This is a genomic window from Actinomadura sp. NPDC023710, from assembly GCF_040639875.1.
GTDB classification, from domain to species: Bacteria; Actinomycetota; Actinomycetes; order Streptosporangiales; family Streptosporangiaceae; genus Spirillospora; species Spirillospora citrea.
In genome coordinates this window covers 1-41,351 of record NZ_JBFAGB010000059.1, presented here as the reverse complement: position 1 = coordinate 41,351, position 41,351 = coordinate 1, and the positions used below count along the sequence as shown (strand labels likewise).

The 41,351-nt window shown below is 74.1% G+C and carries 41 protein-coding genes; 19 read left to right on the top strand and 22 right to left on the bottom strand.

Translation table 11 applies throughout. The features are described from left to right. Positions 1-230: 230 nt before the first annotated feature. On the bottom strand, positions 231-671 hold the full coding sequence (locus AB0H37_RS41165; protein WP_179833021.1) for a heme-binding protein: 441 nt from the start codon (positions 669-671) through the stop codon (positions 231-233). 198 nt (positions 672-869) lie between these two features. On the opposite strand from AB0H37_RS41165, the gene AB0H37_RS41160 reads away from it, so the two are divergent. Continuing rightward, positions 870-2,621 (top strand): helix-turn-helix domain-containing protein, encoded by a 1,752-nt coding sequence (locus AB0H37_RS41160; protein ID WP_360618068.1) that lies wholly within the window; start codon positions 870-872, stop codon positions 2,619-2,621. Here AB0H37_RS41160 and AB0H37_RS41155 read toward each other — a convergent pair whose 3' ends face one another. The 8 genes from AB0H37_RS41155 to AB0H37_RS41120 all read right to left on the bottom strand — a co-directional run bounded on the left by AB0H37_RS41155 (position 2,622) and on the right by AB0H37_RS41120 (position 10,269). Further along, on the bottom strand, positions 2,622-3,980 hold the full coding sequence (locus AB0H37_RS41155; RefSeq protein ID WP_329094470.1) for an MFS transporter: 1,359 nt from the start codon (positions 3,978-3,980) through the stop codon (positions 2,622-2,624). Next, entirely contained in the window at positions 3,967-4,329 is a 363-nt protein-coding gene (locus AB0H37_RS41150) for a Rieske 2Fe-2S domain-containing protein (RefSeq protein ID WP_179833018.1), read from the bottom strand. Before AB0H37_RS41150 ends, AB0H37_RS41155 begins: the two co-directional genes overlap by 14 nt. A 10-nt stretch (positions 4,330-4,339) precedes the next feature. Beyond that, positions 4,340-5,557 carry an FAD-dependent oxidoreductase gene (locus AB0H37_RS41145; RefSeq protein WP_360618066.1) on the bottom strand — a complete coding sequence of 406 codons (1,218 nt, stop codon included), beginning with the start codon at positions 5,555-5,557 and terminating at the stop codon, positions 4,340-4,342. Positions 5,558-5,609: 52 nt separating this feature from the next. Further along, positions 5,610-5,957, bottom strand: a complete 348-nt coding sequence (locus AB0H37_RS41140) for a Rieske 2Fe-2S domain-containing protein (RefSeq protein ID WP_360618065.1) — start codon at positions 5,955-5,957, stop codon at positions 5,610-5,612. Positions 5,958-6,026: 69 nt separating this feature from the next. After that, positions 6,027-6,740, bottom strand: coding sequence for an iron-containing redox enzyme family protein (locus AB0H37_RS41135; RefSeq protein ID WP_179833015.1), 714 nt, complete (start codon positions 6,738-6,740; stop codon positions 6,027-6,029). Positions 6,741-6,763: 23 nt separating this feature from the next. Beyond that, on the bottom strand, positions 6,764-8,200 hold the full coding sequence (locus tag AB0H37_RS41130) for an aldehyde dehydrogenase family protein (protein ID WP_360618064.1): 1,437 nt from the start codon (positions 8,198-8,200) through the stop codon (positions 6,764-6,766). Next, positions 8,193-8,660 carry a RidA family protein gene (locus AB0H37_RS41125; protein WP_329094473.1) on the bottom strand — a complete coding sequence of 156 codons (468 nt, stop codon included), beginning with the start codon at positions 8,658-8,660 and terminating at the stop codon, positions 8,193-8,195. The genes AB0H37_RS41130 and AB0H37_RS41125 overlap by 8 nt, the downstream gene beginning before the upstream one ends. After that, complete coding sequence (locus AB0H37_RS41120) at positions 8,653-10,269, bottom strand: gamma-glutamyltransferase (protein ID WP_360618063.1); 1,617 nt, start codon at positions 10,267-10,269, stop codon at positions 8,653-8,655. The genes AB0H37_RS41125 and AB0H37_RS41120 overlap by 8 nt, the downstream gene beginning before the upstream one ends. 255 nt (positions 10,270-10,524) lie before the next feature. Between AB0H37_RS41120 and AB0H37_RS41115 the strand changes: the two genes are divergently transcribed. Both AB0H37_RS41115 and AB0H37_RS41110 read left to right on the top strand, forming a co-directional pair. After that, complete coding sequence (locus AB0H37_RS41115; protein WP_360618062.1) at positions 10,525-12,174, top strand: hypothetical protein; 1,650 nt, start codon at positions 10,525-10,527, stop codon at positions 12,172-12,174. 9 nt (positions 12,175-12,183) lie between these two features. Further along, positions 12,184-12,924 carry a YoaK family protein gene (locus AB0H37_RS41110; RefSeq protein ID WP_329094476.1) on the top strand — a complete coding sequence of 247 codons (741 nt, stop codon included), beginning with the start codon at positions 12,184-12,186 and terminating at the stop codon, positions 12,922-12,924. On the opposite strand, the gene AB0H37_RS41105 is transcribed toward AB0H37_RS41110, so the two are convergent. From AB0H37_RS41105 to AB0H37_RS41075, 7 genes are all read right to left on the bottom strand, one after another. Continuing rightward, complete coding sequence (locus AB0H37_RS41105; RefSeq protein WP_179833010.1) at positions 12,921-13,229, bottom strand: MGMT family protein; 309 nt, start codon at positions 13,227-13,229, stop codon at positions 12,921-12,923. The two genes, AB0H37_RS41110 and AB0H37_RS41105, sit on opposite strands and share 4 nt — an antisense overlap. A 4-nt stretch (positions 13,230-13,233) precedes the next feature. Then, entirely contained in the window at positions 13,234-14,499 is a 1,266-nt protein-coding gene (locus AB0H37_RS41100; RefSeq protein ID WP_360618060.1) for a S8 family serine peptidase, read from the bottom strand. Further along, a complete protein-coding gene (locus tag AB0H37_RS41095) occupies positions 14,493-15,245 on the bottom strand; it encodes a hypothetical protein (protein WP_360618059.1) in 753 nt (250 codons plus the stop codon). Before AB0H37_RS41095 ends, AB0H37_RS41100 begins: the two co-directional genes overlap by 7 nt. 24 nt (positions 15,246-15,269) lie before the next feature. Beyond that, entirely contained in the window at positions 15,270-16,490 is a 1,221-nt protein-coding gene (locus AB0H37_RS41090) for a S8 family serine peptidase (protein WP_360618057.1), read from the bottom strand. Between the two features lie 11 nt (positions 16,491-16,501). Continuing rightward, a complete protein-coding gene (locus AB0H37_RS41085; protein ID WP_329094480.1) occupies positions 16,502-17,419 on the bottom strand; it encodes a hypothetical protein in 918 nt (305 codons plus the stop codon). A 147-nt stretch (positions 17,420-17,566) separates the two neighbouring features. Continuing rightward, on the bottom strand, positions 17,567-17,758 hold the full coding sequence (locus AB0H37_RS41080; RefSeq protein WP_329094481.1) for a CsbD family protein: 192 nt from the start codon (positions 17,756-17,758) through the stop codon (positions 17,567-17,569). Positions 17,759-17,814: 56 nt separating this feature from the next. Then, positions 17,815-18,006, bottom strand: a complete 192-nt coding sequence (locus AB0H37_RS41075) for a hypothetical protein (RefSeq protein ID WP_329094482.1) — start codon at positions 18,004-18,006, stop codon at positions 17,815-17,817. Between the two features lie 219 nt (positions 18,007-18,225). Between AB0H37_RS41075 and moeZ the strand changes: the two genes are divergently transcribed. From moeZ to AB0H37_RS41060, 3 genes are all read left to right on the top strand, one after another. After that, positions 18,226-19,407 carry an adenylyltransferase/sulfurtransferase MoeZ gene (gene moeZ / locus AB0H37_RS41070; protein WP_189269946.1) on the top strand — a complete coding sequence of 394 codons (1,182 nt, stop codon included), beginning with the start codon at positions 18,226-18,228 and terminating at the stop codon, positions 19,405-19,407. Between the two features lie 235 nt (positions 19,408-19,642). Further along, positions 19,643-22,633 carry an alpha-N-acetylglucosaminidase TIM-barrel domain-containing protein gene (locus tag AB0H37_RS41065; protein ID WP_360618055.1) on the top strand — a complete coding sequence of 997 codons (2,991 nt, stop codon included), beginning with the start codon at positions 19,643-19,645 and terminating at the stop codon, positions 22,631-22,633. 137 nt (positions 22,634-22,770) lie between these two features. Beyond that, positions 22,771-23,940, top strand: coding sequence for an ROK family protein (locus AB0H37_RS41060; RefSeq protein WP_360618054.1), 1,170 nt, complete (start codon positions 22,771-22,773; stop codon positions 23,938-23,940). 64 nt (positions 23,941-24,004) lie between these two features. Here AB0H37_RS41060 and AB0H37_RS41055 read toward each other — a convergent pair whose 3' ends face one another. Further along, a complete protein-coding gene (locus tag AB0H37_RS41055; protein WP_360618052.1) occupies positions 24,005-24,727 on the bottom strand; it encodes a TetR/AcrR family transcriptional regulator in 723 nt (240 codons plus the stop codon). Positions 24,728-24,891: 164 nt separating this feature from the next. On the opposite strand from AB0H37_RS41055, the gene AB0H37_RS41050 reads away from it, so the two are divergent. Together AB0H37_RS41050 and AB0H37_RS41045 are read left to right on the top strand one after the other, a co-directional pair. Beyond that, complete coding sequence (locus AB0H37_RS41050) at positions 24,892-27,054, top strand: MMPL family transporter (protein WP_179833001.1); 2,163 nt, start codon at positions 24,892-24,894, stop codon at positions 27,052-27,054. Positions 27,055-27,245: 191 nt separating this feature from the next. Next, positions 27,246-27,548, top strand: coding sequence for a hypothetical protein (locus AB0H37_RS41045; protein ID WP_179833000.1), 303 nt, complete (start codon positions 27,246-27,248; stop codon positions 27,546-27,548). A 21-nt stretch (positions 27,549-27,569) separates the two neighbouring features. On the opposite strand, the gene AB0H37_RS41040 is transcribed toward AB0H37_RS41045, so the two are convergent. Next, positions 27,570-28,475, bottom strand: a complete 906-nt coding sequence (locus AB0H37_RS41040) for a Ku protein (RefSeq protein WP_329094487.1) — start codon at positions 28,473-28,475, stop codon at positions 27,570-27,572. 113 nt (positions 28,476-28,588) lie between these two features. Between AB0H37_RS41040 and ligD (AB0H37_RS41035) the strand changes: the two genes are divergently transcribed. The 8 genes from ligD (AB0H37_RS41035) (at position 28,589) to AB0H37_RS41000 (ending at position 35,789) form a co-directional block, all read left to right on the top strand. Further along, entirely contained in the window at positions 28,589-29,563 is a 975-nt protein-coding gene (gene ligD / locus AB0H37_RS41035) for a non-homologous end-joining DNA ligase (protein WP_329094488.1), read from the top strand. Then, the gene (gene ligD / locus AB0H37_RS41030; protein WP_360618050.1) at positions 29,553-30,461 is read left to right on the top strand and encodes a non-homologous end-joining DNA ligase; all 909 of its coding nucleotides are present in this window, start codon (positions 29,553-29,555) and stop codon (positions 30,459-30,461) included. Before ligD (AB0H37_RS41035) ends, ligD (AB0H37_RS41030) begins: the two co-directional genes overlap by 11 nt. A gap of 106 nt (positions 30,462-30,567) precedes the next feature. Next, positions 30,568-31,893, top strand: coding sequence for an NAD(P)/FAD-dependent oxidoreductase (locus tag AB0H37_RS41025; RefSeq protein ID WP_360618049.1), 1,326 nt, complete (start codon positions 30,568-30,570; stop codon positions 31,891-31,893). A 19-nt stretch (positions 31,894-31,912) separates the two neighbouring features. Continuing rightward, positions 31,913-32,104 carry a hypothetical protein gene (locus AB0H37_RS41020; RefSeq protein WP_179832996.1) on the top strand — a complete coding sequence of 64 codons (192 nt, stop codon included), beginning with the start codon at positions 31,913-31,915 and terminating at the stop codon, positions 32,102-32,104. Positions 32,105-32,335: 231 nt separating this feature from the next. Continuing rightward, positions 32,336-32,965 (top strand): TetR/AcrR family transcriptional regulator, encoded by a 630-nt coding sequence (locus AB0H37_RS41015; protein WP_179832995.1) that lies wholly within the window; start codon positions 32,336-32,338, stop codon positions 32,963-32,965. A gap of 187 nt (positions 32,966-33,152) precedes the next feature. Continuing rightward, a complete protein-coding gene (locus AB0H37_RS41010) occupies positions 33,153-33,386 on the top strand; it encodes a DUF3107 domain-containing protein (protein WP_179832994.1) in 234 nt (77 codons plus the stop codon). A 163-nt stretch (positions 33,387-33,549) separates the two neighbouring features. Then, positions 33,550-33,837 carry a GlsB/YeaQ/YmgE family stress response membrane protein gene (locus AB0H37_RS41005; protein ID WP_179832993.1) on the top strand — a complete coding sequence of 96 codons (288 nt, stop codon included), beginning with the start codon at positions 33,550-33,552 and terminating at the stop codon, positions 33,835-33,837. Between the two features lie 497 nt (positions 33,838-34,334). Next, positions 34,335-35,789, top strand: a complete 1,455-nt coding sequence (locus tag AB0H37_RS41000; RefSeq protein WP_329094491.1) for a DEAD/DEAH box helicase — start codon at positions 34,335-34,337, stop codon at positions 35,787-35,789. A gap of 33 nt (positions 35,790-35,822) precedes the next feature. On the opposite strand, the gene AB0H37_RS40995 is transcribed toward AB0H37_RS41000, so the two are convergent. Further along, positions 35,823-36,524 carry a glycerophosphodiester phosphodiesterase family protein gene (locus AB0H37_RS40995; RefSeq protein ID WP_218935656.1) on the bottom strand — a complete coding sequence of 234 codons (702 nt, stop codon included), beginning with the start codon at positions 36,522-36,524 and terminating at the stop codon, positions 35,823-35,825. Positions 36,525-36,601: 77 nt separating this feature from the next. Between AB0H37_RS40995 and AB0H37_RS40990 the strand changes: the two genes are divergently transcribed. Then, positions 36,602-37,477, top strand: a complete 876-nt coding sequence (locus AB0H37_RS40990) for an alpha/beta hydrolase (RefSeq protein ID WP_329094492.1) — start codon at positions 36,602-36,604, stop codon at positions 37,475-37,477. 21 nt (positions 37,478-37,498) lie between these two features. Here the strand turns inward: AB0H37_RS40990 and AB0H37_RS40985 are convergent, their stop codons facing one another. Continuing rightward, positions 37,499-38,413, bottom strand: coding sequence for an SDR family oxidoreductase (locus AB0H37_RS40985; RefSeq protein WP_360618046.1), 915 nt, complete (start codon positions 38,411-38,413; stop codon positions 37,499-37,501). Between the two features lie 117 nt (positions 38,414-38,530). Here AB0H37_RS40985 and AB0H37_RS40980 point away from each other — a divergent pair, with 117 nt between their 5' ends. Then, entirely contained in the window at positions 38,531-39,094 is a 564-nt protein-coding gene (locus AB0H37_RS40980) for a helix-turn-helix domain-containing protein (protein ID WP_360618045.1), read from the top strand. A gap of 120 nt (positions 39,095-39,214) precedes the next feature. Here AB0H37_RS40980 and AB0H37_RS40975 read toward each other — a convergent pair whose 3' ends face one another. Beyond that, positions 39,215-39,652 (bottom strand): VOC family protein, encoded by a 438-nt coding sequence (locus AB0H37_RS40975; RefSeq protein ID WP_329094494.1) that lies wholly within the window; start codon positions 39,650-39,652, stop codon positions 39,215-39,217. 1 nt (position 39,653) lies between these two features. Continuing rightward, a complete protein-coding gene (locus AB0H37_RS40970; RefSeq protein ID WP_360618044.1) occupies positions 39,654-40,229 on the bottom strand; it encodes a DinB family protein in 576 nt (191 codons plus the stop codon). Between the two features lie 61 nt (positions 40,230-40,290). Here AB0H37_RS40970 and AB0H37_RS40965 point away from each other — a divergent pair, with 61 nt between their 5' ends. Continuing rightward, complete coding sequence (locus tag AB0H37_RS40965) at positions 40,291-41,244, top strand: YafY family protein (protein ID WP_360618043.1); 954 nt, start codon at positions 40,291-40,293, stop codon at positions 41,242-41,244. Positions 41,245-41,351: the final 107 nt, after the last annotated feature.

The window sequence follows — 41,351 nt, the reverse complement described above, 5'->3', positions numbered from 1 at the left end:
GCCGGAGCGATGCCAGCGATCGCCGCAGTGCCCGACGATGGAGGGCCCTCCGGGCCCGAAGGAGGAGGAGGGCACTGCCATAGGCACAGCAGCGAGCCGCAAGGCGAGACGAAGCGATGCCAGCGATCGCCGCGGTGCCCGACGATGGAGGGCCCTCCGGGCCCGAAGGAGGAGGGCACTGCCATAGGCACAGCAGGGCCGCCAGGCCCGAAGGAGAAGAAAAAGGCGAGCTATACAGCCACCTTCTCTCTGAAGGCGCGGAGGGCGGCGGCGCCGACGGCCTTGTCCTGTTCGCCGTTGCCGCCGCTGACGCCCACGGCGCCGACGACCTCGCCCTCGTGGACGATGGGGAAGCCGCCCACGAAGATCGCGAACTTGCCGGGGTGCATCTGGTTGATGCCGAAGGCCTCGTTGCCCGGCAGGGCGGGGCCGTTGGGCGGCTCGTTGAACTTGTGGGTGTCGCGCTGGTGGCCGGCGGCGGTGAACGCCTTGGCGATGGCGATGTCCACGCCGGTGAGGCGGGCGCCCGTCATCCGGTGGACCGCGATCGGGTGCGCGCCGTCGTCGGCGATGCAGATCGTCTGCTTGACGCCGATGCGGCGCGCCTCCTCCTCGGCGGCGGTGAGCATGACGAGGGCGTCTTCCAGGGTGAGCCGGTGAACGGTGTGCACGGGGCCTCCAGACGGGCGCCGCCCCTCGCTTGAAAGAGGGGTATTGCCCTATTCAGATCGGTAAAGCAGGATGTGGAGGACGGTTCTTCCAGGTCACGCCGTCCGCCACGTCGCTCGTCCACTCCCGTCAGTCTCGAAGGACCACGTCCATCGGGGCTATGTACACTTCGCCGAACGAACCCGACGGGATGTGGGCACATGGCACATCACCCTGCGATCGTCACGACCGCCGACGGGCACCTGCCCGTCGGGACGCTGCTGGCCGAGCCGCTGCTGCGCGGCACGCTCGTCGCCGGACGGGCGGGGCTGGAGCGCGGCGTCGGCTGGTGTCTCCCGCTCTCGGAGACCCGTCGCTGCGCCGGCGACCCCGACCGCGACCTCGCCGGGGTCGCCGTCCACCTGCCGGTGACGGCGGTGGCCGCGCCGGAGGAGGCGGCGGCCGTGGTGGGCGACCTCGTCCGGCGGGACGCCGCCGCGCTGCTGGCGTGGCGGCCGCCGGGGGTCGACTCCGACCTCGACGCGGCGGCGCGCGCGGCCGAGGCCGCGGGCGTGCCACTGCTGGCGCTGCCCGCGGAGGCCGACTACCGGGCGGTGAGCCGGCTCATCGGGCAGAAGGCGCTGGCGCAGTCCGCGCACATCCTGGAGTACGGGTCGCGGGTGCACCGCACGCTCGCGGAGGTCCTCGCGCGCGGCCCGGGGGTGCCCGCGATGGCCCGCGCGGTGGTCGGGCTGTCGCGCTGCGGCGTCCTCATCTGCGACGCGGACGGCGAGCGCCTCGCCTGGGAGGAGCCGCCGGACGCCGCGCCGATGGACCCGGACGCGCTGCTGGCCGCCCTGCCCGAGGACCTCGGCCCGCCCGGGGAGCGTCCCGAGCCCGCGGAGGGGAACGCGCGCGCGACGGAGGCGCGGCTGCGGCCCGGCCCGGACGGCCCGCCCGTGCACGTGATCGTCACGCCCGTCCTGGTGGGCGGGCAGGTCTTCGGCCGGATGGTGATGGTGGAGCGGGCGTGCCCGCCCGACCCGCACGACCTGGCGCAGCACCGCGTGGTCGCCGAGCACGGCGCGACGCTGATCGGGTCGGAGATGCTGCGGCAGCGGTCGGTGCGGGCGGCCGAGGAGCGGGCCCGCGGCGACTTCGTGGAGGCGCTCGTCCACGGCCGGTTCGCCGACTCCCACGAGCTGGGCGCGCGGGCCCGCCACCACGGGTTCGACGTGGACGGGCACTTCGCCGTGCACGTGGTGGCGGCGGCGTCGCTGCTGCCGGTCGGCCGCGACTACCTGCGCCGGACGGTGTCGGCGACGCGGACCGCGCAGAACCTCGAACCCGGCGGGTGCGCGCTGACCGCCGCGATCAGTTCGACGATCGTGGTGATCCAGCAGGTCCCGGCCCCGCGGGACCCGATCGGGCAGCGCGCGGACGCCGCCCGGTTCGCCGAGCGGCTGCACCGGGCGCTGCGCCCGCATCTCGGCGACGACCTGCGGGTCACGCACGGCCGTCCCGGGCAGGGCGCCGGCGGGGTCGCGTCCGGGTACCACGAGGCGCGGCTGACGATGGGGCTCGCCTGGCATACCGCCGCCGAGCCCGTCTGCGGCTACGACGACCTCCGGGTGTTCGCCGCGCTGAAGGACGTGGCGCGCAGCGCGGAGGCCAAGTCGTTCGCCCGCGAGACCCTCGCCCCGCTGCGCCGCGCGAACGGCGGCGACCTGGAGAAGATCGTGCTCGCCTACATCAGGACGTCGGGGAACCTGAACGCGGCGGCGCGCGACCTCGGCCTGCACCGCAACACCATGCTGTACAAGCTCGACCGGGCGTCCCGCGCGCTGCGCATGGACATCCGCTCCGCGGACGCGCAGTTCATGTTCTGGCTGGCGCACCACATCGACACGCTGACGACCGTCACCGGCACCCTCGACGACGAGATGGCCCCGCCGGCCGCCGCGCCCGGCTGATCAGGCGGGGTCAGGGCCGGCGAAGGACGCCAGCAGCCCGAGCGCGGCGGTCGCGGCGCACACCGCGAACATGACGCCGAAGGCGGGGGCCTGGTCCAGGACGGCGCCGACCCACGCGGCGCCGAGGGCGGAGCCGCCGAAGCGCAGCAGGTTGAACAGGCCGAGGCCGGCGCCGCGGCGGCCGGCGTCCGAACGGGTGGCGCCGGTCGCGGCGGGCGTCTGGACGAACGCGACGCCGGCGCCGGTCAGGGCGAGCGCGGCGAGCAGCCACGGGACCGCCCCGGACGCGGCGAGGACGGCGGCGACGAGCACCTGCCCCGCGATGAGGATGAGCAGGCCGCCGCGCAGCACGGCGCGCGGCGACAGCCGTTCCATGAGGACGCCCGTGACCGGCCCCAGCACCGACATCACGACCGGCAGGCTCAGCAGGACGGCCCCCGCGTACAGGGTGCCGGTGTGCCGCTGCGTGGTCAGGTAGACGGGCACGGCGAGCAGCGTGGCGCCCAGGCAGAACATCTGCGCGAGGACGCTGAGGCACGAGCGCAGGTAGCGGGCCTCCAGCAGCAGCCGGGGCGGCAGGAACGCGTCGGGCCGCCCACGCGAGGTCGCGGCGTAGGCGGCGGCGGTGAGGAGGCCGGCGAGCACGCCGCCCCAGACGAGCGGCGAGGTCGCGCCGAGCGTCGCGGCGGCGGAGGTGCCGCCGAGGCCGAGCCCGGCGGCGAGGGTCAGCAGGGCCGCGCCGCGCCAGTCCAGCGGGACGGGCCGCGCCCGCCCCGCCGGGACGAACCGGACGGCCAGCGCCGCGGCTGCGGCGCACAGCGGCACGACCGGCCAGAACACGGCGTGCCAGCCGAACCAGGTGGCCAGGCCGCCGCCGAGCGTGGGTCCGGCGGCCTGGCCGACGCCGTTGGCCGCCGCCCACAGGCCGAGGGCCCTGCCGCGCCGCCCGCCGCCGAACAGCGACGCGATCAGCGCCATGACGGCGGGCAGCATCGCGGCGGTCGCGACGCCCTGCACCGCGCGCATCGCGACCAGCGAGGCCAGGTCGCCGGCGAGCCCGGCGCCCGCCGAGCCGATCCCGAGCAGCAGCATCGCGGCGAGGAACACCCGGCGCGGGCCGCAGCGGTCGCCGAGCCACCCCGACAGCGGCAGCAGCACGGCGAACGGGAGCGTGAACCCGACGACGACCAGGGTGCCGGAGGAGATCGAGGCGTCCAGGTCGCGCAGGATCAGCGTCAGCGGGACGTTGACGATCGTGTTGGCGACGGTGCCGGTGAACGTGCCGAGCAGCAGCGGGACGAGCGCCGCCCACGACCCGCGCCCCGCGCCGCGCCCGTCCCCCGGGTCAGGCTCGGCCAACGGGCCGCCGCCGTCGGGGTCCGCCGCTCGCGGCGTCCTCCGGTGGGACGTGCACGAGGATCTCCCCGTCCTCCTCCTTCACCGGGTACACCTTGATCGGCTTGGTCGCGGGCGGGGTGATCGGCTCGCCGGACCCGAAGTCGAAGACGCTGCCGTGGCACGAGCACAGCAGCCCGTCCTCGGTCACCCGCCCGGACGACAGCAGGCAGTCCAGGTGGGTGCAGTAGTTCGACATGGCGTGCACCTCGCCGTCCCAGCGGGCGACGGCGACCTCCGCCTCGCCCACGAAGAAGCGGCGGACGACGCCCTCGGGCACCTGCCCCGAGCGGGCCACGCGCTGGTATTCCATCGGTCGCTCCCTAGCTGAGTGTGTCGAGCAGGTCGGTGAGGTCGGTGTCCTCGTCGCGCAGGGCGTCCGCGTCCGGGACGGCCTCGCCGGCGATCAGCTGCCGGGCGATCGCGAGGTCGCCGCCGCGGTCCACGGTGAACGCGGCGCGCAGCACGCCGTCCGCCAGGTAGAACGCGATGAAGTCGAAGTCCTCGACGCGGCCCCGGACGACGAGCCGGTCCGTGCCCTCGCCGTGCCCCGCGTGCTGGACGGCGTGGCCGAACTGGTCGGACCAGAACCACGGCGGCGCCGTGTGCGCCGACGTGCCGCCGAGGATGTTCTTGGCCGCCGCCATGCCCTGCGCGTTGGCGTTGTCGAAGTGCTCGGCGCGGACGTGCCGTCCGAGGAGCGGCCGCCACTGGCAGGCGACGTCGCCTGCGGCGTAGACGCCGTCCACGCGGGTGCGGCAGTACTCGTCGACGGCGATGCCGCCGGGGGACTCGATCCCGGCGCCGGTGACGGGCTCGACGTTCGGCACCATCCCGGCGCCGACCACGACCACGTCCGCCTCCAGGGCCGTCCCGCCGCTGGTGGTGACGACGGCGCCGGACGCGGTCTCCTCGTACCGCTCGACCTTCTCGCCGGTGCGCAGGTCGACGCCGTTCGTGCGGAGCATCGCGGCCATCACGTCGCCCATGAGCTCGCCGACGACGTGCCCGAGCGGACGCCCGGCCTGCTCGACGATCGTGACGTGGGCGCCGCGGTCGAGCGCGGTGGAGGCGACCTCGCAGCCGATGAACCCGGCGCCGATCACCACGACCCGCGCGCCGGGCCGCAGTTCGGCGCGGAGCCGGTCGGCGTCGGCGACGGTGCGCAGGTACCGGACGCGCTCCCCCTCCACGCCGGGCAGGCGCCGGGGGCGCCCGCCGGTCGCGATGAGCAGGGCGTCGCCCGCGAGCGCGGTGCCGTCCGCCAGTTCCAGGGCCCGTTCGGCGGGACGGATCGCGGCGGCCGCGACGCCGAGCCGCAGCTCCACGTCGTTGGCCTCGCACCACTGCGGGGTGAGCAGGCACAGCTCGTCGCGGTCCTGCTCCCCCGCCAGGTACTCCTTCGACAGCGGCGGGCGCTGGTAGGGGGCCTCGTGCTCGGCGCCGACGAGCGTGACGCGGCCGTCGAAGCCGCGGCGGCGCAGCGTGCGGGCGGCGACCGCGGCCGTCTGCCCCGCCCCCGCGATCAGGACGTTCTTCATGCTCTGCTCCTTTGCGGGGGGACGACCCCCCGCGCCCCCCGGTCCGCTCCGCTCATGAGGGGTGCTCCTCCGACAGGATCCTGGGCCGCGGGTCGACGTAGACGTCGCCGCCGTCGACGCGCACGGCATGGCTCGGCTGGCACTCGTCCCGGCCCTCGATCTCGCCGGTCTCCGGGTCGAACACCCACTGGTGCCCGGGGCAGATCACCCGCCCGTTCAGGACGGCCCCCTTGGACAGCGACCGCTGCTTGTGGACGCACACGTCGTCCAGCGCGTAGACGTCGTCGCCGACCAGGAAGAGCGCGATCCGCCGCCCCTCGACGGTCACGGCGAGCCGCCTGCGCCTGCGCACCTCGGCGAGCGCGGCGGCCCGCACCCACTCGCTCGTCTGCTGCTCCACGGTCGTCCTCCCTGCTGGATGGCCGGCGGCGGGGCGGGGACGCCGCCCCGCCGCCGGACCGGACTCGGATCAGGCGCTGACCAGGTCGGGCTTGACGTAGGTGTCGTAGAGGCCCTGCGTGTAGGAGAACCGCATCTCCGCGCCCCACCGGCACAGCCGGAGGCAGCGCTGCTGGAGCTCCGGGGTGTCGGCGTGGTCGAGGACGATCTGGTAGCCGCGCTCCCCGTGCACCACGTCGGAGGTGATGTGCAGGTCGAAGAACTCGATCTCGTCCTCGGTGAACCCGTACACCTCGCGCAGCGGCACGATCTGCTTCTTGTAGATGCTCGGGACCTGCGACTCCAGGCCGACCACCAGGGCGGCGGTGGCGACCACGAAGTGCTCGCGCATCGCGACCGCGTAGCACCACGCCTGGAGGCCGCGGGTGATGGCGTTCATGTTGGACGGGTCCTCGACGCGCTCGCGGGTGGTGCCGCACGCCTCGGCGAACCGGATGAGGAGGTCGGTGTGCCGGATGTCGGCGAGCTCCTCCTCGTACATGTTCTGGAGCGTGAAGTCCTTGGCGCCGGTGAACTCGTCGGGCGTGTTGGCGTAGACGTAGGCGAGGTAGTCGGCGAACGGCCCCACGTAGTGGTAGTGGTTCTCCGCCCAGCGGGCGAAGTGCTCGCGCTTCAGCTCGCCGTCCGCCCACGCCTTGCTGAACGAGGCGTTCTTGGCCTCACGGCCCTTGATCGCGTTCTGCAGCTCGGCGCGGAACGCGTCCTTCGACAGCAGCTCTGCCATTTCCTGATCCCTTCTCGGGTTTCTTACCGGGGTGAGATGTAGACGCTTTTCTCTTGCGTGTAGAAGAGCATCATCGAAGGTCCGGCCTGCTCTTTGAACGTCTGCGTGCTGGATTCCTTGAGCCCGCCGAACGGCACCGTCATCGCCATTCCGGAGGTCGGCTGGTTCACCTTCACCAGGCCGCTCTCGGAGCGCCGGGCGAACTCCAGCGCCCGGCCGGTGTCGCGGGTGACGATCCCGGCCGACAGCCCGTAGTCGGTGCCGTTGGCCAGCGCGACGGCCTCGTCGAAACCGGACGCCCGCTGGAAGGCCAGCACCGGTCCGAAGATCTCCTCGCGGGCGATCCGCATGTCCGGCGCCACCGCGCCGAAGACGGCCGGCCGCACGAAGTACCCGTCGCCGGGGAGCCGCCGCCCGCCGGTGACGAGCTCGGCGCCCTCCTCCTCGCCGATCCGCACGTAGTCGAGGAACTTCTCCAGTTGGAAGTCCGCGGCGAGCGGCCCCAGGTCGACGCCGTCGCCCAGCCCGTTCCCGACGGTCAGCGCCTCGGCGGCCCGCGCCACGCGTTCGAGCAGCTCGTCGTGGACGGCGTCGTGCGCGATGACCCGGCTCGTCCCGGTGCACGCCTGCCCCGACAGCCCGAACGCGCCCTTGACGATGATCTGCGTGCCGCGTTCCAGGTCGGCGTCGTCCAGGACGACCACCGGGTTCTTGCCGCCCATCTCCAGCTGGGCGCGGCGCGACGGCCCGACCGCCGCGTGGACGGCGCGTCCCGCCCGGGTGGAGCCGGTGAACGTCACGGCCCCGACGCGCTCGTCCGCCGCCAGCGCGGCTCCGGCCTCGGCGCCGCCGTGCACCAGGGAGATCGCGCCCGGCGGGAGCCCACCGGCCAGCAGCGCCTCCACGAGCCGCTGCGCCAGCAGCGGCGTCACCGGGCTCGGCTTGAACACCACCGCGTTGCCGGCCGCCAGCGCGGGCCCGATCTTGCGGGACGGGATGTTCAGCGGGAAGTTCCAGGGCGTGATCGCGCCGACCACCCCGACGGGCTCGCGCCGCGTGTAGACGATCCCGCCGTCGCCCGCCGGATGGCTCTGGCCGGTGATGCGGTGGGCCTCTCCCGCGTAGAAGCGCAGGTTGCGCGGCGTGCGGGAGACCTCCATGGCCGCCTCGGCGCGCGTCTTGCCCTCTTCCCGCACCAGTTCGACGACGAGCGGGTCCGCCCGCTCCTCCAGCCACCGTGCCGCCGCCTCGAGCACGTCGGCGCGTTTCTCCGGGGAGGCCGCAGCCCATTGCGCGGCGCCCTCGACGGCCCCGTCGACGGCGGCTCCGACATCGGCGGCCGACGACTCGGGGAACTCCCCGACGATCTCGCCGAGTTCCGCCGGGTCGTGCCGCCGGAACGTCCTGCCGTCCGCCGCCGGACGCCATTCGCCTCCGACGAGGTTCAGCCCCTCATGCATGCTCGCTCGTCTCCCTTTCCAGGTCACCGGCGATCGCGGTGAGTTCGACTTCGACGGGCGCGCCGCCGGGCAGGGCGCGGACGCCGACGGCGCTGCGGGCGGGGCGGCCGAGCCCCGGCGCCAGCGCGTCCAGGGCGGCCGAGGCGCCGTCCGCGACCGCCGACAGGTCGGTGAACCCGTCGGCGCAGGCGACATAGACCGTCATCCGGACCCACCGCCGGACGCGGCCGAGATCTCCGTCGGCGACCGCGGCGACGGCGTTGCGGGCGGCCAGGCCGGCGGCCTCGCTCGCGGCGGGGACGTCCAGGTCGCGGCCCACGAGGCCGGTCAGGGTCAGGCGGCCGTCCCGGCGCGGCGTCATCCCGGCGCTCGCGACCAGGACGTCGCCCGTGCGGATCGGCTCGGCCACGGCCGGGACGTAGGCGCCCTGGGGGCGCGGCATGGCGGGAAGTTCAGACACCGAGGGCCACCCCGTCCTGGCGGGGGTCGGACGCGCCGAGGAGGGCGCCGTCCGCGACGGACACGACCTGGGCGCTGCCGCCCGCGTCCCACGGCGCCTGGACGGCGACGTCGTGACCGCAGGCGCGCAGGGCCTCGATCCGGTCGGCCCCGAGGCGGGACTCGACGCGCAGTTCGGGCGGGCGTCCGAGGACGTCGGCGTCGCTGCCCGGATGGACGGTGAAGCGCGGCGCGGCGACAGCGGTCGCGGGGTCGTGGCCGTGGTCGAGGAGGTGCGACAGCAACTGGGCGTTCCACTGGACCTGGCCGTCCCCGCCGGGCGTGTTGCCCGCGTGCAGGAGGCCGCCGGAGGCGCCGGTGACGAGCCAGGCGTTCAGGGTGTGCAGCGGCCGTCGGCGCGGGCGGACCTCGTTGGGGTGCCCGTCGATGAGGTAGGCGCCGCGCCCGAGCCGGTTGTTGAGGACGATGCCCGTGCCCGGGACGGTGATCCGGGCGCCGAAGGTGAAGGCGAGCGAGTGGATGAGGCTGACCGCGCGCCCCTGCGCGTCGACGGCGACCATGGAGGTGGTGTCGCCGCCCGCGGGGACCGGCGACGGGAGGCCCGCCGGGACGTCGCCGGCGTCGAGGCGGGCGCGGGCGGCCTCCAGCGCGGACGGCGCGAGCAGCCCGCGCCAGTGGTCGCTGCCGTCGCCGCAGCCCGCGAACCGGTCGGCGAACGCGATGCGCGCGGCGGAGGCCATCCGGTGGACCGCCTCCGCCGAAAGCCACGGGAGGCCGGACAGGACGCCGTCGCAGAGGCCCGCCTGCTGCGCCACCATCCAGCCGGGCGTGGGCGGCGGGGTCAGGTGGACGGTCGTCCCCCGGAAGTCGCAGGTCAGCGCCGCTTCGGGGACGGAGCGGCCGCCCGCCATCCATTCGTAGCCGGAGAACGGCGCCCCGGCGTCGACCAGGGCGTCCACGGAGCGTTCGGCGAGCACGCCGGAGTACAGGTCGGCCGGGTGGTCGGCGAGCCTGCGGAGCGAGGCGCCGAGGTCGCGCTGGACGATCGGCTCGCCGACGGCGGGCACGCGGCCGCCGGGAAGGAGGACCTCGGCCGTGCCGGGGTCGCGGGCCAGCGCGTCGCGGCGCTCGACGATGTCGGCGCGCGTCTTGCGGGTGCAGGGCAGGCCGTCCTCGGCGGCGGCGATCGCGGGCGCCCACAGCTCGGGCAGCCCGCGGGAGGCCGAGTCGGCGTGCAGGGCGGCGAGCGCGGCGACCGCGCCGGGGGTCGCGACGGCGAGGGCGCCCTCCAGCGGGACGGCGGCCAGGCCGCGGTCGCGGTAGAAGGCGGGCTCGCCGCCGTCCGGGCCGAAGCCGCTGCCGCCGAACGCGGCGACGGAGCCGTCCGGGCGGCGCAGCAGGGCGAACGCGTCGCCGCCGACCCCGCACTGGCCGGGCAGCGCGAGCCAGGACAGGGCGGCCATCGCCAGCGCGGCGTCCACGGCGTTCCCGCCGTCCGCGAGGACCCGCGCGCCGAGCAGGCTCACCGCCGGATGGCTGGAGGCGACCATGCCGCCGGACGCGACGGAGGGGCCGCGGTCCGGGAGGCCGAAGGGGCTGCGCTCTGACATGCCGCCAGTGTCGGCGGCTCCTGATCAGCGCCGATACGGACCGATCGCCGAAGATCCGGCACCTTCCTTGGGCACCGTGCACAGCGGCCCCGCGCACCGCTGCTTCGCTCGCCGGACGCCCGACATGGTGCACAAAATGACCAAGCGCGTAGTGTGCACGTTCCTCATTGTTCACCTCGGACCGATCGAGCAGATTCTCTGCAATCGTTGCGCCCGTCGGCCTCGCAGAGGGCGCGTACAGGGAGGGGGCGTCCTTTGGAAGCCGCTCACTGGATCTATCTGTCCGGAATCGTCATCATCATCGCCGTCATGATCGCCCGCAAGAACGTCGTCATCCCCGCGGTGGCCGCGACGTTCCTCACCGCCTGGGTGTTCACCGGGAGCTTCGTCACGGGGCTGGAGTCGATCTTCAACGCCAGCCTCACGGCGGCGTCCGAACTGTTCAGCATCTTCCTGATCATCGCGCTGGTCACCGCGCTGCTCGGGTCGCTGCGCGCGCTCGGCGCCGACCGCCGGATGGTGGAGCCGTTCCGCGTCGTCATGCGGTCCGGCCACTCCGCCTTCTGGGTGCTCGCCGCCGTCACCTACGTGATCAGCCTGTTCTTCTGGCCGACGCCGGCGGTGCCGCTGATGGGCGCCATCCTGCTGCCCGCGGCGATCGCCGCGGGGCTGCCGCCGATCAGCGCGGGCGTCGCGATCGCGATCGCCGGGCAGGGCATGGCGCTGTCCAGCGACTACGTCATCCAGGTCGCGCCCGGCCTGTCGGCGAAGGCCGCCGGGGTGCAGACCGGCGCGGTCGCCGACCGCGCCATGGTGCTGTCCCTGATCACGGGCCTGGTCGCGCTCGGTATCGGCTACCTCATGACGCGCTCGGAGTTCCGCCGGCCGGACGCGGCGCTGCTCGAACGCTGGGAGGCCGGGGAGTCGGAGATGGAGGCGCCGGCGCCGCGCCGCTCGCTCATCCGCGTGCTGCCGCGGCGGCGCGTCCTGCAGCCGGAGCCGGCCGCGGCGGGCGGCGGGGACGGCGGCGTGGCCGTCCTCGACCACGGGCCCGGGTCCGGCTCCGGGTCCGGCGGCTCGTCCAGCGTGCCCGGCCCTCGTCCCGGCGCGTCCGGCGACGCGGGCGAGGCGTCGGACGAGATGACGCGGCGGGCGCTGTCGTCGCTGGACGGCGGCGACGCGCCGGGCGCCGACTGCCCCAGGCGGTCCAAGGCGTTCGCCGCGATCGTCCCGCTGGCCCTGATCGGGCTCGTCGGCTACATGATGCTGGGCAAGTTCACCGGGCTCGTCCCCGAGGTGGTGGGCGGGGACGCCGCAGCGCTCGTCGGCGGGGTCGCCACGGCGCTGCTGCTGGCCGCCGCGATCGCCAAGGACGGCCGGGGCAGCCTGGAGCGGTGCGCCGACCACATCGTCGACGGCCTGGTCTTCGCGATGAAGGCGATGGGCGTCGTGATCCCGATCGCCGGGTTCTTCTTCATCGGCAACGCCGACTTCGCCGGGAAGATCATGGGCATGGAGGAGGGCGCGCAGGCGCCCGGCTTCCTGTTCGACGCCGTCGTCCGGATGCAGGACGCGATCCCCGACAGCCAGTACGTCGTCGGCTTCGGCGTGCTGATCATCGGGATGATCACCGGGCTGGACGGCTCCGGGTTCTCCGGGCTGCCGCTCACCGGCTCGCTGGCCGGCTCGCTCGGCCCGGCCTCCGGCGTCGACCCGGCGCTGCTCGCGGCGATCGGGCAGATGGGCTGCGTCTGGGCCGGCGGCGGCGTGCTGGTCGCCTGGTCGTCGCTGATCGCCGTGGCCGGGTTCGCCCGCGTCCCGGTGCTCGACCTCGTCCGCCGCTCGTTCCTGCCCGTGATCGCCGGCCTCGTCGTCGCCACGATCGTCGGCCTGATCATCTACTAGGGAGCAGGGGTGACCGCGTCCTCCGACCTGTCCGATCCGGCCCCTGCCGCCGCGCCCGCCGCGGCGGCAGGGGGCCCGCCGCGCGCCGCCCTCCGGTGGCGCGCCGTGCTGCTGGTGCTCCTCACCTTCGGCGCCGGAACGACCGACGTCGTCGGGTTCCTCGGCATGGAGAAGGTCTTCACCGCCAACATGACCGGCAACATCGTGCTGTTCGGCCTCGCCGCCGGCGAGGGGAACGGCGCCGACCTGGCCCGCTGCGGCGCCGCGACGCTCGCGTTCGCGCTCGGCCTGCTCGCCGGGTTCCTCATCGCGGGACGCTCCGGCGCCGGGCGGCTGTGGCCGCCCCGCGTCACCGCCGTCCTCGGGTTCGTCCTGGTGGCGCAGACCGCGTTCCTCGCGGGCTGGGCCGCCGCGGGCGCCGAGCCGCACGGCGCCGGGCTGCTCGCCCTGATCTCCCTGTCGTCGGCGGCGATGGGCGCGCAGACGGCGGCGGCGCGCAGCATGGCCGCCGACGGGATCACCACCACGTTCGTCACCGGGACGCTGACCTCGATGATGGGCGGCCTCGCGGTCGGGCAGGGCGCGGCGGCCGGACTGCGGACCGCGGTGATCCTCAGCCTCGCCGCCGGGGCGGCGGTGGCGGGCGCGCTGATGACGCACGCTCCCGTCGCGGCCGCGGCCGTCAGTCCCGTCGTGCTGGCCGTGGTGATCGCCGGCGCGTTCCGGCTCCACCCCTCCCGGACGTCCTAGGCGGGGCCGGCCCAGCGGGCGCGGGCCATGTCGACGCGGCGCCCGTCCGGGCGCAGGGGCGTCCCCTCGGCGCGGTAGTTCTCGTGGGCCTCGATCTCGAGGCCGCTCGGCGGGTTCCCGTCCGCGCGGAGCACCCGCCACCACGGGACGGCGCCCCCGTACAGCGACATCACGCGCCCGACCTGCCGCGGCCCGCCCCGCCCGACCATCTCGGCGACGTCGCCGTAGGACAGGACGCGGCCCGGCGGGATGCGCTCCACCGCGTCCAGCACCGCCTCGGAGTACTCGTCAGGTTCGGACCACATCCGCTCATTCTCCCGGATCGCGCTCGCCGCGCAGCAGGACGGCGGCGCCCGCCAGGCCGAGCAGGGACAGCGCGCAGATCAGCGAATAGGTGAGGACGAGCCCGCCCGAGCGGTGCACGACCTGGACGGGACGGACCGGACCGGTCGCGAACCGCTTCCCCGCCGGCAGGCCGGCGCCGCCCGTCCGCGCCGCCGCCAGGGTGTCGGACGCGGCGAGCGCGGCTGCGGCGTCGACCCGCCCGAACCCGACGCCCCGGTCGTAGCCGCGCGCCGGACGGTTCCCGGTGCTCGCCACGAGCGCCTGCGTGACCAGCGCGGGGGCGAGGCCCCGGTGGCGCGACCGGATGAGCGCGGCGACGCCGGAGACGAACGCGGTCGCCGGGCTCGTGCCGTCCCCGACCCAGTACCGCCCGTCCGGGCCCGCGCCGACGATCTGCACGCCGGGCGCGGACACGACGACGCCGGAGTTGCGGTTGGAGAACCCGGCGTGCCGGCCCCGCGCGTCCACGGCGGCCACGGAGACCACGCCGGGGAACGACGCCGGATAGAAGTACCCGGTGGACTCGCCGCTGCCGGGCCGGCGGGCGCCGCGCGCCGGGGCGGACCGGCCTCCCACTCCGCGCGGATCGTCCTCGTCTCCGCTGTTGCCCGCGGCCGCGACCACGACCACGTTCCGGCTGATCGCGTAGGCGACGGCGTCGCGCTCGCGCGGCGTGGGGTAGGAGCGGCCGAGGGACAGGTTGACCACGTCGGCGCCGTGGTCGACGGCGTACCGGACGCCCTGGGCGATCGTCCCCGTGTAGCGCCCGCCGCCGGTGAACTCCGCGAAGCCCGGCTCGTCGCGTTCCAGGATCACCCGCAGGGACAGCAGGCGCGCCTCGGGCGCGACGCCGACGACCCCCTCGGCGCCGCCGGGGCCGTGCCCGTGCCCGGCGATGATCGACGCCATGTTGGTGCCGTGCAGCCGCTTCGGCGCGACGCCGGGCGGGTTCGCGCCGCGCGTGTAGTCGGGCCCGGCGGTGACGGAGCCGGCGAGGTCGGCATGGCCGGCGTCCACGCCCGAGTCGAGGACGGCGACGGTCGCGCCGCCGCCCCTGGACGTCCGCCAGGCGCGCGGCACGTTCAGCGACTCCAGGACGGGCGTGACCGCGTCCCGCACCGGGTCGGAGGCGAGGGCGGCGCTTCGGGGTCCGGCGGCGCGCGCCGCCGGCGCGGCGGGGGCCGCGGCCAGCGCCAGCGCGGCCGCTCCGGCGGCGGCGCGCCTCAGCACCGCCACTCCCGGGTGCCGCAGCGGACCGCCGCCGGGGCGGTCAGGGGCCGCAGGACGCCCTGGACGAGCTGCGGCGCCAGCTCGGCCGCATCGGCCAGGGACCCGCGCATCGCGGGACGCCCGTCGGCGTAGCCGGCCGTCGCCGCGACCACGTACGGGCCGCGCTGCGCGGCGGTGGACGCCTGCCGCGCGACGTCCCCGAACCGGGCGGCCACCGAACCCGCGAGCGGCAATGCGCGCAGTCCCGGACGCGGCCCGCGGGACGGGAACCAGGCGACGGCCTCGCGCGCGGTCCGCTCGTCCGGGAACACGACCACGCCGACCGTGACCGCGAGGCCCTGCGCCTGGTCCAGGTAGGTGGCGCGCAGCGCGGCGCGGCAGCCGCGGACCGTCAGGGTCCGGGCGAACATGTCGTCCACGGCCGTCTCGCAGCGGGTGTCGGGGCCGATCCCCACCCGGCGGGCCGTCTCGGCGGACGCCTGGCCGAGCCGGTACGACAGGCCCGCGGGGAAGATCCGTCCGGCGGTCCAGGTCCGGTAGCGGCCGGACGGCTCCGCCGCCGCGGCCCCCGCGCGCTCGGCCGGGGTGGGGGCGCGGGTCAGCTCGGCGGTCAGCCGCACCCCGGCGACGACGAGGACGGTCGCGCACGCCGGCGCGGCCACCAGCGCGGCCGTCCTGCGGGAGACCCGCCGCCCGGCGCCCGGTTCCGGCTCGCCGTCCGGAGCGGAGATCTCGGCGCGCGACACCAGCGGAGCGTAGCCCAAGGCGGCTCAGGACGGGGCGACGGGAGGCCGCCCGGGGTGGCGCCGCCGGAAGGCGACCGCGAGCGCGAGCGCCCCGGCCGTCCCGCCGAGCCCGAGGAGCACGATCACGATGATCAGCGGGCGGACCCAGAAGGGCCGCTCGATGACCTCCACCGGGCCGGGGTCCTCCTTCCCGAACCGCTGCCCGGCGGGCTTGGCCTGCGCCGGGCCGGGCGACGTCGAGGCCAGCGAGTCCGCCGCCGACAGGGCGCGGGCCGCGTGCACCTCCCCGAACCCGACCTCCGGGTCGTACCCGGCGGACGGGGCATGCCGGGTGCTCTGGATCAGCGCCTGCGCGACCAGCGCCGGCGCCATCCGGGGATGCTTCGCGCGGATCAGCGCCGCGATCCCGGCGACGAGCGCGCTGGCGTCGCTGGTGCCGTCGCTCCTGAGGTACCGGCCGCCCGGCACCCCGATGGGCAGGCCCGCGCCCGGCGCCGACAGCAGCACCGAGTAGTTGCGGTTGGAGAACGGCGCGCGGGCGTGGCCGGGCAGGGTCGCCGCGACCGCGATCACGCCGGGGAACGACGCCGGGTAGGAGTACGGCGCGAACCCGTCGCCGTCCAGCAGCCGTTCTTCGTCGCCGTCGTTGCCGACGGCCGAGACCACCACGACGCCCTTGCCGAGGGCGTAGCCGACGGCCTCGCGCTCGGCGGGATTCTCGTCCCGGCTGCCGAGCGACAGGTTGATGACGTCGGCGCCGTGGTCGGCGGCGTAGCGGATGCCGCGCGCCACCGCGTCGCCCGCGCTGCCCGCCGCCCGGAAGCGCCGGTAGCTGGCGTCCTCCGGCTCGCCGATGGTCCGGACGGCGAGGATGCGCGCCTGCGGGGCCATGCCGATGACCCCCGAGCCGCCGCCCGGGCCGTGCCCCTGCCCGGCGATCAGCGTCGACATCCCGGTGCCGTGCAACCGCGCCGGCGTCGTCCCGGCGTCGATCCTGGCGAGCATGTTGGGGCCGACGGTGACCTTGCCGCGCAGGTCCGGCTGGGTCGGGTCGACGCCCGAGTCGACGACCCCGACCGTCACGCCGGCGCCCCTGGTCACCTTCCAGGCGGCCTCCATGCCGAGCAGGGAGAGGATGGGACGCTGCCCGTCCCGCACCACGTCCGCGTGCGCGTGGACCGGCATCAGCCAGCTCCCGGCCAGCACCGCCGCCCCCACGGCCGCCGGCAGACCGCGACGCTTCACCCGCGCCCCCCTCAGCATTGCCACTCGGGCAGGTCGCAGTCGGGCAGCGGCCTGACCGACAGCGTCCGCGCGATCGTGTGGGCGATCTGCGGGGACACCGCGAACGGCTCGCCCGGACGCCCCTTCTTGATCGCGGAGGCGGGGCGGCCGTCGGCCTGACCGGAGGTCGTCAGCACGACGTACGGGCCGCCGCGGTCGATCGTCCGGTCCTGCCTGGCAGCGTCGGTGAAGCGGGCGGACGCCGTGCCCGGGAACGCGGCGGCGTGCAGCGCGGGCCGGACGGATCCCGTGCCGTCCGGGCCCTGCGAACCGGGCAGCTCCCTGTAGGCCCGGTCGGCCTTCGACGGATCGGGGAACGCCACCACGCCGACGGTGACGACGACGCCCTGCAACTGGTCGACATAGGTCGCGCGCAGGACGGCCAGGCAGCCGTGCCGGGCGATCGTGGTCGCGATCTCCTCGTCCACGCCCTGGACGCAGCCGGCGTCCGGGACGATCCCCGTCCGGGACGCGTACTCGGTGTGGTTCCCCGTCGGCCGGTAGCCGAGCCGGTCGGGGAAGACCCGCCGCGCGGGCCACGCCTCCCAGCGGCGCGCGACCTCCTTCTCGGCGGCGATCTGGAGCTCGGCGTTGGTCGGCGCGCGCCTGAGGGTCGTCCAGGTGCCGAAGAACGAGACCCCCGTGGCGACGAGGTAGCAGCAGCCGACGACCAGCGCCGTGATCATCCACTGGCGGCCGGTGAGGCCCAGCACCGTCGGCGGGCCGCCGGCGCCCACCGGTCGCGGCGGCGCGCCGTACGGGCGCGCGGGCCCGGCGTGGGGGTGCGCGGGCGGGCCCGGCGGGCCGGGCGGGCGGAAGCCGCCGGGCGGGCCGGGCTGGTGCGGGGACCGCGGTGGGGGCGGCTGCTGGGAGGGGGGCAGGAATGCCACAACAGTCAAGATTAACGGCGCTTCACGACATTCCGCCTGTCATCCCGCGAAGGCCGCCGTTCTTCCCCTGCGGAGAAACGGAGGAGGCCCCTCCTCAGAGGGGCCCCGGCCCGCACGGCGCCGCGGCCGGAGGCCGCGGTCCGCGGCTCACTCCACGGACCGCTTCGCCTCCTTGGCGGCGTCCTTGGCCTTCTCGCCCGCCTGCTTGGCGCCGCCGGCGGCGCGGTCGCTCTTGCCCTCGGCCTCCAGGTACGGGTCGCCGGACTGCCGTCCGGTCTCCTCCTTGCCCCTGCCCTTGGCCTGCTGCGCCTTGTTCTTCAGCTTGTCGAGGAAACCCATGGTTCCTCCTCCTGTACGGAGTGTGGTAACACCGCCTATGCCCCCGATGGCCCGGATTATGCGGACGTCCGGGTGTCGCGCCGGAGCCGCTCCGCCTCCTCGTGGATGAGGGCCTCGGTCTCCAGGAGCTTGGCCTCGGCCTGCTCCGTTCGCAGCGCCGCCCGCTGCTCGCGCGGGCTCGGCTTGCGCCGCCTCCCCGCCGTCCGGCGGCCGGCCCGTTCGCCCCTGAGCTTCTTCATGAACCCCATGCCCGTCACCTCTCCTCGCCCGCGGCCGGCCCGGTCGCCGGTCCCGCGCCCGTACGGTGCCCCTTTTATGGCGATCCATTCCGGTACTGGGGGAGACACGGGCAACCGTCCGGCAGGCGGCTGCCGGGAATGCCGCAGCACATGGCAGGGTTGTGCCGTGGGAGGACGATGACGTCCCGCCGTCCTCGAACGTCGAGCGCCAGCACAGGAGCATTCACCGTGTCGTTGCCACCTCTGGTCGAGCCCGCCCCGGAGCTCACCCGCGACGAGGTCAACCGCTACTCGCGGCACCTGATCATTCCCGATGTGGGCATGGCCGGGCAGAAGCGCCTCAAGAACGCCAAGGTCCTGGTCGTCGGCGCGGGCGGCCTCGGCTCCCCCGCCCTGCTCTACCTGGCCGCCGCCGGCGTGGGCACCCTCGGCGTCATCGACTTCGACGTCGTGGACGAGTCCAACCTGCAGCGGCAGATCATCCACCGGCAGTCCTCGCTCGGCAGGCCGAAGGTCGAGTCCGCCGCCGAGACCGTCCGTGACATCAACCCGCTGATCGACGTGCTGGTGCACGACACCGCGCTCGACCGCGACAACATCATGGACATCTTCTCCGGCTACGACCTGATCGTGGACGGCACCGACAACTTCGCCACCCGCTACATGGTGAACGACGCAGCCGTCCTGCTCGGCAAGCCGTACGTGTGGGGCTCGATCTACCGGTTCGACGGCCAGGCGTCGGTGTTCTGGGCCGAGCACGGCCCCTGCTACCGCTGCCTCTACCCCGAGCCGCCGCCGCCCGGCATGGTGCCGTCCTGCGCCGAGGGCGGGGTGCTCGGCGTGCTGTGCGCGTCCATCGGCTCCATCCAGGTGAACGAGGCCATCAAGCTGCTGACCGGCATCGGCGAGCCGCTCGTCGGCCGGCTGATGGTCTACGACGCCCTGGAGATGTCCTACCGCTCGGTCAAGGTCCGCAAGGACCCCGAGTGCCCGCTGTGCGGCAAGAACCCGACGCAGACCGAGCTGCTGGAGGACTACGAGGCGTTCTGCGGCGCGGTCTCCGACGAGGCCGCCGAGGCCGTCCGGGACTCCACGATCTCCGTGCACGACCTGAAGGCCATGCAGGACCGGGACGACGACATCTTCCTCGTGGACGTCCGCGAGCCCAACGAGTACGAGATCGTCGCGATCCCGGGCGCCACGCTCATCCCCAAGGGCGAGTTCCTGAACGGCTCCGCCCTGGAGCGCCTGCCGCAGGACAAGAAGATCGTCCTGCACTGCAAGTCGGGCGTCCGCTCCGCCGAGGCCCTCGCCGTCGTGAAGAACGCCGGCTTCGGCGACGCCGTCCACGTCGGCGGCGGCGTCCTGGCCTGGGTCAACCAGATCGACCCCAGCCTCCCGTCCTACTGAGGCCCGCCGGAAGGCCCCCGGACCCGCCAAGGGTCCGGGGGCCTTCCGCTGTCGGGGCCCTGCCCGCGCCCTGTCCGGGGCCCACCGCGCCGTGCACGCCCTTCCCGCGGAAACCTCCCGATCCAGATCTTGACCGGGTGGCCGCCGGTATTTAGTTTGGATCACGATCAAAACCCGGCGAAGGGATGCGACCGTGGGACGACGGCGCAGGGCGCAACGGAGATGGCGGGCCGCGTTGGCCGGGGCGGTGGGCGCGTTGCTCATCCTCGGCGCGCCGCCGGGAGGCGTCGCGTCGGCGGAGGCGGCGTCCCCCGGCCGTCCGGCCTTCGACGTCCGGCCGGCCCACGAAGCGATCAGGCGGCTGGTCGGGCCGCGGTACGCGGGCCAGCTGAGCCTGGAGACCATGCCCGGCTCCGAGGGCAGGGACACCTTCCGGGTCTCCGTCCGCCACCGGCGGCCGGTCATCGCGGGCAGCAGCACGCCGGCGCTGCTGATGGGCTTCAACTGGTACCTCAAGCACGTGGCCAAGGCCGACATCTCGTGGACCGGCGACCAGCTCGGCCTTCCGCCTCGGCTCCCCCTGCCGGCGCAGCCGATCGAGAGGTCGTCCGTCGTCAGGCACCGGTTCGCCGGGAACGACACCGAGGACGGGTACTCCGGGCCGCACCGGACGTTCGAGGACTGGGAACGGCTCATCGACGTCTACGCCCTCCACGGCGTGAACGAGATGTTCATGCCGGTCGGCACCGAGGCCGTGTACTACGAGACGCTGAAGTCGTTCGGCTACTCGGCGGACGAGCTGCGCTCCTGGATCCCGGGCGCGGGCTACCAGCCGTGGTGGCTGCTGCAGAACATGTCCAACTTCACCTCACCGATCAGCGAGGCCCAGATCCGCGCCCGCGCGGATCTGGGCCGCCGGATCGCCGACCGGATGCGGCGGCTGGGCATCACGCCGGTGCTCCCGGGCTACTTCGGCACCGTCCCGACGGGTTTCGGGGCCCGCAACCCCGGTGCGGTCACCGTGCCGCAGGGCACCTGGGAGGGGATCGCCCGGCCCGACTGGCTGGCGCCGACGAACCCGGTGTTCACCCAGGTCGCCCAGCGGTTCTACGAGGTCCAGGACCGGCTGCTCGGCTCGTCGACGATGTACAAGATGGACCTGCTCCACGAGGGCGGGAAGGCCGGCGCCATCCCGGTGGGGCAGGCTTCCGCGGCCGTCCAGGACGCCCTGGAGAGGGCGCACCCGGGGGCCACCTGGGTGATCCTCGGCTGGCAGAGCAACCCGCGCCCCGAGACCGTGGCCGCCGTCGACCGGAGCAGGATGCTCGTGGTGGACGGCCTGTCCGACCGGGCGCTCAAGGTCGACCGCGACACCGACTGGAAGGGCGCCCCGTACGCCTTCGGGTCGATCTGGAACTTCGGCGGCAACTCCACCGTCGGCGCACCGATCAAGGCCTGGAACGAGCGGTTCTGGGACTGGCGGGCACGGCGGGCGAGCGCCCTCGACGGCATCGCGATCATGCCGGAGGCGAGCTACAACAACCCCGTCGCCGTCGAGTTCCTCGCCGAGCTGCCCTGGCACGACGGCCCTGTCGACCTCCACCGGTGGTTCGACGAGTACGCGGACGCCCGCTACGGGGGCGTCGACCCGCAGGCCCGCGCCGCCTGGCGGGTGCTGGCCGACACCGCGTACGCGATCCCTCCGACCGGGGGCCGGTCGTCCGGCCACGGCGGGCTCTTCGCCGCGGAACCGAACCTGGCGACGACCAGGCCGCACCGGTGGGCGCAGGCCGCGTTCGCCTACGACCCCGCCGCGTTCGCCCGTGCCCTGCCCGCGCTCCTGGCGGTCCGCGGGTCCCTGCGCCGCAGCGACGCCTACCGCTACGACCTGCTCGAAGTGGCCCGCGCGGCGGCCGACGACCGGTCCCGGACCCTGCTGCCGCAGATCAACGCGGCGTACCAGGCCCGGGACCTCGCCGCGTTCTCCCGGCTGACCGACGCCTGGATCGGCTACATCAGGGCACTCGACGACCTGGCCGGCACCGACCGGCACCACAGCGTCGGGCCGTGGCTCCAGCGGGCGCGGCAGGCGGCCGCGACCCCCGGGGAGGCCCCGCGGCTGGAGTACGAGGCGCGCAAGCTGATCACGTCCTGGGGCGACCGCGACACCGACCTGCACGACTACGCCTACCGCGAGTGGTCCGGGGTGCTGCGCGACTACTACGCGCCACGATGGGAGCGGCTGTTCGACGGGCTGAAGACCGAGCTGCGGACGGGCGGCGCCGCCCCGGCCGTCGACTGGTACGCCATGGCCGAGGCGTGGGCGAAGGGCACCGGCGGGTACCGGACGAGGCCGGTCGGCGACACCTACACCGAGGCGTCCCGGATGCTGCGGCGGCTGACCGGCGACGGCTACGACCTGCCGCTGTCGCTGCGTCCGCAGGGATCGCTCTCCGCCTCCGCCGGGGTGGCCGCCTCCGTGACCAACGCCAACTACTTCGCGCCGATGAGCGGCGTCACCTTCGGCGTCTCCGCACCCGCGGGGGTGGAGGCCCGTCCCACCGGTCCGGAGCAGGGGGAGATCGACCCCGGCGCCACGCTGGAGCGGTCGTGGACGCTGCACCGGACCGGCGACCTCCCGGACGGGACGACGCAGGTCACGGTGCAGGTCACGGTCGGGTTCGACCAGGCCGGCCGGCACGTGGTCCGCAAGGCGACCGCCGTGCTGCCGGTGGCCGCGGACGGCCGCGTCCAGCTCAGCGACCTGCCGTTCTCCTACTCGCGCAACCATGACGGCATCTACCCCGTCGCCCGCGACACCGTGACGCCCGCCACCCCCGTGGGCAACGGCAAGCCCATCCGCCTGGACGGGACCGCCTACAGCAAGGGGCTCGGGACCAACGCGAACGCCGACGTGCGCGTCGAACTGGACCGCGGCTGCCAGAGGTTCACGACGGTCGCCGGGATCGACGACGCGATGAACCACTCGGCCGACGGCGACGTGGTCGTCCGGGTCTTCGGCGACGGTCGGCTGCTGCACGAGTCCGGCGTGCTGCGCAGCGGGCTCGCGACCGCCGGAGCGGAGGCGGTCCGGCTCGACGTCGACGTGACGGGCGTCCAGCAGCTGCGCATCCAGGTCGACCAGTACGACGCGAACCGCTGGTTCGACGCCGTCTCGTTCGGCGTGCCGACGCTCGCCTGCACCTCGCCGCCACCGGCCCGGTGAGCCGTCCCCCGGGCCCGCGACCGCGAGCGGGCGAGCGGGCCCGGGACAGGACCGATCCCTATACGCTCCCCTTGCAGGAGGTGGCGGCACGGCGCGGCGGACCGGCGCGGCGGCACGGCGCGCGGGGGAAGGCGAGGATGACCAGGTCCGTCCGGATCACCGAGAAGGCGACTCCCGCCGTCCTGCGCGAGCGCAACACCGAGCTCGTCCTGCAGAGCGTGCTGGCGGGCGGCGGCACCGTGTCCCGCGCCGACATCGCGCGGTCGACCGGACTGGCCCGCGCCGTCGTGTCGCAGATCATGGAGGGCCTGGTGTCGCGGCGGCTGGTGGTCGAGGAGGCCGGCCGGCCGAGCGGGCGCGGCAAGCCGGCCACGCTGCTCCGGATCGACACCGAACGGCACTGCCTGCTCATGGCCGACGTCCGCCCGGCCGAGGTGCTGGGCGGCGTCGTCGGGCTGGACGGGGCGATCGGCGCGACGGCGCGCACGGCGCTGCCCGCCCGGCCGCGCGGCGCGGACGTGGTGGCCGCCCTCGTCCCGATGCTCACGGCCCTCGCCGGCGACGACCGGCGCGCGGTGCTGTCCGCCGGAGTCGCCGTCCCCGGCATCGTCTCCCCCGAGCAGCGCGTCATCGAGGCGCTGCAGCTGCGCTGGAGGGACGTCGACCTGGCAGGGCCGCTGGCGGCCGCGCTCGGGCACGAGGTCGTGCTGGTCAACGACGCGACCGCCGTGGGGATGTCGGAGCTGTCGGTGCAGAGCCGGGCCGGTGACAGCGTCATCGTGCTGCACATCGCCGGCGGCATCGGCTCGGCCATCCTGCTCGACGGCCGCGTGCACCTGGGAGAACGGCAGCGCGCCGGCGAGGTCGGCCACATCGACGTCGGCGTCAGCGACCGCCGGTGCGAATGCGGGCGGCGAGGGTGCCTGGAGACGGTGGCGAGCCTGCCGGCCGTCCTCGCCGGGGCCCCCGTCGAACTGCTGGACGCCGTGTCCTCGCCCGGTGGCGCGCTCGCGACACCGGAGCTCGAGGCGCTCGCGGCGCGGGTCGACCACGCGGGCAGGAGCCTCGCCGCCCTGCTCTGCGTGCAGGCCGCGATCCTCGACATCGGGGACGTCGTGATCGACGGTCCGATCCGCCGGGCCGGTGAGCGCCTGCTCGACGCCATCGAACGGGAACTGGCCGTGCGGCTGCCGCCGAGCGACGTCCGGCGTCCGCGCTTCTCCACGATGGCGGAGAACAGCATCATGCACGGCGCCGCCGCGACCGCGATGCACCACCGGCTCGGCGTCATCTGGCACGTCGCCTGAACGGGCCGGCCGCCCGCGGCGCTCGCGACCCCGTGGGCCCGCCGCACCGCACCGCCGGTGAGGCTCAGGCCCGTCCCTTCGGGGGCGCGTAGGTCAGGCCGAGCTCGACGGTCACCTCGCGGAGCATCAGCTCGAACATGGGGGCGGCGTCGCTCAGGGCGAACTCCAGGTGGCCGAAGACCTCCAGGCTGACGCCGCCCTGGAGCCTGATCCAGCACTTGAGGAACTGCTGGATCACGCCGAGCGGGAGAGAGATGCCGAGCACCTCGTCGCGGTAGCGGCGCAGTTCCTCGCGCAGGCCGGGGTCGATCTCCTCCTCGGCCATCACCGGGAACGGCTGCTTCCTCCACAGCTCCAGGAACAGGGACATGAACGTCCAGCCGAACTGGCGGGCGCACTCCTCGGCGAAGTCGACCTCCTCCTTGTGCGCGGCTCCGCGCACGGGGGTGCCGAAGAGCAGCGAGTACTCGCGGGGATGCGCCAGCGCCCAAAGGCGGAACTGGCGGGCCACCGTCATGAACTTGCCGCTCATGCCGCTCGTCGGCACCTCGTCCATGGCGGCGTGCAGGTCACGGGTCAGCTCGGTGAACAGGTCGCCGACCAGATGCCGCAGCAGCTCGCCGTGGCTGCCGAAGTAGCGGTAGAGCGCGGGGGCGGTCATGCCCATCTCGCGGGCGATGGCGCGCAGCGTCACCGCGTCGGGGCCCTCCTCCACGAGGATCCGCCGGGCGGTGTCGGTGATCTCCCTGACCGTCGCCGCCCGCAGACGATCACGACGCGATGCCACCTCGCCCCCTCTCTGCCGGGCCCGGCCGCCGCTCCGGCCGCCCTCGCATGATTCCTCAAAAACACCCTTGACGACAGCTAACGCTGTATGCGAAGTTAACGCTGTTCTCAGTTTACGCTGTTCACTAAAATTACTCAAGGTAACGAAGCTGAGGGAGAAGCGTCATGTTCGATCGATGGGGCAGGTGGGTCCACCGGCGCAGGCGGTGGGTCCTCGCCGCCGCCGGGGCGGCGCTGGTGTTCGCCGCGGTGTGGGGCACGGGCGTCTTCGGCGCGCTGACCTCCTCCGGCGGCTTCGACACGCCGGGCAGCCAGAGCGCGACGGCGGAGCGGATCGCCGAGCGCGACCTCGGCCGGGGCGCGGCCGACGTCGTGGTCCTCTACCAGGGCGGGACGACCGTCGACGACCCGGCCTTCCGGGCTTCGGTGGAGCGCGCGCTGGCCGCGCTGCCGCCGGGCAAGGTCGCCAAGGCCGTCACCTACTGGACGACCGGCGCGCCGCAGTTCGTCAGCGACGACCGCAAGGCGACCTACGCCGTCCTGCAGCTCGCCGGCTCCGACGAGGCAGCCAGGGAGGACGCCTACACGGCGATCCAGGACGACCTCACCGAGGTCGGCGGCGGTCTCACCGCGAAGGTCGGTGGGGCGGTCGGCACCGAGGTCGCGATCAACGAGCGCGTCTCGTCCGACATCGGCCGGGCCGAGGGCATGGCCATGCCGGTGCTCCTGGTGCTGCTGGTCCTGATCTTCGGCGGGCTGGTCGCGGCGAGCCTGCCGCTGCTGGTCGGCGGCCTGGCCGTCCTCGGCTCGTTCACCGCGCTGCACGCGCTGTCCTACGTCACCGACGTGTCGATCTTCGCGGTCAACATCACCACGTTCCTCGGGCTCGGCCTCGCGATCGACTACGGGCTGTTCATGGTCAGCCGGTTCCGCGAGGAGATCGGCCGGGACGGCGCCTCCGCCGAGGACGCGCTGGCCGCCACGATGGCCACGGCCGGGCGCACCGTCGCGGTCTCCGGCGTCACGGTCGCGGTGTCGCTGTCCGGGCTGCTGCTGTTCGACCAGAACTTCCTGGTCTCCATGGGGTACGGCGGCATCGCCACCGTGCTGGTGTGCATGGCCGGGGCGCTGACCGTGCTGCCCGCGCTGATGGCCGTCCTCGGCCCGAAGGTGAACGCGTTGCCGATCCGGCGGCGCAGGGCGGCGTCCGGCGGCCGGTTCGACGGCTGGTGGGGACGGGTCGCGCGCAGCGTGATGCGCCGCCCGGTCGTCTACATGGTCGCGACCGTGGCGCTGCTCCTCGCGCTCGGCGCGCCGCTGCTGCACATCAACTGGGGCGGCGTGGACGCCAGGGCGCTGCCGGACGGCGCGGACGCACGGGTGGTGTCGGAGACGCTGGAGACCCGCTTCCCCCGCAACGCCACCAGCCCGATCGAGGCCGTCGTGACCGGGACGTCCGACCGGGCCGCCGTCCAGGCCTACGGGGCCCGCCTGGACGCGCTGCCCGGCGTCACGGACGCGACGGTGACCGGCGCCGGCGGGACGACGACCCGGATCGCGCTGCGCTACGACGCCGACCCGAACTCCGGCGCCGCACGCGACCTCGTCCAGCACGTCCGGGACGTCCCGCCGCCGCCCGGCGCGCGCGCCTACGTCGGCGGCGAGACGGCCGACGTGGTCGACCAGCTCGCCAGCATCGGCGCGACCCTGCCCTGGCTGGCCCTGCTCGTCGGCGGCGCCACGTTCGTCCTGCTGTTCCTGGCGTTCGGGTCGGTGCTGCTGCCGCTGAAGGCGATCGTCATGAACATGCTGTCGCTGTCGGCCACCTTCGGCGCGGTCGTGCTGGTCTTCCAGGACGGCCACCTGTCCGGCCCGCTCGGCTTCACCGCGACCGGCGCGATCTCCCCCGCGATGCCGATCCTCATGCTGGCGATGCTGTTCGGGATCTCGATGGACTACGAGGTGTTCCTGCTGTCGCGGGTGCGCGAGCAGTACGACCTGACCGGCTCCAACACCGCGGCAGTCGCCTCCGGCGTGCAGCGCACCGGCGCCATCATCACCAGCGCGGCGCTGCTGTTCATCGTCGTGATCGGCGCGTTCGCGACGTCCGGCATCACGTTCATCAAGATGACCGGCGTCGGGATGGCCGTGGCGATCCTGCTGGACGCGACGGTCGTGCGGGCGCTGCTCGTGCCCGCCACGATGCGGCTGCTCGGCCGCGCGAACTGGTGGGCGCCCGGCCCGCTGGCCCGGCTCTACGGCCGGTACGGGATCCGGGAGGGCGACGCTCCGGCGGCTCCCCCCGCGCGGCTGGAGCCCGTGGGCTGAGCCCCGCCCCGGTGGCCGGCACATCGAAGTGCCGGCCACCAATCCCCCCGAACCGCTTGTGGTCTCCTCCACCCGGCGCAAGACTGAACGTCATTCCACCGGCTGCGCCCTCGCGTGACGCATTCCGCGACGGTCCCTGCCCGGCGGATCCCCGAACCCTTCCCGTGCCGGGATGTTCCTTTGGAGGCACCGTGTCCGTGCTGATGATCACCGAGGCCGAGACCGCGCTCGCGCACCTGGAGCGGCTCACCGACGTCCTGCGCTCCGCCGGCTGGGCGGTCGAGGTCGCCGCGCCCGCCGACCGCCGCCCGACCGCGCACATCGCCGACCCGCGCCTGCCGCGGGTCGGCGAGAGCGTCATCGCGGTGCGGGAACGTTCCGGCGACGGCTGGTCCTACTGCTACGGCTGGGGCGAGCGGATCGCGCCGTGCGCCGACCCGTCCGCCGCTGCCGCCGCCGTCGGGCGGGTGCTCGCCGCCCGCCGCGACAACTGAGGCCCCGGCCCGGCCGCGGGGTCACGCCGACTTGCGGCCGCGGCTCTTGGCCGGCTCCTTCTTCTCGCCGGACTTGGACGACGCCGTCTTGCGCGCGGCGGGCTTCTTCGCCGGCGTCCCCTTGCCGGACGCCGCCTTCCCCGACTTCTCGCCGCGGCTCTTCTTCGCCGCCTCGACGCTGGCGCGCAGCGCGCTGAGCAGGTCCGCGGCGGGCTCCTCCTCGCCCTCCTCGGCGGGCCGCGCCACCTCGCGCCCCTCGACCTTGGCGTCGATCACCGCCTGGAGCGCCTCCCGGTAGGCGTCCTTGTACTCGCCCGGGTCGAAGTCCCCCTCCATCGACTCGATCAGCGACGTCGCCATCGACAGCTCCTGCTTGCGGACCTCGATGTCCTCCTCCAGGAAGGGGAAGTCGGGCGTGCGGACCTCGTCCGGCCACAGCATGGTCTCCAGGACGAACACGCCCTCGCTGACACGCAGCGTCGCGAGCGACTCGCGCTGGCGCAGCGCCACCTTGACGATCGCGACCTGGCCGGAGCTCTCCAGCGCGTCCCGCAGCAGCACGTACGGCTTGGCGCCCTGCGCGTCGGGCTCCAGGTAGTAGGACTTCGCGAAGTAGATCGGGTCGACCTCCTCGCGCTCCACGAACTGCAGGACGTCGATCCGGCGGCTGGACGACAGCGGCAGGTCGGCGAAGTCCTCGTCGGTGAGGATGACCATCTCGCCGCTCGGCAGCTCGTAGCCCTTGGCGATGTCGGAGTAGGGCACCTCCTCGCCGTCGATCGTGCACACCCGCTTGTACTTGATGCGCCCGCCGTCCTCCCGGTGCACCTGGTGGAAGGCGACGTCCCGCTGCTCGGTCGCCGAGTAGAGCTTCACCGGTATGGTCACCAGACCGAAGGAGATCGCGCCCTTCCAGATACTGCGCATGATCCGTCCTTACCCAGCACGTTCCTGCCCCTAGCGTCGCAACGTCCTTCGATTTGCGCCAGAACGGCGTCGTGATCCTTTCCCCGTGCGGCGGGACGGGGTAAGACGGCGGTATGACCATGCCGTGGCCCGTCGAGCCGATGATGGCCTCCACCGGAGACCTCCCCTCCGACGGCGGGAAGTGGGGCCTGGAGCTGAAATGGGACGGCGTGCGCGTCCTGTCGCACGTCTCCGCCGACGGCGCCCGCGCCGTCGGCCGGCGTGGCGGCGAGGTGACGAGCCGCTACCCCGAGCTGTCCGCCCTCGCCGACCTGCTGCCCGACCACGACGTCGTGCTGGACGGCGAGGTCGTCGCCTTCCAGGAGGGACGCCCCAGCTTCGAACGCCTCCAGCGCCGGATGCACGTCCAGCGCCCCGACCCCCGACTGATCCGCGAGGTGCCCGTCCGCTACGTGGTCTTCGACGTCCTCTTCCTGGACGGGCACGTCCTGTACGACGTCCCCTACGCCGACCGCCGCTCGGTGCTGGCGGAGCTGGACCTCGCCGGCACCGGCCCCGTGGAGGTGCCCCCGTACCTGCACGGCGGCGACCGGCTCCAGGTGGAGGAGCTGCTCGCCTTCACCCGCGAGCAGCAGATGGAGGGCCTGCTCGCCAAACGCCTCGACTCCCCGTACCGCCCGGGGCGCCGCGTCGACTTCTGGCGCAAGGTGAAGAACTTCATGACGCGCGAGATCGTCATCTGCGGCTGGAAGCCTGGAAAGGGCCGGCGCGAAGGCGGCGTGGGCTCGCTGCTGCTGGGCGAGTACGACATGAAGGGCAGGCTGGGTTTCGTCGGCCACGTCGGCACGGGCTTCAGCGACCGTGTCCTGGACGAGCTGTACGAGACGCTGTGGCCGCTGCGCCGTCCGACGAGCCCCTACGACGAGCCCGTTCCGCGCGAGTTCGCCCGCGACGCCCAATGGGTTGAGCCCCGGCTCGTCGGGGAGGTCGCCTACAGCGCCCGGACCAGGGACGGCCGCCTCCGCTTCCCGTCCTGGCGGGGCCTGCGCGACGACAAGGACCCCCTGGAGGTCACGAGTGAGCAGTAAGAGGACCGCCGTCGAGGTGGACGGCCGTCAGCTCTCCCTCTCCAATCTCGACAAGGGCATGTACCCGGAGTTCACCAAGGGCGAGGTCATCGACTACTACGCCCGCATCGCCCCGGTCATGCTCCCCCACCTGCACGACCGCGCCGCGACCCGCATCCGCTGGCCGGACGGCGTCGACGGCGGCAAGTTCTTCGAGAAGAACGCCCCCTCCCACACCCCGGACTGGGTCCGGACGGCGACGATCCCCACCCCCGGCAGCTCCAAGGGCCGCGACACCCTCGACTTCGTCGTCGTCGACGACCTGCCCACGCTCGTGTGGTGCGCGAACCTCGCCGCGCTGGAACTGCACATCCCGCAGTGGAAGGTGGGGCCGCGCGGCAAGGTGCACAATCCCGACCTGGTCGTCTTCGACCTGGACCCGGGCCCGCCCGCCACGATCGTGGAGGCGTGCGAGGTCGCCGCCCTGCTGCGCGACGTGCTCGCCGAGGACGGCCTGGAGTCCTACCCGAAGACGAGCGGCAAGAAGGGCCTGCACCTCTACGTCCCGATCGAGGAGCCGAAGGAGGCCGAGCGGACGTCCGAGTACGCCAAGGCCGCCGCGCAGCGCCTGGCCGACGAGAACCCGAAGCTGGTCGTCGCGAAGATGGAGCGGCGGCTGCGCAAGGACAAGGTGTTCGTCGACTGGAGCCAGAACAACCCGGCCAAGACGACCGTCGCGCCCTACTCGCTGCGCGCCGCGAGCCGCCCGTCGGTGTCGACGCCGATCACCTGGGACGAGCTGGAGGCGTGCGGGGACCCCGCCGATCTCGTCTTCGGCCCCGAGGACGTCCTCGCCCGGGTGGACGAGCACGGTGACCTCCTGGAACCGCTTCTGAAGGACCACCGGCCGCTGCCCTGAGCGACTTCGGCGATCCCGGGTGCCCTATGTGTTCGAATCGGCACTCTCCGGGACCGCGTTCCGTCACCATGGTGCGTGGGGACACCACGGGTGGAAGGAAGAACCGTTGTCGCACAACCATCACTACGACGCCGTGGTGCTGGGCGGGGGGACCGCGGGGGAGCTGGTCGCGACCGGCCTCGCCCGCGCGGGACGGGACGTCGCGCTCGTCGAGAACCGTCTCGTCGGCGGGGAGTCGCCCTACTTCGCGTGCGTCCCGTCCAAGTCGCTGCTGATGTCGGCGCGCCGCGGCGAGACCTGGGAGATGGCCCTCGCCCGCCGCGACGGGCTGGCCGGGAACCGGGGCGACGACCCCGCCGTCGCACGGATGGCCGAGGACGGCGTGACCGTCCTGCGGGGCCGGGGGCAGATCCTCGACCACGGCCGGATCGAGGTGGACGGCGCCGTGCACGGCTTCGGCGACCTCGTCGTCTGCACCGGCAGCGAGCCGGTCATCCCGCCCGTCGAGGGGCTGGCCGACGTGCCGCTGTGGACGAGCGCCGAGGCCCTGTCGGTCCCCGACCTGCCGCGCCGGCTGGTGATCCTCGGCGGCGGCCCGGTCGGCTGCGAGCTGGCGCAGGTGTACGCGGCGTTCGGCTCGCAGGTCGCGGTCGTCGAGGCGTCCGGGCGGCTGCTGGACGCGGAGGCCCCGTTCGCCGGGGAGGTGCTCGCCGACGCCCTGCGCCGGATGGGCGTCGACCTGCGGCTCGGCGCCGCCGTCGCCGACGCCGAGCGCAAGGACGTCGGCCTGCGGCTGTGGCTGACCGACGGCGGGACCCTCGACGCCGACCGCGTCCTCGTCGCCGCCGGGCGCCGCCCGCGCGTGGAGGGCCTCGGGCTGGAGCACCTCGGCATCGACGTCGTCCCCGGCCAGGGAATCCCCGTGGACGAGACGTGCCGGGTGCCGGGCGCCGCGGGCGGCGTGTGGGCGGCCGGCGACGTCACCGGCGTCGCCCGCACCGCGCACGCCGCCCGCTACCAGGCGCAGGTCGCGCTGTCGAACCTGCTCGGGCACCGGCGCGAGGCCGACTACCGCGCCATCCCGCGCGTCGTCTACACGACGCCCACCGTCTACTCGGTGGGCATCTCCCCCAGGCAGGCGGAGGAACTCGGCATAGACCTCCTCACCGCCGGGTACGACCTCGCCGCGACGGCCCGGGCGGCGGTCGAGGCCGACGAGCGGGGCCGGGTGGAGCTGTACGCCGACCCCACCCGCGGGCTGCTGGTCGGCGCCGCCGCCGCCGGACTCCACGCCGACGAGTGGATGAGCGAGATCGCGCTGGCCATCCGCGCGGAGACGCCGTTGAGCCTGCTCGCCGACGTCGTCCACGCGTTCCCGACCCACGGCGAGTCCGTCGAGGCGCCGCTGCGGGAGCTGGCCGGACGGCTGTGAACCTGGAGGAGGATCCCTGATGAGCGAGACCGACGACCTGGAACAGCCCGCGCCCGACGACGCCAACGAGGCCGACGCGGCGGAGCAGCGTGCCGCCCTCGACGAGGAGGAGGAGCGCGTCGAGCGCGGCCCCATTCCGGAGGACGCGAACGAGGCCGACGCGGCCGAGCAGCGGCGGGAGGTCCGGCTGGACGAGGACGACTACCGGTGACCCGCGTCCACCGGTGACCAGGATGTTGGCGCCCGGCACAGGAAGGAAGGCTGACAGAAAGATCGGGGCGGACCGCTCCCGGTTCCGGCGGGAATACACTGACCTGCGCGAAGGAACGACGGCGGGCGGTGCCCGTGACCAACGGAGTTACTCGCGCGTAGGATGATGAGATTGTTTCCCGGTGACGGACGACCCCCATCCGTCCCCACGATTCGGTGATCGGAGAGTGTGGTGACCGCGACCCCGGACGCCCGCCCCCGTGGCACGAGACTGCCGCGACTGGCGCGCCGCAAGCAGTTGCTCGGCGCGGCCCAGGAGGTGTTCGTCGCGCAGGGGTACCACGCCGCGGCGATGGACGAGATCGCCGAGCGCGCGGGCGTCAGCAAGCCCGTGCTCTACCAGCACTTCCCGGGCAAGCTGGAGCTGTACCTGGCGCTGCTGGACGAGCACGCCGAGGCCCTGGTGAAGATCGTCCGCGAGGCGCTGGAGTCCACCACGGACAACAAGCTGCGCGTGCAGGCGAGCATGCAGGCCTTCTACGACTTCGTGGCGGGCGACGGCGAGGCCTACCGCCTGGTCTTCGAGTCCGACCTGCGCAACGTCGCGCCCGTCCGGGCCCGCGTCGACCGCGCCAACCAGCAGTGCGCCGAGATGATCGCGCAGGTGATCGCCGAGGACACCAACGCCCCCGCCGAGGAGGCGCACCTGCTCGGCATGGGCCTGGTCGGCATGGCCGAGGTCAGCGCCCGCTTCTGGCTCTCCCAGCACCGGGCGATCCCCAAGGACACCGCCGAGAAGATCATCGCCCGGCTGGCCTGGCGCGGCATCTCCGGCTTCCCCCGCACCAACGACCAGGGCTGACGCCGCGAGTGATCCCGGCCGACGCCCCGGCGGCCGGTGACGGGGCCTGTGCCCGTCCGTCCCGCGGCCGGGGGACGTTCACCCTGGGCACAACCGGATGGCGGCGCGTCCCGGCGATCTCCATGCGACCATCGGAGCCGGGCCCGCCGGCGGTCGGCGGGACGCACCCGACGACGGGAGGCATCGCGTGCAGGTTCGCATCGGGGTCCAGAACGTGGCCAAGGAGCTGGTGGTCGACACCGACCAGACGGCCGACGACGTCCAGGACGCGCTCGGGGCGGCGCTCGCCGACCCGCAGGGCGTGCTGGTGCTGAAGGACCGCCGCGCCGGCCGGGTCGTCATCCCCGCGGCCCGCGTCGGCTACCTGGAGATCGCCGAGGACGAGCAGCGCAGCGTGGGCTTCGGCACGCAGTACACCTGAGCCGCGCGCCTGCGCAGGCGCGATCCACCTGCATCATGCCGCGTACCTGCGGCTTTACCCTCTCCCCACGCGCCTTGACCTGGATTTTGTTTCAACCCGGCAGGCGGGGCATATCGATGACCGACCTCGGGCGACCGGCCCACGAAAGGAATGGTTGATCGACATGCTCACCACGATCCTTTGGTTCATCGTCGTCGGTGCCGTCATCGGTGCACTCGCGCGGCTGGTCGTGCCGGGCCGCAACCCGATCGGCATCCTGCTCACGGTCCTCGTCGGAATCGCCGGCGCGATCCTCGGCGGTGTCGTCGCTGACGCCCTCGGGGCGGGGATGCTCGTCGCCTTCGTCTTCGCGGTGGTGATCGCCGCGCTGGGCGTGGCCGCGCTCACCACGATGAACACGCGCGGTCGCGGCCGCGGCCACGGCTCGCGGACCCGCCGCCGGAGCTACTGACCCCCGGCACCACCCCGGAGCAGGCCCCCGCCTTCCACGGCGGGGGCCTGCGCCGTCGCGAAGTGTCCGGATGTGGCCGTCCCGCCCCGCTACAGACCGGGTCAGGAGGCCTCGCCGCGCCGGGCGCGTAACGCCTGGCGGGCCGGGGACGGAATAGATGAAACCATGGAAACGTTGGGCCGAGTGACCGGCTATTGGTGTAGGCAATCAACGGTCGGTACACTGCGTCGCGGAGTGTGACCGCACGCAGCCACAGTGAGTGACTGCTCTCAACCCCTGACTGCGGTCGCCGACAGATTTGTGCAACGGCTGGTCCCTCCCGCGCGAGCGCGCGGCCACAGGAACGGCGGACACGCCGGTTCGGCGGTGTCCCGCCGGCGAGCCGCGCCGCACCCGGGAGCGGAGACCCCGCATATTGGAGGCTGAAAGCCCTGACTACCTTTCGTGAACTCGGGGTCGTACCCGAGATAGCAGACGCCCTCGAAGCCGAAGGCATCGTGGACGCGTTCCCCATCCAAGAGCTCGCCCTGCCGATCGCGCTGGGCGGCCACGACATCATCGGCCAGGCCCGCACGGGCACCGGCAAGACCCTCGCGTTCGGCGCCGCGCTGCTGCAGCGCATCGAGCACGGCGGCCGCGAGCCGCGCGCGCTCGTCGTCGCGCCGACCCGCGAACTGGCCCTCCAGGTCACCGACGACCTTCTCGTCGCCGGCGGCAAGCTCGGCAGCCGCGTCCTGTCGGTGTACGGCGGTCGCGCCTACGAACCGCAGATCGAGGCGCTGCGCGAGGGCGTCGACGTCGTCGTCGGCACCCCGGGCAGGCTCCTCGACCTCATCAAGCAGAAGTACCTCGACCTGTCCAAGGTCGAGGTGCTGGTGCTGGACGAGGCGGACCGCATGCTCGACCTCGGCTTCCTGCCGGACATCGAGCGGATCATCGACCGGATCCCGGCGCGGCGGCAGACCATGCTGTTCTCGGCGACGATGCCGGGCGAGATCGCCGCGCTGTCGCGCCGGTACCTGACCCGCCCGACCAACGTCCGGGCCGAGTCGCACACCGAGTCGGACGCGACGCCGCAGGTCGTCCAGCACGTCTTCCAGGCCCACCAGATGGACAAGCCGGAGATGCTGGCCCGCCTGCTGCAGGCCGAGGGCCGTGGTCTGACCATGGTCTTCTGCCAGACGAAGCGGGCGTGCGACCGCGTGGCCGCCGACCTCGCACAGCGCGGCTTCGACGCCGCCGCCGTGCACGGCGACCTCGGGCAGAGCCAGCGCGAGCGGGCGCTGCGCGCGTTCCGCAACGGCAAGATCGGCGTGCTGGTGGCCACCGACGTGGCGGCCCGCGGCCTCGACGTCGACGACGTCACCCACGTCGTGAACTACGAGTGCCCCGACAGCGCCGACACCTACGTGCACCGCATCGGCCGGACCGGCCGCGCGGGCAAGGAGGGCGTCGCCGTCACGCTCGTCGACTGGTCCGACCTCAGCCGGTGGAAGCTGATCAACGGCACGCTCGATCTGCCGTTCGCCGCCCCGGAGGAGACCTACTCCACGTCCCCGCACTTCTTCGAGACGCTCGGCATCCCCGCGGGCACGAAGGGGACGCTGCCCACCGACATGCGCAACGGCCGCGCCGGGCTGGACGCCGAGGAACTGGAGGACATCGGCGAGACGGGCAAGGTCCGCAGCCACGACCGCGGCCGCGACCAGAACCGCGACCGGGAGCAGGAGCGCGAGCGTCCCCGGCCGCGCCGCCGCAAGCGCGACCGGACGCGCACGCGGGCGGGCCAGCCGGTCGAGGCCGCCGCGGCGGAGGCCGAGACGGCCGCGGACGACAACGTCGTCGACGCGGTCGCCACCGAGCGCAAGCGCAGCAGGCCCCGCCGCCGCACCCGCGCCGGCAAGCCGGCCGCGACCGCGGGCGGCACCGCGGAGGCGTCGCAGACCGCCTGATCGGCGGCGGAACACCCGACCGCGAGACTCGTGTCAGTCCCGCGGTCGCGTTCCGTCCGGGCCTCCACCCTCGCGCAACCTGAGGGCGAGGCCCGGATGGTCGGTCACGAGGACGGCGACGCGCGGGTCGCGCAGGAAGCGGTGCATGACGGGCTCGGCGTTGACCGTCCAGATCATGGCGGGGATCCCGGCGCGCCCGCACTGGCGCAGCACGCCGACGCGGGCGAGCCGGTGGTTGAGGGCGACCATGTCGGCGCCCGCCCGCCGGATCAGCCGCAGCGGCGCGAAGTCGTGCGCGGCGCCCCGCTCCCACAGGTTGCGGCCGACCGACAGGGCCGTCCGCACCCCCGGGAAGCTCTTCTTGATCTCCACGAGGGACGTGATCTCGCTGGTCGTCACCACGAAGTTCCCGGTGCCGAACGCCTCGACCGCCAGCGCCACGGTCTCGTGCTCGCAGCCGCGCTCCTTGAGGTCCAGATGCCCCTGTGCCCGGCCCGCGATCACCTTCATGGCGTCGCCGGCCAGCGGGACGGGCCGTACCGCGAGCTCCTGGATCCGCTCGTAGGGGAGCCGGTTCAGCCGGAGCCCGGCGATCTCGGGATCGTGGTGGACGACGAGCCGGCCGTCCCCGGTCCGCCGGATGTCGATCTCCACGTACTCGGCGCCGGACGCGACGGCGTCGCCGAGGCCCGTGAGGCCCGCTTCGTCGCGACGGTGGGCGGAGATGGCAGGCATGGCGACCACGCTGGCGACGCTACCACCGAAGATTTCTTACCGAAGCCCGCAGGCTCCCATTGACTAAGGTTTCCACCGTGAGTACGCCCCGGTTCGTGAGTCTGCCCCCCGGTGTTCGCCGGACGACCGTCGAGACCTCCCGCGGCCCGTTCGCCGCGCTGGAGGCCCTTCCGGGATCGGGCGTGCCCGACCGCTGTCCCGCCCTCCTCGTCCCCGGTCTCACCGGCAGCAAGGAGGACTTCCTCGCCGTCCTGGAGACCCTGGCCGCGTCCGGGCGCCGCGTCGTCGCGATCGACATGCGGGGCCAGTACGAGTCCATCGGCCCGGACGACGAGAGCGCCTACACCCGCGCGGCCCTCGGCGCCGACGTCGCCGCCCTCCTGCCGGCGCTGGGCCCCGGCCCCGTCCACCTGGTCGGCCACTCGTTCGGCGGCCTGGTGTGCCGCGAGGCCGTCCTCGCCGGGGCCCGTCCCGCGTCCTTCACGTTGATGAGCTCGGGCCCGGCCGCCGTCTCCGGTCCGGCAGCCGCCAAGGCCCGCGCCCTGCGCGACGCCATCCCCGAACTCGGCATGGCGCAGATCTGGGAGCTCAGCCTCGAACCCGACTACCTGGGACGGGGCGTCCAGCGCGAGATCGTCGCCTTCCTCAAGGCACGCACGCTCGGCAACTCCGAGAAGGGGCTGGCCTTCATGGCCAACGAGATCCTCACCGCCCCCGACCGCGTCGACGAGCTGGCCAAGCACTGCGCCGACACCGCCCTGCGCGTCCTGGTCCTCTACGGCGAGGACGACGACGCCTGGGACCCCCGCGCCCAGGCCGCCATGGCCGAACGCCTCAACGCACCCAAGGTCGTCATCCCCGGCGCCGCCCACTCCCCCGCCTGGGACGCCCCCGAGACCACCGCCGCCGCCCTCCTCGCCCTCTGGGCCGACACCGAGCGCACCCTCAAATAGCGCCGGGCGGTCGGCGCCCGGTCAGGCGGCCTTGAAGTAGTGGCCCTCCTCCAGGTCGTCGATGAGCCCGGGTCGGGTCGGCCGCCAGCCCAGCAGTTCCCTGGTCAGCGCGCTCGACGCCGGGGCGTCGGTGCCGGCGGGCCCGGCCAGCCAGCCGAAGTGCCCGGCGGCGTCCCCCGGATCGACCGAGGCCGTCGCCACGCCGAGACGGCGGCCGATCACCTCGGCCACGGCGCGGAGCGGTACCCCTTCCTCGGCGTTCGCGTGCAGCACCGTGCCCGCCGGCGCCTGCTCCAGCGCGAGCCGGAACAGGCGCGCGGCGTCGAGCACGTGCCCGGCGGGCCAGCGCTGGGACCCGTCCCCGACATAGCCGGAGACGCCCTGGTCACGGGCGACGCCGACCAGGGTCGCGATGAAGCCCTTGTCTCCTTCTCCGTGCACGGTCGGGGGCAGCCGGACGACGGACGACCGCACCCCGCGCGAGGCGAGCGAGAGCGCCAGCCGGGCGGTGCCCTGCCGCGTCCCAAACCCGGCCTCCAGGGACGGGTCCGCCCCGTCCCGTTCGGTCGCCACCCGTCCCGGCGCGAGGCCGAGCAGGCCGGAGGCGAGGACGAACGGCCGGTCGGAGCCCGCGAGCGCGTCACCGAACGCCTCGACGGCGCGCCGGTCCGCGTCGGCGGCGTCCTGGAATCCGCCCGAGAACGCGATGTCGTGCTTGAACGCCAGGTGGACGACGCCGTCCGAGGCCGCGGCGGCGTCGCCGAGGACGCCGAGGTCGTCCAGGGTGCCGCGGCGCACCCCGGCGCCGGCCGCGGTGAGGGCGGCGGCCGAGGCGTCCGAGCGGGCGAGCCCGGTGACGCGGTGCCCCGCCGCGACGAGTTCGGGAACGAGCGCCGAGCCGATCCAGCCGGACGCCCCGGTGACGAAGACGTGCATGGAAACCTCCGATGATCCGCCGGCCACGGTCATGCCGGGCGGGCGCGAGCGATGTCAGTCACTGTCGTCAGCATACACACGCCATGTCAGTGACTGTCATCGACTAGGATTCCGGGCATGGGGCGATGGGAGCCGAACGCACGCGGCCGGCTCGAAGAGGCGGCACTCGCCCTCTACGGCGAGCACGGTTACGACAGGACCACGGTCGCGGAGATCGCCCGCCGGGCGGGCCTCACCGAGCGCACGTTCTTCCGCCACTTCGCCGACAAGCGCGAGGTCCTGTTCGGAGGCTCCGCGCTGCTCCAGGACCTGCTCACGAGCGCCGTCGCCGACGCCCCGGCGACCGCGGTGCCGCTCGACGCGACGGCCAGGGCCCTGGAGGCCGTCGGCGCCGTCTTCGAGGGACGCCACGCCCACGCCCGCCGCCGCCAGGCCGTCATCGACGCGAACGCGGAACTGCGCGAACGCGAGCTGATCAAACTCGCCACCCTGGCCACGACGCTCGCCGAGGCCCTGCGACGCCGCGGCGTCCCCGACCCGGCCGCCGCCCTCAGCGCCGAGGCGGGGATCGCCGTCTTCAAGGTCGCCTTCGAACGCTGGCTCCGCGACGGCCTCCAAGGCCTCCCCCACCACATCCGAGAATCCCTGGACGAACTCAAGGCCGTCACCGCGGGCAGGTGACCGGCGCTCCCCCAGCCGTCAGATGAGGTCCGGGCCGCCGTCGACGGAGAGAAGCCGGTGAGCCGGGTGACGACCCCGCCGGGCAACCCTCGTTCGCGGCCGGAAGCACGTCGTCCGAGGTCAGTCGAGGCAGAACTCGTTGCCTTCGGGGTCGGCCATCACGATGTGGCCGGCGCCGAGCGGGGGCTCCGGCTCGTGGCGCTGGAGACGGGTGGCGCCGCGGGAGACGAGGCGCTCGGCCTCGGCCTCCAGGGCCGCCATCCGCTCGTCGCCGTCGAGACCGGGGGCGGCCCGCACGTCGAGGTGGACGCGGTTCTTGGCCTGCTTGCCCTCCGGGACGCGCTGGAAGAACAGCCGGGGGCCTGATCCGCCGGGGTCGACCACCGCCGAGGCGTCGTTCCGGTTCTCCGGCGGGACGCCCATCGCCTCCAGGGCCTCGTCCCACGACGCGAAGCCGCCGGGCGGGTCCTGCAGCCGGTAGCCGAGGGCCTCACCCCAGAAGGCCGCGAGCGCGGCCGGGTCGGCGCAGTCGAAGGTGATCTGAACGTCGCGGGCCATGTCAGCTCGCCTCCCGATGAGTGTGCAGGTAGAGGTCGCGGAGCAGGCACACCTCGGACAGGTGGTGGATCAGCTCCCGGTTGATGTGCAGGACCAACGCTGCCAGAGGACGCTCGCCGTACGGTCCCTCGGCCTCCCCGCAGGGGCGGGCGAGGCCGGACTCGCCGAGGGAATCGACCCCGGCCAGCCAGGTCGCGTACTCGGCGTCGAGCTGCGCCAGCGCCTCGTCCGCGGTCGCGGCGTACTCGAACGCCCGGTAGTCGGTGGGCGGGCGCCCGAAGTGCGCGGCGCTGCGCACCGCGAGCACGCCGACGATCACGTGCGCCAGCCGCCAGGCGATCGTGGTGAACGGGGCCGGGTCGGGCTGCGGCATTGCGAAGTCGATGGTCATCGCGCCGGAGCCGGCGCGCACGGGCGCTGGGCCGGCGCCGGGGCCTCGCGGGCGAACGCTCCAGCAGCCGGGCACCGGCTCCCAGAAGTACTCGTCGTCGGCGAGCCCGCTGATGCGGGGCCGAAGCTGGTTGTCCCAATGCCAGGCGATCTGGTCCCTGAGCAGTGGGTTCCACGTCTGGGTCATGGGGCCAGTGTCACCGGAATACCGGACAGGTACGTTCCGCGTTTCGTGGGACGATGGACGCGTGAGCGTCGAGGCGACGACCGAGCGGGTGCTGCGGTTGCTGGGACTGCTGCAGCGGCGGCCGTCCTGGACCGCCGCCGACCTCGCCGCCGAACTGGGCGTCACCGACCGCTCGGTGCGGCGCGACGTGGAGCGGCTGCGCGCGCTCGGGTACCCGGTGCACGCGACGGCGGGCGTGGGCGGCGGCTACCGGCTGGGCGCGGGGACCCGGCTCCCGCCGCTGCTCCTGGACGACGAGGAGGCGATCGCGACGGCGGTGTCCCTGCGGATGGCCTCCGGCGGGACGGTCGCCGGGGCGGGCGATGCGGCCCTGCGGGCGCTGGCGAAGCTCGACCAGGTGATGCCGCCCCGGCTGCGCGCCGAGGTGCGGGCGGTGCACGGCGCCACCGACACCCTCGTCGGCCCGGGGGTCCAGATCGACGCGGAGCTGCTGGTGACGCTCGCGCGGGCCTGCCGCGACGCGGTGCGGGTGCGGTTCCGCTACCCGGGGCGGGACGGCGGGGACCGCGAGCGCACGGTCGAGCCGGTGCGGATGGTCGCCACGGGACGCCGCTGGTACCTGATGGCGTGGGACGCCGACCGCGACGGCTGGCGCACCTTCCGCCTGGACCGGATGCGCGAGGCGGTGGCGACGACCTGGCGGTTCCGCCCGCGGGAGCATCCGGACCCGGTCGCCTACGTGCAGCGGGCCGTGACCGAGGCGCCGTACCGGCATCTCGCGCGGATACGCGTCCACGCCGGGCCCGACGAGGTGCGCGCACTGGTCCCGCCCCAGGTGGGACGGGTCGAGGACGATCACGACGGCTGGTGCGTGCTCGTCGTCGGCGGCGCGGACCTGGACGCGCTCGCCGTGCACGTGGCCCGGCTGGGCTTCGAGATGGAGGTGCTGGAGCCCGCCGCGCTGCGGGAGGCCGCCGCCCGCCTCGCCCGCCGCCTGGCCGCGCTGGCCGGCTAGGCTGTGTTTCAAAGTCCCGGCCCACTTCGCTCGCCTGGCGGCTCGCTACGTGACCGGACCTGGGCGAACGCGGCATCGCTTCGCGATCTGCCCGGCTCCGCTCGCCT

Coding starts and splice junctions, on each gene's coding strand:
- AB0H37_RS41135 (WP_179833015.1), bottom strand. CDS start 6,740: ATGGCAGAGCTGCTGTCGAAGGACGCGTTCCGCGCCGAGCTGCAGAAC.
- AB0H37_RS40970 (WP_360618044.1), bottom strand. CDS start 40,229: ATGACCCAGACGTGGAACCCACTGCTCAGGGACCAGATCGCCTGGCAT.
- AB0H37_RS41120 (WP_360618063.1), bottom strand. CDS start 10,269: ATGTCAGAGCGCAGCCCCTTCGGCCTCCCGGACCGCGGCCCCTCCGTC.
- AB0H37_RS41060 (WP_360618054.1), top strand. CDS start 22,771: ATGACCAGGTCCGTCCGGATCACCGAGAAGGCGACTCCCGCCGTCCTG.
- AB0H37_RS40980 (WP_360618045.1), top strand. CDS start 38,531: ATGGGGCGATGGGAGCCGAACGCACGCGGCCGGCTCGAAGAGGCGGCA.
- AB0H37_RS41075 (WP_329094482.1), bottom strand. CDS start 18,006: ATGGGGTTCATGAAGAAGCTCAGGGGCGAACGGGCCGGCCGCCGGACG.
- AB0H37_RS41040 (WP_329094487.1), bottom strand. CDS start 28,475: ATGCGCAGTATCTGGAAGGGCGCGATCTCCTTCGGTCTGGTGACCATA.
- AB0H37_RS41005 (WP_179832993.1), top strand. CDS start 33,550: ATGCTCACCACGATCCTTTGGTTCATCGTCGTCGGTGCCGTCATCGGT.
- AB0H37_RS41020 (WP_179832996.1), top strand. CDS start 31,913: ATGAGCGAGACCGACGACCTGGAACAGCCCGCGCCCGACGACGCCAAC.
- AB0H37_RS41150 (WP_179833018.1), bottom strand. CDS start 4,329: ATGGAATACCAGCGCGTGGCCCGCTCGGGGCAGGTGCCCGAGGGCGTC.
- AB0H37_RS40995 (WP_218935656.1), bottom strand. CDS start 36,524: ATGCCTGCCATCTCCGCCCACCGTCGCGACGAAGCGGGCCTCACGGGC.
- AB0H37_RS40975 (WP_329094494.1), bottom strand. CDS start 39,652: ATGGCCCGCGACGTTCAGATCACCTTCGACTGCGCCGACCCGGCCGCG.
- ligD (WP_329094488.1), top strand. CDS start 28,589: ATGACCATGCCGTGGCCCGTCGAGCCGATGATGGCCTCCACCGGAGAC.
- AB0H37_RS41105 (WP_179833010.1), bottom strand. CDS start 13,229: ATGTGGTCCGAACCTGACGAGTACTCCGAGGCGGTGCTGGACGCGGTG.
- AB0H37_RS41080 (WP_329094481.1), bottom strand. CDS start 17,758: ATGGGTTTCCTCGACAAGCTGAAGAACAAGGCGCAGCAGGCCAAGGGC.
- AB0H37_RS41130 (WP_360618064.1), bottom strand. CDS start 8,200: ATGCATGAGGGGCTGAACCTCGTCGGAGGCGAATGGCGTCCGGCGGCG.
- AB0H37_RS41050 (WP_179833001.1), top strand. CDS start 24,892: ATGTTCGATCGATGGGGCAGGTGGGTCCACCGGCGCAGGCGGTGGGTC.
- AB0H37_RS40985 (WP_360618046.1), bottom strand. CDS start 38,413: ATGCACGTCTTCGTCACCGGGGCGTCCGGCTGGATCGGCTCGGCGCTC.
- AB0H37_RS41160 (WP_360618068.1), top strand. CDS start 870: ATGGCACATCACCCTGCGATCGTCACGACCGCCGACGGGCACCTGCCC.
- AB0H37_RS41145 (WP_360618066.1), bottom strand. CDS start 5,557: ATGAAGAACGTCCTGATCGCGGGGGCGGGGCAGACGGCCGCGGTCGCC.